Raw genomic sequence first — 57,671 nt, forward strand, 5'->3', positions numbered from 1 at the left:
CAGGCTATCCGGTTACCGACTGTGGATTATCTATTCCACAGTCGGTAACCGGATAGCCTGCAATTATAAGGTAATGGAATCCTTTATACAAGTACATTTTATAAACGTACTTTAATTGTTTTTCCTTCTTCTATATTCTTTTTTATAATGCTTTTACCCTCCTGTAATACCTCTACATGAAGTTTTTCACCCACGCGTGATACATGAATATCAAAGTTGGAATTGAAAGCACGTATTTTATTCAGATTCATATAATTCCATTCTTGTGGCAAACGAGGTGTCATTTCGAAGTTACGTAAACCAATAGGGCGGATACCAAAAAGACCTTCAGTATATATACGGCAGTAAAGGCCACTTTCTGCCGACAGGTGACGCTGATTACCTTCCGGCCATGCTTCAATGGCATAAGGAACATGGTCACCAAGTAAACGGCGCCGAGAATATTTTTTCAGAAAATCCATCCCCTTTTCTACTTCACCAGCAGCAATTGTACCACGTAAAGCATAAAGAGTGGAACGATCCCAAAAAGTTTCCGTACCGGCCTGCGTCAATAACCCGTCATTTGTCCAAAGACGTGGCGAAAACAGAGCATCAATAGTCCCTTGAGCACGAGTATAAATCCCCATAACAAGCGGCATACAAATCCACGAACGCAAAATATCATTTCCTTCATAGTAACGATAACTGTGGAAGCCTTCTATCTCATATCCGAAGTGATTCTCAATGGCACTCTCCAAAGCTTTCGCTTGAGCAGTATAAGTAGCAAGTTGCTTACCGGAAACACCTATCTCACGCCCCAATAATGCAGCAGAACGCAGTGCATCATAGTATAAAGTAGATGTACAAAGATTGGCGTCACCGGCAGGAAAACGGTTTTCTAATTCATCAGAATTAGAAGCAACTACACCATTAGGAGTTAATTTGCGTTTACAATACTCCAAACACCATTCAATAAGTGGCCAAAGTTCACGAGCCTCTTCTTTATCACCACGAGCCAAAGCATAACGGGCAGCTCCATAAGCAATCATTGCGCCATCGCCACGGTCTTTTGCCCCATGCCAAAAGCTAACTCCCTCGGAAATAATAGAACTTGGAATTGGATTATATTCCGGATTCATATAACGAGCAAAATGGCGATAAGCATTCAAAGCAGATTCATTACCAATATCATACCCTAAAAACGGAAAAAAAGGATTTATATATTCCGCTTGATCATTGGCCCAAACAGCGGCATAATAAGCTTCACCACCTGGACCATGCATTAACCCACCTTTAGTACGATAGATACTCTCAGCTCCACGCAATTTGGCAAAAGCAAACATTCGGTTCAACACAGGATCAGGAGTATCCAACACAAGATTTTCCCACCATTGGTTAATAAGCGCTTGGCGTCCGGCACGCTCACTTTGAATTGTTATACGTGAGAAAGCCGTGTTATCTTTCTCCGTAACATCATCTGAAACTTTCTTCCCGGAATAAATAGCATAAAAGTCCAATGTTTCACCCGGTTTCAGAATAAAAGTACCTTTTTTGGATAGAGAAGCTTCAATACGATAAGCACCATAAACACCTGCCTCTTCCGGAGTTGTATAAGTAACGCGCCATTCAGGTACACGCAAAGTTATAGGATTTTGGCTGTTATTCTTAAAAGTATATTCTTCAAGATAACGGGGAGCATTTATCGAAGGGTAAAGAATGCGAGTCACATGAATCGCATTCTTCAGTTCCTTACGACGGTAGATATATCCATAATCACTTTCTACACGCATAATACCATTAAATGTAATATCCTGAACTACCTCATTCAACAACGTCTGGTCGTCCACTGTTACCATAGCTGGTATATTTACATCGAAACGTTGCTTCAAATTATTCTGTGTTTTATTAGGCTTCATACGCAACATGGGAAAAACCAAGCTGCGATTTAAATGAAAACGCTGTTGTACATCCACACCATAACGTAAAACGACAGAAAGCATCTGCCCACTCATTTCAACATGATCTTCATGCGGCAAATTTCGTGTAGGCTTCCATTGAATGGAACCATCTTGCAGAATCGTCCAACGGTCTTGTGACTGAGCACAAACTGTTACTGAAGCAACGAGTATCAAAGATATAAATAAAAAGATTCGTTTCATTATCTGTTAAGTTATTGTGTTTTTAATAATAGTATGGCACTCTCAAACTGTGCATTCAGCGGATTAGCTATTCCTGTACTCATCAATTCCGCTCCACTGAATATTTTTCCATGCCCCGGAAAACGAGAAGTACTTCCTTTAGGAAGGCCGACCTCTTCCACCCTATAATTTTTACGAGCATCAAGTCCACCAAGTATTACTTGAGGTACACTACCATCTTGAATCTGATAAAGATAAACCACAGCATCATTTTTATCGGTAGAAACATAGCTCAGAGAGGCCATTGGATGTTCATAAGGAGATACCAAACGATAAAGTTCACCTTGCATTACCAAAGGACGGATACTCGCCTTATATAATTTAACAGCATCAGCTATCTGTACACGTTCTTCAGCGGTAGCCTTATCCAATGCAAGGTCTATGCCGAAAGCTCCACTTAAAGCAACATCAATCGCCAGTTTCAGATGACGTTTACCCATACGTGTCACATGAGCAGAAATTGTACTTGCAGGAAAGAAATGAGAGAATCCCCACTGTATCTTAATACGTCCCAACGGGTCTGTATTATCACTGGGCCAAAAACTATGGAAATAAGGTAACGCACCATAGTCTACACGTCCGGAACCACCCGCACAAAGCATTGCCATAACATTGGGGAACTCTTTGGAGAAGCGTTCCATCAAACGGTAGAGAGCCCAATTATAATCAATCCAAAGATGACTCTGCTCTGCCGGTTGCAAATAGCCGGAACCTGGTTGGGTAATATAGCGATTACAGTCCCATTTCACATACGATATATCTGGATTGGGACGCAATGTTTTATCAATAACTTGCCACTCAAAAGCCTGTACTTCGGGGCGGGTAAGGTCAAGAATTTCCTGATGTCGCCCTAATATAGGAGTACGTTTAGGCTGGGTAATAATCCAATCGGGATGTTTTTGATAAAGCTCACTTTGAGGATTTACCATTTCCGGCTCTAACCAGATACCAAAATCTACTTTACGTTTCAAGGCTTCTTTTGCTATGTAAGACAGACCCCGGGGTAGTTTCTTGGTAGAAGGCTCCCAATCACCCAAACCATGTTTATCATCATCACGTGAATATGGTCCGTTACCAAACCAGCCATCATCCAGTAAGAATAATTCCGCCCCCACCTGGCGAGCGCCATTAAACAATTCTTTCAAACGCTCTTCATCAAAGTCACAATGTGTAGCTTCCCAATTATTCAGTAATACCGGACGATCTTTCTGTGCATCACGAATCGCATGTTTCATAGCCCAACGATGATAACGACGACTTACCTCACCTTTACCCTGCTTACTGTATGCATACAAAATGGCAGGCGTTGTAAAGGTACCGCCACGTTCCAAATAATATTGGGAACCTAACGGATTCATTCCGGTTATGAGGCGAAGATTTTTATTCCAATCGACATCAAAAGCGAACTGGAAACTACCGCTCCAACGCAAAGAAGCAGCTAAAACCTCACCTGCATTTTCCTGTGCCGGACCATTCAATGAAAGTATAAAAGATGGGATACGCATTTGATGAGCGCGTACTCCAAGCTTGGAATCCAAAATTTTAATCCCTTCCGATAATTGTTCTTCGGAAATCGTCGCTTCTCGTTTATAATTACCGGCAAACTGAGTAAGCCAATATTCCTTAGCCTTCAAAACAGGAGAAGCAGAAGCAAAACGATGAAGAACAATTTTCCCCTTTTCATTATGACTTACCGTATTCCATATTTCCATCATGCTGTTATCAGCATAGCTTTTGATATAGATTTCCACGGTAAACGGATAAGCCGGATCTTTTAAAGAAATAACCGTTTGAGAAATACCATCATTTAAATTCTCTGTACGATGTCCTATATAATGCAACTCAGTAGAAGTATTACCATCTACATGTGTTACTTGCAAAGCAGGTTCGGTAAGCACACCGTTACCATATGGCGGAAGAAATTCTCTCTCGCGAGAAGGCATTTTAGCAGATGGAACGACCTCTGCCGCAGCATCTCCAAAACCTAATTGATACAGCCGATCATCCGTACCTACCATGAAAGTTAACTTCAACTCTCCTGAGGTTACTGAAAAAAGTTTCTTCACATTCGGATTGTCCGCCGCACGCATCCCCCCCATGCAACAAACAAATATAAATAAAGTAATCAGTTTCTTCATTTACTAATATTTTAGATTATTCTTGAGTCATAAATTTCCAGGTAACGGTAGCAATACTATTGGGCTTTCCTTTCTCTGCCTTAGAAATTGTACCATGCAAACGTCCTTTCTTATCACGCGTTACTTTGATATCACGCCAAGAATATACGCCTTTTTCATAATCAAAAGTTTCACCATCATCATCATACAAACGATAAGCACCATCCGCCTTACCATAATGGCGAATTTCAAGATTTATCTTTTGTCCGGCCTTAGGAGCGTGAAGCGTAGCTTCCATAAAAGGAATTATAGCCCCATCTTTCACAAATACCGGAATACGGTCTAAGCCAGGAGAGACAGTGATTCTTTCTCCATTACCTACATATTTACCAGTATAGAAGTCATACCAGTTACCCTTCGGCAGCATTACAGTACGTTTTGTTTGTCCTGCAAACATAGGAGCTACCAGCAAATATTCACCTGCCATATACTGATCTTTTATTTCTTTAGCAATAGCCTCTAAATAAGGATTATCTTCTAAATTAGAAGTTTTCAGCTCCGATGTAATTATCTGCTCCGGATTAAAACCCGGCTCCAAATTTATAGCTCGGAAAGGCGGAATACCGTCAAAATGATAACGGGCAAATTCTGTATACCAATAAGGCATCATCTGCATACGCAAAAGAGCATATTCTTTTACCTGTTTTGCTACTTCCGGGAATGACCAAGGTTTTGTTCCGCTTGCCCATGCATTAATCATTGCCATTGGCGAAAAAACCACAGACTGAAAACGACGTAACCATTCTTCGGCAGACTTAGAACCACGTACCTCTGGCGTCCATAAGACACCGCTAAAACCGGAATTGATTAATGCCGTAATAAAATCCTGATGACTGTAATAATCGTTATAAATAACATAAGGGAAAGAACTGCTTCCGCCATTAGATGCACGTACTAAACCAAAAGTACGTTGATTGCGCTTTTTATAAAGATCAGCAGTTGTACGTTGTACCCACAATCCATAAGTCTGACGCATCTGCTCGGCGGAAATACCACTAGGGAAAGTAGCAACATCCGGCCAGACATAACGGTCATACCCATCGACTTCATCTATTTTATAACCGCTTACACCTATATTTATATGTTCTTTTTCCAACTTATCTTTCCAAAGTTGGCGTCCTTTTTCACCTGCTAAATCAGGAACAATACCACACCATACTGTATGTGAACCGCTAACCGGATACATTTCTTTATATGCCTCGGACTCAGGTGAAATATATGGATTAGTCCAAAGATTGATACGTATACCTTTATCCAACATTGTTTTGACAAAACCAGCAGGGTCTGTATAACGTTTCTCATCCCACTCAAGCGTACAAGGATAGGCTTTACTTTGCCACCCCGGTTCCAATCCTATAAAATCCAGTGGATAGCCTTGACGTTCAAATTCATCAGCTTCTTTCTCCACATCTTCAGCTGTATACAGTTTCTGGGTACGTTGTGTAAAGCCCAACCCCCAACGCGGCGGCAATGTACCCCCACCACAGAATAAATTATAACGCCGAATGACATCCATTGGAGTAGGTCCTGCAAATATGTAAATTTCAGCACCTGGAGCAGGAACAAGAATAGACACAGCATCCGAATACGGACTGGCTGTCCACGTTTTATCCGTATTACGATCTTTAACTACCGGAGCATTCGGACTATCCTTGCGTGCACCACTACCGGCATAGACAGTAAGATAACGGGCAGAATTAATAAAAACCCCATATCCCAGACTGGAGATATAGAAAGGTACGGGAGCATGCGTTCTGCCATTATCCTTTCCACCATAATGGTCTACATGCAAATTCAAAATTTTACCACGCTGATGTACAGTCTGAAAGTTCAATCCAAAGCCGTAGAGTTGTTCTTTTGTCTGCAAAGGAATACGGAGAGAGGTCTTCCCATCTTGTATACTCCCGACTATTTCATTTGCCAATGCGGGCAAAGCAACTTCCGGCAAGCGCGCAAAACTTTCCTTTAAAGGAGTGACCGCAGCTACATCCAGTAACGAATAATCTTCAGGAGTACCTACCACACCTTTCCAAACACCGGGTTCCACCTGTTTCCAAGCTATTTGTGCATGTACCGGAAGTAACATCAAAATAGCAAGTGCCCCTAAAATCATTTTTTTCTTCATGTTTTCCATTCAATTTATAGTAGTCATTTTATATGTTTATACACAGGCAAACTATTATTTCGCAAAGAAACCAATAGCGTTTTTATACCGCTTGCAAAATCGTTTTATTTTTTTTCGATACTGTCTCAAATATATTAGTATTCTCAAACAACCCAAAGGTATAAACTATATATGCATACTAAATTTATTGTTATCGAATGATACCGGCAAATCCACCATTCGGTAAAAGTTTTATTTTAATCTTTCCGTCTGTATCTTTTATAGGCATATAATCAAAGCAATCTTTATCTTTACCATCCGTTATCATAGTAAACGACTTTCCTTTACATGCTGTAGGTAGTGTGAATTCTATTTCACGTTTTTCAGCCTTACCACTAATTCCCCCTATAAACCATACATCTCCCGAACGACGTGCAATCACGGCATAATCAGAGGGATAACCCGCCAACAGACAACTTTCATCCCAAGCTGCCGATACTTCTTTCAGGAATTGTTTCGGCTGTTCCGGTAAGGAAAGATAGGCCTCTGCTCTATCGGCAAAACATTGAAAACCAGATTCAAACACCACTGCCAAAGCCAATTGATGGGCTACGGTAGTTTGACGTATAGCCTCTACCCCTTGGCGTATTTTATTGGAAAATGTTACCGGAGTATAATCCATTGAACCTACAACATTACGGGTAAACGGAACAGTTGCGTTATGTTCGGCAGCCTTATCACAACGTTGCTGTCTTCCCAAAGTTTCCGCTCCCCGAATAGCTTCTGTTGTCATCATATTAGGATATGTACGTTCAAAGCCACGTGGTAAAGTAGCGCCATGTAAATCTACCAATAAATGGTTATCTGCCGCATCCTTTAAAATAGCCGGATAAAGCTGAATGATTCGTTGTTTATCAGAATCAAAGAAGTCAACTTTGATACCCTTCACCCCGATTTCGCTAATACGTTTCATCTCTGCACGACGCAGTTCAGGATCAGACATAATACGACGGGCTGCAACCGTATCGTTTTCACGTCCCGCACCGGAATGATACCACAACCATACTCCTACACCTTTCGGCTGAGCATATTTCACAACATCTTCCATTGTTCCACCATTTGCCATACGTTGCCAACCGGCATCAATCAAAATATATTCCCATCCCATTTCAACACTAAGGTCTACATATTTCAATTGTTCTTTATAATCAAGCACAGTGGCACCTTTATACCACCAGCTCCAACATGAACGTCCCGCTTTTATCCATGACTCATCCTCAATGACAGACGGTGGATTCAGATGAGACACCATCTGATTTTGGAAAATAGTATTTAAATCGTTACCAACTATAACAGCACGCCACGGAGTATACCAAGATAACTTTGAAACCGGTTCTACCGCATCTGGAACGATAGGTTCATCCAATTCTGGAAAGCGAATTTTATATGCTCCGTTTATACCGGAATTGTCAATATGTGTAGCAGGATAAGTTCCGTCCAAATGCGCTTCAGTAATCATCATCCATAAACCATTAGTCTGAAATAACATTGGGAAAGCCCAACCTCTGCCATGTTCGCATTCTGAACGAATCTCAATAGCATTGCTGCAATATTGCTCGTAACTAGGCTTTTTACGTTCATTCCAATCATAAGGATGTATCCAAGCCTTACCATTGACAGGTACCGCAAATTCCGTATGTTCCGCCTGAATTGTATGGAATTCCTTGTCCGAACCAGATAAACCATAACGAAAAGCTATACCGTTATTATAAACACGTACTATCAAATCAAAATGATTCCCTTCTGAAGAACTAAACGTAAAAACCTGCTCACGACAATCATCAATGGTCTTAATCTGCTTTCCCGATTTTAATTGATAAGCTTCTACAATATCTTTCACAGGGGCTGCAGACACAAATTTTGCATTTTTACCATATTCCAACGAATCCATTATTAAGCCTAAAAGAGACCTCTCAATAGCTATTGTATCTTTATAATACACAGAATAAGTCAAGTCCGTCACTCCATCTGTAATTTTATTTTCTAAGACAAAACGAACATTATTATCTTTCGATTTCAACTCCCAAGACTCAGGAGTCGTACAAGCGGTTACCAATACCGCACACAGCAGCAATGCTACATTCCAAAATTTATTCATAATATTTATTTTAAGTGTTATCATTTAGGTGTAAACATAACGATATACCCGCCACCGGTACGCATATATCCTGTCAGAGAATCTGAATTCCGGCAAAAGACACGTTGCATAGCTATTGCTGCCGCATCTGATGGATTGTCGTTCAGTACTGTTCCTTCATACCAACCATCATCCAAAAAGGTCAACGGAAATTGTATAGTACATTCTTTTTGCCCATTCAACACAGCTAAGAACCAAGTCTTCCCACTTCTACGGGCAAAAGCCGCCACTTCTCCTATCTTACTGGATGGCAAAACAATCGTTTCATCCCACGTAGCCGGTATCTCCTTTATTACCTTTACAGCCGGATTTTCCAACATCTTTTGAGGATGAGAGCCAAAGAAGATAACAGAAGAATTAAAAATTAAAGAAGTCGCAATCTGATGTGTCCAGGAAGTCTCTAAACGACGTTCACCAAAAACGACCGGAGTATAATCACCTGCTCCTACTACCAACCGCGTAAACGGTAACGTTGTATTATGTGTAGACCATTCATATTGTTTCTTCCCGTATTCAAGTCCACGTATACCTTCACGACTCATCTCATTAGGCCAACTACGTACCTCTCCTGCGGGTTTATTACTACCATGAATATTAAGCATTAATTTATACTCAGCAGCCTCTTTGAGACATGCTTGATATAAGTCTATAAATTCTTTTGATTCATGCGAAAATGCATCTAATTTTAATCCGACTATGCCTAAACGATGGCATCTTTCAAATAGAGCTTTACGTTTTTCCGGATCGCGTACATCTCGTCCATGACGCCACAACCAAACTTTTACACCATACTTCGCAGAATAGTCTACCAGATCTTTCAGTTGCTCATCCGTCCAACGGTACCAAAAAGCATCAACCGTATTATACTCATATCCCAATTCACCTGCCAGTCTGGAAAATTCTTTCATATTCTCCAGTGTACGTGCACCACCATCCAACCAACACCATACCGAACGTCCAGGCCTAACCCAATCCGTATTTATACCTTTGGGAAAAAGATTCTTATCAGGCGTTGGAGCAAGGTTCGTTATCAAATCAGTATTCACCAACTCATTCAAATCATCAGCGATCACCACTGTACGCCACGGAGTCGTAATTGTACCAGTAATGGAAGCAGGATTTGACAAACGCCGGGCCTCTTCCAAGCTGTAATCATGGGCAAAAGGATATCCTGCTGGCTGGGCATGTCCCAACTTAGTCTCAAAACCATTCTTACCATTGGCCTGTAATGACATCCCGGCATAATTCATCAAAGCGGACTCTGTTAGGCACAAATACCCCCCGTTATCCGGTAATTGTACGGTTATAGGCGGAGCCGCCCATTCTCCTTTCACTATTTCAGAAATGTTTTTCTTTTGATGAATTCCTTCATAATGACAATACATATCATGATACCAGACCTGACTCTTCGCTGGAAGAGTAAAAACAGTATGCTCATCTGGTATTCTTACTTGGTTTTTATTACCCGGAAGCATCATACGGAAAGCAATACCGTCATTATAAGAACGAGCCTCTAAAGTAAAATCGGTATTCAACTGCCTATTCTTTAATCGAAGTAACAACCCATTACTTTTATCTATAGCTAAAGAATGAGAACCTCTAATAGGATAAGTCGCATCTGTTTTATAAGTATCTGAAGATAAAACGGAAATGCCACAACAAATTTCTGTTTGATCTATTGTCATGCTAATAGGAGCTTCAACCAAAACCGTATTACCCCCTTTTTTCACATTATAGGACAAATTATTATCCTTTCCATTTATTTGCAGGACAATAGAACCGTCAGGACTTGTCACAGAAGCTAATATCTGTGCATAGGTATTTACAACAGTACAATACCCTAGAAATAATATGCATAAAGTTTTTTTCATAACATACTATTTATAAATTTGCATATCTCCGTCTTCGCAAATAATCTCAGGACGAGCATCCGGATTCTTTAGCTCAAAAGTTACATTTTTCAACTTCAATCCTCTCACATGACGTGCCCATACACCATAAGCCGGTATTTTAGGACCAAAAGTTTTTACTTCCGGATATTGATCAATCGCTTCGGGAACTACCGACAAAGCATCCACCGGAGTACCTGTACCCAATAAACGAATATGGATATTCTCTAATGTGAGATTAGTAATATAATGTCCGGGAATACCGGTAATAAGAATACCGGTAGGTGGTTTTAACTGCGCATTATCTGCTGCAATAGCTTTCACATTGCGGATAGTAACATTCTCAAAAACACCGACAGGCTGCTGTGTATCTTCATTTTTACGAAAAACGCTTAAACGAGCCCCCAAGCGAAACATCATGGGAGTACGTACTTCTTCCATAGTAATATCCGATATCTCCACATTACGTAATCGTGCCCCATCTACAGAAAAAAGTTTAATACCACCATTCTTGGTATCATAAATATGGCAGTTACTTATTTTAATATTTTCAAATCCCGCCATGGACTCTGTTCCCATTTTGATACCTGCCTGATTACTCTTCAACTTCATATTAGTTATAATAATATCATCACATCCCATTTTACTGGAAGTTGTTTTAAAACAAAGCGCATCATCACCACTGATAATATCACAATTACTAATACGTACATGCTGACAACCATCAATATTAATACCATCATTGTGGGCCACTCCAAAACTTCGAATCGTTATATTATTGATATTGACATTGCGGCACTGAAAATAATGTGATGTCCATGCACCTGCATATTTCAAGGTCACTCCCTCTACTTTCACATTCTCACAGCGTACCCAACGGAGCAAAAAAGGACGCAGCCCCCAACGTTGACCTTCAGGGCGAGTATCTTCCTTAATATGCCGTGCTTTTAAAGCAGAACCTTGCCCATCAATCGTTCCTTCGCCTTCCAATGTCACATTTTTTGCATCTACCGCAACCATTAAAGCCCAACCGACATCAATACCCAGACCTTCGGTAAAAGGATCTAAATTATCATATGCTTTGTAGTCCGTGGTTCCTAAAATAAGCGCATCCTTTTCCAAACGTAAAGTTACATTATCTTTTAAGACAATAGTAGCTGAGAGATAAGTTCCTGCAGGCACAATCACGGTTCCCCCACCCGCTTTATGACAAGCATCGATAGCTTTCTGAATAGCAGGAGAATCCATTTTTCTACCATTTCCTTTGGCTCCATACTTTTTCACATTATAAGTTTCTCCTGCTTGCATAGTTAAAGATAATGTCAACAACAAAAACAATAATCCTAAATAATTTTTTCTTTTCATGATATTAGTGTGTATTACTTGTGTTTATTTCAATTTATCTCCTTAGCGATAGTAATAGTATACAGTTTATTACTGCGACGTCCGGGATGTTCCAACCTCAACTCATTTACTCCCTTTTCTAAATCAATGGGAAATATAAAATTACCACGTTTATTCCCGGTTGTGGCAAGATATCCTATATTTTCACTTATCAACTTTCCATTAGCATAAAGATAGGATGGAACCGGATTTCCACCTTCATAAGAGATATCCAGGTAATACTTGCCTGTATATGGAATCTCAGCCTTCCAAGCTATAAAACCGTTAGAACTGCCTTTTTCTCCTTTGAATTCTACAGACCCATCCTCATTAATAGTAGCTGAACCATTCAATAACATTTCTTTGGTTTGACAGGTTATTATCGGCTGCAGATTACGCAAAACCAAACGCTGGGTAGCCACCACTTTATCATACTTTATTGCTTCAAGGCGATAGTCAGTCGTCTTATCTACACCGACACATAAATGTCCTTCCGTATTATCCAACTTCATATTGTTTAATCTCACCTCATCTGCATTAGAAACTTTATAGTGCAAAGTCGTTCCATCTGCATAAAAATATTCAATAGCAGCACGATTCTCATCCAAAGGTACCCGATATAATTCGATCCCTTTACCTGTGCCCAAATTACGGCTATACATACGTTGTTCCGGATTATTCCAATGTTCGTGCACACCTAAACTCACTAATTTTTTACCCGCATAGGCAATACCCGAAGGTGGATTTCCGATATTAGCGGCTTCATGCAGGAAGTTATCGGCATTGGCAGGCAAAGGCAGTTCTGAATATATAAAATCAAGTACAACCGATTCAATAGCAACTTGATCATTAGAGGCTAAAAAGCTTGATGTCCATCCATTATTAAATGGAGCACGCTTAAAACGCACCGCATGACCGTTATGCTTCGGATTAACATACATAGCATCTACGATATAGACTAAAGTATTACCGCCAATACGTTCATGAGCCATTAAATCAACAATACAATTATATGTCCCCATTCCTCGGAAAGAAGACCAGTCACGGATACTAAAATGTAAAGGCGGTACTTTCTCTAACGAGCCAAACTGATTCTTACCGGTAGACGTGATACCCGTTTGTCCTGCACTATCACGCCATTTATCCGTAGGTTCCGAATGCCGTTTCATTAAAGCCATATTAATCATATAGTCAGCTTCATAAGCCGCACGTGCCAAACTCATAGAACCCTTATCTGTAATTTCACTGGAATAATGGACCACATCCGGAACGAATCCACCCCAATTCTGATAGTTTACTTCCGGATAAAGCGGCTGCATATAATCATAAATAGCTGATATACCACGACGCTGCGCATCATAAACGGTAATATTATTTTGAGGAACTTGCATGATATCTATCAACTGATGCAGCAAGGCATATACCGACTGCGGAGTAGCATCTATAATGTTTGATCCTCCATTATCATTCAAATTGACCTTTATAGCGATTTTTTCACCCTTTTTATAGCTGACAGCTCCTTTACCTTTCTTATAATTAAAAAGACGAAACAGTTCATCCCACGCTTTATCAATCGTTTTTTGATTAGTCAACGCTATGATTACTCCTTCTAACATATCATTAACCCGGGTCTGACTATTATTATCCGCATCCGAATACAAGCCATGTTTACCATCCCAAGCAGCAGCTTTAGGATCATAAGCCCAAGCAACTCGTCCGGGATGAATACCTTTAGCAACTCCCATTGGAGTGTTCGGCGCATCAATAGGGATAAAACGTCCCATATCCGTGCCGTTATCTATTTGCTTACGGATAACCTGTCCCATTAAAGAATTATCTACAGACATCACATATAAGGTCCCCGATGCAAGCACACCGATTAGCAATACGGATAAACCTAAAGTTACACGCCGGGCATTCCATAAATTCCGGACGCGTTTCCACGTTCCCACACCTACCAGAGTACTGCTGATAAACGCGACAAATGAAAGGGCTATCGGAGCTGCAACCTGCTGGCAGGGATATTCCATACGACTTGGCTTCGGTACTACCCGAATCAAAAACCAAACTAAAGCAGCCAATCCTAATAGAGGGAAACATATCTTCAACACGACATTCTTTTTGTTAATGCCTACAATACGTCCGCTTTTAGGACAAGTTTTGAAGAACCATTTTTTTATTTTATTTTTCATACTATATAGATTATATGTTCATAACTACACCGACAATTTGTAACCATAATGAAAAAAACAAGAGTCCATAATAGCCTGATACAAAAATAGGAATATAAAAAAGAGACGATTTTAAGATTTTATTCAAATCCTTGAAGAATCGTCTCACAGAACAAAACAGTATGTCATTTATGTAAATAAATCAGTTCTATTCCAATATCCTTTCCTTGGTTCCTACTGTATTTCTTTTCAATCGGATTATTCCAATGTTCCAGAACCCCAAGACTTTTAACTCCCGTACCATCACGTTCAGGATCATAAAAAGTATTCGACAACGGCAAATCCGCCATTGCAGCCTCTACCAAATACATATCACAATAGTCTACATCTGCCATGCGAGGGAATTCCGAACTTAAAAAATCAATTCCGACTGCATCAATGGCAACCGGGTCTTGAGAGGCAAAAAGCGAACAAGGCCAATTATTATTAAATGGGGGCATTTTCCATTTCCCGGAAGGAGCTCCATTGACATTTTCAGAGCCATACAATCCATCTATCAAGAAAAGCATAGTTTTTTGTCCCAAATCTTTATGGGCAATAAAATCTGTAAATGTCATATAACGCGGTTTCCCACCACGGTCTTGATTGAAATTATTATGCTGGTTCTTACGGAAGTTACGATCTATATCCGTTACTCCATACCAATTCTTGGCACAAAGAGTTACCCCCTGTCCGCCATGCCCTTTTAATAGTGCCATATTAATAAGGTAATCAGCCTCTATTACACAGTTTGCCAGACCACGAGCCAAACGACCATTATCTTTCGAGTAGGGAATAGCATCTGCTGTATAAGTCGATTTTGTACGCCCTGCTCCACCTTCATTATCCAAATAGATTACATCCGGAAATTCTGCATGGCATTTATTAAACAATGCATCTGTTATAAAACGACTGGCATCAAATACTGTTATCTGTTCTTGGGGGATTCCACCCTCATTAACAAGGCTTCTCAACAAAGCAAGTGTCAAATGTGGTGATGCATTCAGTTGCTCACAATCCTCATGCGAAAAAGAGTTGTTTTGATTTATTTTTATAGCAATTTTCTCTCCTTTCCCATATCCTTTCCTCCCTTTCCCATGTTCCTGGTTAAACGAAATAAAAAGTGCGTTCCACGCAGCTTTCTCTTTCGTTTCTCCGGTCAATGACAGAATGGAATTACTCATTAGCCAATCGGCGTCTTCCTGATTATTCCAACGGTCTTCATACCAGAATCCTTCACCTTTCTTCCAAGTCGCCGCCCCCGGAGCATGCACCCATGCAACACGTCCCGGGTATATACCTTTCGGACTACCTATCGGATTATTCTTCCCCCATGCCATACGAGGTTCTGGCACAGGCAAAACCGCCTGCGCCAATAACTGTGCACTATTTTCCACCAATGTCATTGTACCAAAAAAGCACAGACAGAGAAAGAAAAATACGCTAACGAAGATTTTCTGCTGACGAACCGCTCCCAATAGCTTTCGTCCGCTCCACCAAGTAGCGGTAAACGATAACATATAAGTAACAAACGCCGACATCATTGGAGCCGCTGCCTGCATACAAGGATAATAAGCACGAGACGGTTTAGGTATTACCCTGATAAGGAACCAAAGCGTTGACGAAAGTCCCAATCCCCAAAGAAGCAATATTCTCATCTTTTTTGAAGAAAATTCTCCCTTCTCCGTCTTTTCTCTAAAATATAAATAAATTCGTTTCATTACTCCGTTATTTTTCATCTACCGCTAGTAGCTTGTTTTCGGCTATTCCCCGGATACAATTTTATAAAACGTACACCATGGGGCGCTATATCTGTTACAAACTCCACATCAGATGTTGCAATATCCTGTTGCCGCCAAAGGTCACGTACCGTTTGTTCCCCACGAATACCTACAGATTTCCAAGTGAGAGTTCCTTTAGCCATCGTATTGCCCCGGTTGAATAAACCAACAGCCATTGAACCGTCTTCCAACGGTTTTGCGTAAGTGACAATATTTCCCTGTTCAGCAATCACGATCCCCTGTTTTCCCATAGGATCCTGATTTACTTCAATTACTTCATCATTGGTCAGCAGGCTCAATGTAAAGTCGTCCAATTGTGCCATATCACATCCTATCAACAAAGGTGAAGATAACAATGCCCATAAACTGATATGTGTATACTGTTCATCGGGTGTCAAACGGGTATAATGAAGCTTAGGTCCCCAACCTACCATACCTACCACCAACATATCCGGATCAATCCAATGTCCCGGACCAACAAAAGGCGCCCATTTGGTTTGATTAAATCCAAGACGACTCATGCTCTCCCAAGTGTCTTTTATATCTCCTGTTGTACGCCAACAATTAGCAAGTCGTTCCCATTGAATAGCATCTCCCCAAGGAGCACTATTGGACAGACTGAATACGACATCACGATTATGTGAACGTAATGCATCATGCATCTCCGTTACATGATAGACATCATTCGGATTCCAATCATACTTCAAATAATCCATTCCCCACTCCATCCATTGCCGGACATCGTTCTTTACAAATGAATATTTACCATGATGATAATTAACTCCATGTTTTGTTTGTTTAGTGGTGTCTACATAACGATAATACTCATTCGCGTACCTTTCCACCCAATCATAAGTGCCATCAGGGTTATCACAATAAGCGCCTATGTGTCCTGCATACGTACCAACCCACGGTCCGGAATAGATACCAATCTTTAATCCCATAGCATGAACGGCATCAGCAAGCCCTTTCATATCCGGGAATTTACTGTTAGTCATCACTCCATTGTACTTACCACCACGAAGTCCCTGCCAACCGTCATCAATATTAATATACTGCCATCCATGATTAATTAAACCTTTTTCTACCATTGCTTTAGCTGAACTAAGCACCTTTTCCTGGCTCACCGCATGCCCCCAACAATTCCAGCTATTCCAACCCATAGGCGGGGTCAAAGCTATCTTATCCCCCACAACAATCTTAAAATTGCGTTTTGCCTCTCCCAAAGAGTTTTTAGCAATGAATGTTACAATATATTCTCCCGCCTTCTGAATACTTCCTGTAATTCGGCCTGTTTCCGTATTCACCTTCAAACCTTTTGGTAAATTTTCTACAGAAAAAGTCATAGGGCGAATACCCGTAGCCGGGATAGTATAAAGGAATTGAGAACCGGGACGTACACCAAAGACTTTAGCCCCGTTAATACGCGGTGTATCGGGAGCTTTGGGAGTCAGAATATATTTTCTCAAAGTATCCAAAGGAGATGCTTCTCTCGTGAATTTAGGAGTAGACAGCGACAAATCATCTTGACATGCATCATTATCTACATACTGCATTTGTGCAGAGGCAGATACCATTCCACTGAGGAATAGTATCCCTATACCGGTTATTAGTTTATTCATTGTTCTTAATTGTTCTACTTTACCACTACATTTTGACTACGAATAGCCTTCACATTTTCTTTATCTGTAATACCTTTTGTCACTTGCAAGTTATTTATCTCAGCACCAATCACATCATCCAATACTACCGCATAACGGCCGTCTTTACTTTCCGCATTTATTTTACAGTTATTCAAGATAAATCCCTTGACGTGACGAGCCCAGAAACCAAAGGCGGGTTGAATCTTTAAATCCCCCACATTATAACGTCCCACTCCAATTTCAGGCGGACAAGCCTCTGCATCCTCCACAGGATTTCCGCCTTTCACTAATAAATCTATATCATGAAACTGTACATTCTCAATATATCCTGTATGCAACCCATTGGGCAAACGGAAAGTCAGACCGCCATCCACATTTTCCGTATCAGGAAGCTTGAAACCGGCAATGATAGGTGTTGCCTTATTCTGAGAACCGTCGTATGCTTTCCAACGATCTCCACGGAAAGAGCTTCCGCCATATACTTCTTCAATATCCACTCCCTTTATAATTATATTTTCCACTTGCCCGATATTAGAGTTAGTAACCAACAATTCCTTGCGGGTCGCTCCATTTTCTTTAAACGTAAACGGTTCAACATTCGCTCCAAGTACTCTTCCACGATTAGATATAGAAATAAAGAACGGAGCGCGTGTACGACGCATTACTGAACGGGAGTGAATAGGACCGGTTTTACCGCTATTCAAATATACATTTTTAATATGAGCACCATCATTTGTCGAAATAGAAAAACCTGCCTTGTTAGCGCCCAAAACATAAATATTATCTATATATAAATCCTGAATATCATCAGCGGTCTCAGAACCTATCTGAAAGAGATTGCAATTTGTATCCCCCACAATATTACGCACCATATAATTATGTGCCGGCCGGGTAAAGCCTAACGAACAATCCGAACCGGGTTTTATAATATCATCTGAACTCACGCGCGAATATATATTTGTTGCCGTCACATCATTACACGCCATAAAATCATATATATCACGAGCATTTTTCGGATGATGTTTCGCAAAATAAGTATCATGTACATGGATACCATCAGTGCCTGTTGCCAATAAAACAAAATGCCCTCCCTGATCTATGTGCAACATATTACTGATATCATAGTTTCTCTGTCCGTTCTTCTCAATATAATAAGGTTCGTCTTTCTGCGGATCGTACCACATATCTTTATCTATATTCCAACCGCCTATTTCAATATTGGTACAAAGTTTCAAAGAGAACATTTTATCACAACGTTTTTCCGGTACATTATTCATTACGCGGTCGGTAGTAACAAGATTACCATTACCTGTGATACGCCCTGTACCTACAATCTTAACATTGTCTATACGTTCACCAAAAAACATGGCATTACGGAAGAAAGTATGCCCTACATCTTGCTTCGTCAAATAGTTTTCAGGGTCGGCATACGGGCGAGGGTCTGTTGGAGATAATCCCGAACGGTAAGCACGGTCACTGAACCAAGTCGTCTCCGGGGCATCTCCCCCAAGCATAGCCTGAATAGTAGCGTTACTACTCAGATTCAGCCACACATTACTCAACAAATGTACGGTACGAACATTATATGTTCCAGCCGGAAAATACAGAATACCTCCGCCCAAACCATTCACCTTTCTAATAGCGTGATTCAAAGCGTCCGTATCATCCGCTACCGCATCGCCCTTCACTCCTAATGTCTTTACATCCCACAAGCCTGAATAAAACCATGCGATATTAGAATCTCCGTGATTATCACCACCTTTTACTCTCAGTTTAAAAGCATACAGTTGATTAGGTTTCAAACGAGAAGCAGTGGTAAAATCATCATCCGGAAGTATCGAAACATTAACAGGCTCCCAGCTTTTTCCCATATCTTCCGACTTCAGCAACGTTACAGACAGGGCATCTTTAGGAGCAGTCCAATAGAATGTGGTAAACGATAAATCCCAGTCCTTTTTATAAGTAAAAGCACTCAATATAGTTCGAGTAAAATCAGCTACTGTAGTTACTCCTTTTAAAGTTGCCGTAGCGACCGGGCTGTTTAAGGCTTCAGGCTCTGAAGTGGTATATTCTGCGCCAAATGTGTAAACGCCCTTTGATGGTAAAGCTACACCGCTCATACAAAGCCTGATATCCGGTCCATTGGATGGACGAAAATCCAACTTCTTGAAGATTAATCGAGTACCGTTCTTGCCATCTTTCCTAATTTCGACCTCACCAACTTTATTATAAGAATAATTGGTACCAGTACGCCCTATAGATTGCTTGGGCAAGTCACGTAACAGAACTTCACCACGTCCTATTACATTGACCGTAGTATTATCCAAAGTTACATCAATTCCTGCCGGAATATGAATAGTCACTGTAGACATCGGAGTACGTTGTCCCGCATAAAAATCCAAAGATATTTTTCCTGCCGTTCGTATAGTGGCTTCTGTACGATCTAACTTTAACACAGGGGGTAACGCTCCCTTACGGATACCTATCGGCATACGTTTGCGAGACGATGCAGCAAGTAAATAATCCCCCCCTTCGGGTACGCCTTCTGTCTTTTCTTGTCCATTGGCTGTCAATAAGCGAAAAGTGCCTACACCGGAATCGGCTAATTGTTTTTTCAACTCCGTTACAGTCGGTAATGTAGAAACCAATCCTTGATTTTCAGGAGTATCTACTGTATAACGATACGTAGTCCCTTTGAACAATAATAAAGAATCTCCCGCCAATTGCCAAGGATATAATTCCTCCGCATGACTATTGATACTTACAGTCCCTAAAAGTAAGGACAACCAAAATGTTTTTGATAGGAAAGTACACAATCCTTTTGCCATGTTTTTCATAATTTAAAATATTCAAATTGCAGAGCAAATATAAAAGATTAAAAATCAAATAAAAACAAGAAGTTCTCTGCGAAGGATACTTTGAGAAGAAAGTACAAAAGAATGGTACATTTTTATAAAAAGCGATTTCCACCTAAGGAAAACAATAACGGTCATTCAAAGAATATAAAACCAGTCGCCACTGGATATAAAAAAGGAAGTTAACTTCATGCCAAGCATGATATTAACTTCCTTTCTTTATGATATTAACTTTTTGCGATGTATCTCTTAACTTCTCACGTCTAAGCAAGTTAACAGAATATTCCGCAAACTATTTTCCAGCTTATTTCTTTGCGGGAGAAGAGTATCTTGCATTCAAACCGTCCAAGATTTCACGGGTAATGTTATAAATACTGTCGGCATACAACAGATTGTCAAAGCCGGTATTGCTGATAATCATACTGTAACCCTTGGTCTTGTTATATTCCTTCAAAAAAGCGTTGATAGAGTCACGCAACTGCAAACTGTTCTTTTCGTTCTCGCTCATCAGTTCAGACTGCAATTTATTACCCAGGTTCTGCAAGTCCTGTTCCAATTTAGCGATACGGTTATATTCCTGTTGAGCGCGCTCCTGTGTCAGATAAGCATTATTCTGGACTTTAGTTTGGAATTCTTGTTTCTGACGGTCGAGGTCCTTAGCTTTCTGGTTCAAAGTCAAACGTACATTTTCGCTCTTCTTTACCATTGCTTCATTTAAATCGACGCAGTAGTTATATTTTGCCAAAAGCGTATCTATTTCTACATAAGCAATTTTCATTCCGGATAGTCCGGCTGCTTGTGCTGATGCGTTTGTCGTCTGATTATCCGCTTTACCAGCGCATTGAGAAAATAAAACGATTAGTGCAAGAGCTGCCAAACCGTTTACGAGGTAGTTTAATCTCTTCATAATTTGTAAAAATATTGATTTTAGTTTATTTAGTTCATACTATCGTTTAAGGTTTTCTCCAGTTCATCAATAGAGAAACGGCTCTTCTTTTGTGCATCTCTGTCTTGCGACTGCACGCACCCGATTCCTCTATCCCGCATCGCTTTATTGCCGCTAACGTGTCCGTTAGGAAATCTGCCGCCTTTCACAAAAAAGACCTTTACGCCCAATAAAACAATGCAAATAGCAACTATTAACAAAGTTATCAATAATGTACCAAGCATTTCCATTAATTTTGTTGCACAAAACAGAATATCATTCGGCAAAACGCATTTGAATTTTGTTTTTACTTTTAGATTGCACTGTTTTGTGGGTGCAAATATAGGGCTTTGGTTGGACTAAGCATCCTTTTTTACTCTAAAAAAAGAGAAAGGGAAATAAAATAGCCAATCAATTTAACCAACTTTAGCAATGAGAGGTTAATTCGTACAAGAATTGAATTTCAAAAACAGAAGATTAGAATACACATCAAGTGTGTCCTGTCTGCTATAAACAATAAGATATGGAAAAAAAAGACTTGAAACCGGCCGGCGTGTTCCACTATTTTGAGGAAATCTGCCAAGTGCCGCGTCCTTCCAAGAAGGAAGAAAAGATTATTGCTTTTCTAAAAGCATTCGGAAAAAAACATAAGTTGGAGACAAAGGTTGATGAAGCCGGAAACGTACTGATTAAGAAGCCTGCCACTCCGGGCATGGAAAACCGTAAAACTGTCGTACTCCAGTCTCACGTGGACATGGTATGCGAAAAGAATAACGATGTGAAACATGATTTCCTCACCGACCCTATCGAAACAGAAATAGACGGAGAATGGTTAAAAGCCAAAGGTACGACGCTGGGAGCGGATAACGGCATCGGTGTAGCAACCGAGCTGGCTATTCTCGCTGACAACAGCATTGAACACGGCCCTGTCGAATGCCTGTTCACCGTAGATGAGGAAACAGGACTGACCGGCGCCTTTGCCTTGCAAGAAGGTTTCATGAGCGGTGACATTCTCTTGAACCTCGATTCCGAAGATGAGGGAGAACTGTTCATCGGCTGCGCAGGCGGTATAGACTCCGTTGCCGAGTTTACTTATAAAGAAGTAGACGTGCCTTCCGGATATTTCTCCTGTAAAGTACAGGTAAAAGGACTGAAAGGCGGACATTCCGGTGGCGACATCCATTTAGGACGCGGTAACGCCAACAAATTACTAAACCGTTTCCTGAGCCAGGCTTTCAAAAAGTACGATATGTATCTCTGCGAAATAGACGGCGGTAACCTGCGTAATGCCATCGCACGCGAAGCGCATGCAGTCATCGCCATCCCCGAAGCAGACAAACACGCGTTACGCACCGACTTAAACGTATTCGCCGCCCAAGCGGAAGCCGAGTATGCGGTAGCAGACCCTGATTTACAGTTTACCCTCGAATCGGAAAATCCCCGTACCAAGGCTATCGATAAAGATACGACCAAGCGTCTGTTACAAGCCCTTTATGCAGCTCCGCACGGAGTATATGCCATGAGTCAGGATATTCCGGGCCTGGTAGAAACTTCCACCAACCTGGCATCCGTAAAAATGAAACCGGACAATATCATCCGCATCGAAACCAGCCAGCGCAGCTCTACCGAGTCTTCCAAACAGGACATCGCCAATATGGTACGCACCGTATTCGAGATGGCAGGAGCAAACGTTTCTTTCGGCGACGGCTATCCGGGCTGGAAACCCAACCCGCACTCGGAAATTCTGGAAGTCGCAGCTGAATCATATAAACGGCTGTTCGGTGTAGACGCTCAGATAAAGGCCATCCATGCCGGACTGGAATGCGGATTATTCCTCGACAAGTATCCCTCTTTGGATATGATTTCCTTCGGTCCTACCCTGCAAGGAGTACATTCGCCCGACGAACGGATGCTTATTCCCACCGTACAGAAATTCTGGGATCATTTGCTGGATATATTGAAACATATCCCCGCCAAGAATTAATGGACATACCAATACGGAGATACAAAGAAAAGATGCGGAGCAAAAAAAGAAGTGCTCCGCTTCTTTTTATCTCTCTATCCGCTTTAACGCTTCTTACTTTCGCATCTTCTTTATACGGACAGACAAAGAAAGACACCCTTACCTTTCGCGTCATGGGTTATAACGTAGAGAACCTGTTTGATTGCCGTCATGACACCCTGAAAAACGATTATGAATTCCTACCCGATGCCGTCCGGCACTGGAACTACTCTAAATACAAAAAGAAGTTAGACGCCGTTGCACGTGTTATTATTGCCGTAGGCGAATGGTCTCCGCCTGCATTAGTAGCCCTCTGTGAAGTAGAGAATGACAGTGTATTGCGTGACCTTACCCGTTACTCTGTCCTGCGTGAAGCCGATTACCGTTATGTCATTACACACTCTCCCGACGAACGGGGCATCAATGTAGCGCTGCTTTATCAAAGGGGACTTTTTAAATTACTGTCCGGCCAAAGCTATTCGGTAACGAAAGCCCATAAAAGCAACCGCCCCACACGAGATATCCTTCATGTCAGCGGCTTACTTTTAAATAAAGACACGCTGGATGTATTTGTCGTTCACTTTCCGTCCCGTTCCGGCGGGGCTAAGGCGTCCGAGCCCTACCGTCTGTCAGCCGCACAAAGATTGAAGGAAGTAACAGACAGCCTGTTCCGGGTCCGCACTCACCCTCAAATAATCGTTATGGGAGACTTCAATGATTATCCCTGCAATAAGTCCGTACAAAAAATACTGAGAGCAGGAGTTCCGCCGATAGAAGCGGATTCTTCAGACACCCGCGCTCTCTACCATCTTTTAGCAAGAAAAAGCATTGCCGACAAACATTTCGGCAGTTATAAATATCAAGGAGAATGGGGACTGCTCGACCATATCATTCTTTCCGGCAACCTACTAATAACAGATTCTCCGTTATCTACCGCAGAAGCTAAAGCCGGCATATTCAGTGCTCCTTTTCTTCTGACTGAAGATAAGAAGTACGGAGACAGCCAGCCTTTCCGCACCTACTACGGTATGAAATATCAAGCGGGATATAGCGACCACCTTCCCGTATGGGCGGAGTTTACATTACGATATTAATCGGAATACTGATAGAGCTTCAAATCAAACTTACCCACCATCACCAGCAAGTGGTCGAAAATATCGGACTGAATACGTTCGTATTCCTTCCACACCTTATTACGCGAGAAGAAATAAACCTGAATGGGAACTCCATAGGTAGTAGGTTCCTTTTGGCTGATAATTAAATCCAAATCCTGATTTACAACCGGGAGACTGCATAGATACCTTTCAATATAGATACGATAAAGCTGTGCATTGGTAGGCACTTCCCCTTCGGCCGGCTGATAATCCGCCATTAAAGGAACATCCTTACGAATGGAATCCAGCATATCCGGAGTACAGAATTTCAAGGTAGTCATATCCAGATAAATATTCTTATTCACACGACGCCCGCCACTCTCCTGCATTCCGCGCCAGTTTTGGAAAGAGTTATTCACCAATGTATAAGGCGGTACGGTAGAAATCGTATTATCCCAATTCCGTATTTTCACCGTGTTCAAAGTAATTTCTTCCACAGTACCGTTGGCGGTATTATTAGGCAAGGCTATCCAGTCGCCGATGCGCAGCATATCATTGGCGGAGAGCTGTACCCCCGCCACAAATCCGAGAATACTGTCTTTGAATACCAGCATCAACACAGCCGCCGACGCCCCCAAACCCGCAAACAAAGTCATCGGGGATTTATTCACCAGCACCGCAATGATAATAATACCGCCGATAAAGAACAATAATACCTGCAGAACCTGCACAAAGCCTTTCATCGGACGATTCTTCTGTTTGTCCCTTGCATTGTACACATCCAGCATCACCAGCAGCAAACCATTGATAGTAAACAGTATTGCGGCGATGATATACACCGCACATATTTTTTGTGAGAACTCCAGGATTTCCTTCCCCCGCACAAAGGCCAGAGGTAATAAAAAATACACCAATATACCGGGCAGGATATGAATAAGATGATGCACTACCCTGCGCTTCATCAGCAGTGTATTCCACTGGTGGGGCGCACGCTTCGTATAATGCCTCATCCCTCCTACGAATATGGCCTGACACAGATAATCCAGCCCTATTGACACGCCTATCATCAATACGGCAATTATCGTTTCATCAAACATGTTCGCAAGTTTCGGGTCTACTCCCCAATCGATGAGGATTTTATTCATCCAGCTTCCTAAACTCATCATAAGTATCTGTTTTATTAGTCTATCGATAAAGATAACAAATCAAAAGGAAAGATGTTTATTTACTCTTTGCCCGGAAGAAGCTGGCATAAAAGAGACGCTACAACAAGGTTCGCATCAATGCGTAAACCAGAATGCCGAGCGTGGTAATCCCCCCTACCCAGATTGGAACATGGATATGCTTATAATGCTCTTGCCGCTTATATCGGCACAACCGGCTGAAAAGCCAGTAACAGAGAGAAGCGCCTACAAAACCGACAAAAGCGCCTACCAATAAATCACCCGGATAATGCACTCCCAGATAAGAACGGGAATAGCATGTCAACAACGCCCATAACATAATGAACCAGTTCAAGGAGCGGTTACGAAACAGATAGAACAAGAAGAAAGCCAGCCCGAACGTATTGGCGGCATGGCAGGATGGAAAACCGTATCGTCCGCCCCTATAACCGTTTACTATCTGTACGAACTCCGAGATAGGATTCTCCAGATTCGCCGGACGGGGTCTGCATACCAACGGACGGATAACAGTCGCTCCCATCTGGTCGGCAAAAGTTATCGTCAGCGCAATGGCCACGGCGCAGCCTATGGCCACCTTCCAGTGCAAGTTACGTACTATCACATAGAAAAGAGCTACATACAAGGGTACCCAAATCCACTTCCCGCTAAAGGCATACATGAAAAAGTCCGCCCATTCGGCACGCCATCCGTTGATAGCGAGCAACAGGTCGGTATCTATTTCCACCAACCCCGACAAAACATCTGCTAATATCATTCTATCTTTTGGCTATATCGTCATACAACTTCTGCAGATAAGCCTGTCCCAAAGAAAGGTTCTGTCCTTTCTTCGAGCCTTCATCCACGGCTATTGCATCCGCTTCATTATTAAATATCAATTGATTGTCCGGAGTCACAAAACCGAAAGCGTCCGGTACGGTGAAGAACGCGAAATGAGGAGAAGCCGGATTGAGCATGTCTTTACTGAACGTAAACTCGCCATGCGGCACCGACAACTGCGCCAATAAGGTAGCGGCAATATCCTGCTGGGAACCGTAAACATCGATACGCCTCGGTCCGCGTACCGCACCGCCCACCATTAACAAAGGAATCTGATACCTGTCTATTTCAAGATTGCCGATATGTTCGGGATAGGCTCCCAAATGGTCGGGCACAAGTACGATTACCGTATTCTTCCATTGCGGCAACTCACGGAATTGCTTCACAAAGTCACCGATACAGCTATCCGTATATGCAAAAGCATTCAAGCGTTCGTTCTCCAAACGGCTGTAAGGAACTTCAAACGGCTCGTGACTGCTGGAAGTTTGCAGCACACGGAAATGCGGTGCATCTTTCCTTGCCAAACCGCTATCGGCGGCTTCCATTTTCAAATCGTCCAGCAAACGGCGGAATACGAGATGGTCGTGCACCCCCCACTTGCTCAAACGCTCCGACACCGGAAAATCCTGATCGGCAACAATATCCTCAAAGCCGGACGACATCAGATAAGAACGCATATTGGTAAAGTCGGCATCACCGCCATAGTAGTATTTCGTTTTATACCCCGCATTCTTCAAACTGCCTGCAATGGCAGGGATAGACTGCGTTTTACGGGGATATTTCATTATGCTGGTAGTGGGTTGCGCCGGATAACCACTCAAGACGGCAACCAATCCGCGGTCGGTACGGAAACTGTTCGCGTAGAAATTCGTAAAGAGCACACCCTCTTGCGCCAGACTATCCAGCTGTACCGCAACATCCGGTTCTCCCCCAAGCGTTGTCATAAGCCGTGAAGAGAAGCTCTCCATGATAACAAACAGCACATCGGGATGCTTTACCGTGAACAATGAACGCAAAGAGTCCGGAGCCTGCCGGAGCGCATCCGCCGCGCTGTCTTTCTTCAAGACAGCAGGGTCTGCCAAACCGGAGAAAATACGGTCGGCCGCATCCGCTTCCATAAAACGGTATTGACTGCCGAAATCCTTTTGTTTGGAAAGGGATTCCATCAAACTGAAAGCCGGATTAATGGCAGCATGGTTCAAGCGTTGGTTAGTGCTGAAATACACCTTTCCCGTATTCATGGTGGAAACAGTGAAGCCGCCGCGAATCGGAATAAACAATAACCCGGTCAGCAGCAACAGCGCGCCCGACACCCTCAAACGCCGGTAAGGTATCTTCATGCGTCTGAACGCGCCTTTCCGCAACAGCACGATATAGAATATCCCATATAATACCGCCGCATAAACAACCATGGCAATAATTCCCCCGATTACCATCCAGACACTGACGCTTGCCACCGCATCTTTGGGCGAAGAAAAGAAATAAAACAAAGGAGTGGCGTCCAACCGGAATCCCCAGTATTCGTACAAGCCTAAATCGACGGTAAATATAATAGAGAGTAAAACGGAAACGAAGATAAAGTAACCGCACCATATACGGCGGAGAAGATTAGGCACAGCCCAAGCGGAACAGATAAAAAGCAATCCCGGAATAGCCGTCAGATAGCCTGCAAGCGACAAGTCCAGCGGCAGTCCGTGCCACATCACACCCAGCCATTCCGTCCACGAAACACCTTCGTACAACGGCCGGTAAAAGAGCATGAAAAACGGTTTTTGTAATGCGAATATGCAAACAAACAAGAAATATGTCTTGAGGAATCCTATAAGCCTTTCTTTCATCGGTGCTTTTTCTTAAACTGAATATATTCGGCAAAAATAAAGTTTTTTATTCTATTTCTCGCCAATATTGGTTAAGAAATACGTGAAAGATAGGCTTATAAGATTTTAAGAGTTATCCGTTTACACGTTTATAGTCTTCCAGAAACTTCTTTAATCCGGCATCCGTCAGCGGATGGTTCAGCAACCCTTTTATGGCGGAAAGCGGGCACGTAGCTACATCCGCCCCCACCTCTATGCACTGAATAATATGCGCCGTATGACGGATGGATGCCGCCAGTACCTGAGTGGTATAGCCATAATAGCGGTACATCTCCGCAATCTTACCCACCAGAGCGACACCGTCCTCACAGATGTCATCGAGACGGCCCACAAACGGCGACACGTAAGTAGCCCCGGCTTTTGCCGCCAGCAATGCCTGTCCTACGGAAAACACCAGCGTGCAGTTGGTACGAATGCCTTTTCCCGAGAAGTACTTAATGGCTTTTATGCCGTCCGCGATACAGGGCACTTTCACCACAATATGCGGATTGAGCGCGGCGAGCTCTTCACCTTCCTTAATCATACCTTCATAATCGGTGGCAATAACCTCCGCGCTGACGTCGCCCTGCACGATATTGCAGATATCCACGTAATGTTTGCGCTGGTTTTCCACTCCTTTGATACCTTCTTTCGCCATGAGCGAAGGGTTGGTAGTCACTCCGTCGAGTACGCCCATATCGTAGGCTTCCCGAATCTGGTCTAAATTTGCAGTGTCGATAAAGAATTTCATGATATAAATTGTTTAAGGATTGATTTCACAAATATAACGATTTACGGCATGGTTTGTTCTTTATCGGCGGGATATTTCAGCGGTTGCGTTTCAGGTACAGACGGTCGGTTATGGTGGCCGGCAGCTCGCTCTCGTAGTGGGTCACCATTATCATTGTCTTATCCCGGCGACGGCAAAAGGCTTCTATGATTTTCTTGACGCGACGGCGGTTATACGTATCCAGCCCATGCAGAGGTTCGTCGAGAATCAGCAGTTCGGGGTCTTTCACAAAGGCTCGCGCCAGCAGGGCAAGGCGTTGCTCGCCGCTGGAGAGTTGCAGGAAGGGTTTGTCCTTCAAATCGGCCACGCCGAAAATGTCCATCCACCACTCGCACACAGCCATTTGGTCGGCATGCGGACGTTTGTACAGGCCGATACTGTCGTGCAGCCCAGAAGCTACGATTTCAATGGCCGGCAAGTTTTTCAGGTAAGCGCGATGCATCTCCGGACTGACGTAGCCTATATGCTTCTTTATTTCCCAAATGCTCTCGCCCGTTCCCCGTTTACGGCCGAACAGACTGATGTCGCAGGCATAAGATTGAGGATTGTCCGCGCATACCAGACTGAGCAAAGTAGATTTGCCCGCTCCGTTCTCTCCGCTCAACGCCCACTTCTGCCCGCGCAGCACCGTCCAGTCAAGCTCTTTCAGAATCGTACGGTCGTCGTAGCGGATGCTGACTTTATTCAGCCGGACAACTTCGTCCGAAGTAAAGTTCGTGTTTTCGTAAGGAAGGTCGATAACGCGTTGCTGCAATTCGCTGAAAGAAACGGCATCGGCCTCGGCACGAATGGCGTCTTGCTCACGAAAAGCCTGCATATAAGCGGCACGCTCCATTTTCTTCCCCACCGCTTTATTGTCCACGGGGACTACATGGGTGATGAAAGACGGTATATCATCCAGCATGGAGAGCACCAGCACGATTTGCAGTGAGGCGAGTTGCGCCAGCTTCTCCAGAACCGTAAACAACAGGTCGCGTGTGGCGGCGTCCAGCCCGATGAAAGGATTGTCCATGATGAGGATGCGGGGAGCCGTAAGCAATGTTTTGGTCAACTGAAACTTACGGAGTTCGCCACTGGAAAGGAGAATGATTTTCTTATCGAGCATCGGTTCGATACGGAAAAGGTCGAATAGCTGTTGTTTGAGAGCCTCGTCCTTTACCTCGCCCAACAGTTCGCGCACCATTGGGGCATCTTCCTGGTCGTGGGCATTCCAGCGCTGCTGATAGTAGTAATTGGCATCGGCGGAACCGTAGGTATCGCGGAAAGCGATGTACTTGATATTGTCATAAGCGGTTTGCGTGACGGAGGGACGGAAATCATATGTCAGAGTACCGTCGCGCAAAGGGTATTTACCCGTAAGCAAATCCACCAACAGGCTTTTTCCTGCCCCGTTAGGGCCTACGACAGCGATATGTTCTCCGTCGAGAAAATCGAGAGTGACGGGTTGGGATAAACGGACAAGCGGATTGCGCGCTACGCCTCCCTCTATATATAAGGTATGTTGCTGCGTCATTTTAAATGGTTTTGTTTAGTTGACGCCGCAAAGGTACCAAGATTTTGGTTCTGTGGGAAGAATTCGGGTTCCAAAGTAGCGCAAAGCTTCCATATTTTCAATTCATCAACATCGGCCTTCACCTTCCACGCCCCTGTTTATGGGAAATAGCGGGTGAAGCCTGTTTTTTCACATCGCAACGCCTGAAGAAACCGCAACTACGTATCCGGACATTACCATACCGGCAAATCCGTCCCGCAGGACAAAAATATCCATCCCGTGAGACAAAAAAAATCATCCCGTAAGCCGGATAAATCCGTCTCACAGGATGAATAATTTCATCTCACGGGATGATTCCGTACGCGCACCCGCCAATATGATTCGCTACGGTTGATAATCTTTTTATCCTATGGAGATAATTTCGTTTGATACGATTGGAAACCGGATATCATCATTGATAGAAAATCATCGCCGACTGCGCCGGAACCGAAATCTCCGGTCCGTACATCGTGCCCAAACCTTGCTCACTGATAAATCCGTCTTTGCAAACCACCGTATATTTGCCTTCGGGCACTGATACCTTAGCCGTTTCCTTGCGTGCATTCAACACTACATAGATGTCTCCCCACGTATCGCCGCCGGCATGTCCCTTCAGCCTATAAGCTACCACATTGCTGCCTTCAACCGGTAAGAACTCCAGGTGCTCGCGCACCAAACCGGCATCTCCCAGACGGAAAGCCGGATGGTTCTTACGCAACTGAATCAATCCCTTATAATAGGCGAATACATCGGCATGCTCCGTCTTACGTTTCCAGTCGATGGCGTTGACTGAGTCCGGACTTTGGTAACTGTTATGCACCCCTTTCTTATCGCGCATCACTTCCTCGCCTGCATAGATAAAGGGTACTCCCTGTGAGGTAAATACCGCCGTTTGCGCCAGTTTGTCCAACCGGGTCAGTTCTTCGGGCGTAATACCGGGGACGCTGGCCTTCAGTCTGTCCACCAAACACATATCATCGTGGCAAGATACATAACTTATCATCTGCGTAGGTTGTTCCGCCCACGGAGCTTTACTGTAATTCACCTCTTCATTATTGACTTGCGGATGCTTGACAGCGCCTGCAATACCAAACTTGATACTCTCCTCTCCCCCCGGCAGTCCGGCAAGGAAAGCGCCCTGATGATTATCGTTGAACGGGCCGCGCAGCGCATCACGCATCTCATCGGAGAAAGCGGCGATGCCCGGCATCTTATATGTGTTGGCTTTCATCGCCAATGAGTCCTGAGGCAATTGGGGAGCCGACGCAGCCCAGCCCTCACCATAGATAAAGATGGTAGGGTCTGCCGCTGTCGCCGCCTTGCGTATTTCGTTCATGGTTTCAATATCATGAATTCCCATCAGGTCGAAGCGGAAGCCGTCGATATGATACTCGTTTATCCAGTGCAATACGGACTCTACCATATATTTGCGCATCATGGCGCGGTTACTCGCCGTTTCGTTGCCACATGCGGAAGCGTCCGCAAAACCGCCGTCCGGTGTCTGGCGATAGAAATATCCGGGAACGGTACGCTCGAAATTACTCTCGGCCGTGTTGAAAGTGTGGTTGTACACCACATCCAGCACTACACGGATACCTGCCTTATGCAAGGCCTGCACCATCTGCTTGAACTCGCGGATACGTACATCCGGTTTGTAAGGGTCGGTAGAGTACGAACCGTCGGGCACGTTGTAATTCTGCGGATCGTAACCCCAGTTGTATTTATTCTCATCCAGTTTGGACTCGTCCACGGAAGCATAATCATAGGAAGGCAGGATATGTACGTGCGTCACTCCCAGCTCTTTCAAGTGGTCGATGCCGGTTGCCAGTTTATCGGGGTTGACCGTTCCCGTTTCCGTCATCGCGAGGAACTTGCCTTTGTGGCGGATACCCGAAGACGGGTCTATGGAGAAGTCGCGATGGTGCACTTCGTAAATTATCACATCGGCAGGAGATGCCAACGGCGGACGTTTATCCTCCGCCCAGCCTTCCGGGTCGGTTTCCCGCATATCGATAACGGCCGCGCGCTTACCGTTTACACCCACTGCCTGTGCATTGATACCCGGGGTATCACCCAACCATTTACCGTCGATTTTTACATTGAAAGTGTAGAACTTGCCTTTCAAATCCTGCTCTACCTTAGCCGTCCACGTACCGTTTTCGGCAGGTGACATGGCAACCGTCTCGTAAGCGTGCCCGCCGTCTCCCGCATCATACAGCATCAAGCGCACTTCGTCCGCCGTAGGCGACCAGAGCGTAAACCGCGTAGCATCCGGAGCGTATTCCATTTCTGTCAGACTGCCCGTACGGACAGGATAAAGTTCGTATGAAGCATATTCTTTTTTTGAGGGGGCACAACTGACAACTGTTGTCGCCGCTACTCCGATAATGACAAGATCGTTTAGTTTCATGGTTGGTATTTTTAAATTAGGTATGAAGTATAAAGTAGTAAGTCTTAAAGCATGGGATCGGATTATCGTTTTACTTTGTCGGGATTCTTGGCTATAAAGTCTTTCCAGCCGTGATAGCCTTTCTCGACAACAGGGCGCCCCATTTGCAGGAAGTGGCAGTAAGCGGCGGCAAGGCCGTCGGTGGCGTCCATGAATACGGGCATGTCTTCTTTCGGAAAATGAAGCATGCGTTGCAGCATATCCGCCACTTGCTCTTTGGATGCCTGGCCGTTGCCCGTTATCGCCATTTTTATCTTCAAAGGAGCGTATTCGGTAATAGGAATGTCGCGGCTCAGAGCGGCGGCCATGGCTACTCCCTGCGCGCGTCCCAGCTTCAGCATCGATTGTACGTTTTTTCCAAAGAAAGGCGCTTCAATAGCAAGTTCGTCCGGCAGATAACTCTCGATGATGCCCAGCACCCGCTCATGGATGTGGCGAAGTTTCAGATAATGGTCGCCAAACTTACGAAGGTCTATGATACCCATGGCAATCATTTCGGGCTTTACTCCCGCTACCCTCAGCACCCCGTACCCCATAATGGTAGTACCGGGGTCGATGCCCAAAATAATTTTTTCCTTTACCGGTTGTATCACACTATCACCTCCATTAATGTAGGAAAACCGATTACTTTGTCTTTAAAGATTTTCTGCAATTCTTCATTCAGCTTCACGCCTTGTTCCTGATGCCAGCGATGCAGTATGGCAGAGTCTTCCACCTCGAATTGCACAGAGTAACAGACACTTCCCTCTTCAATATGGCTCAGTATCCGTGCTATGCGCGGGGCATGCAATGTACCGTGCTTCTCTACTTCGGGAAGGTAGAATTCATTCATCCAGGCAAGGAAGAATTTCTCCTGCCCTTCTTCCACGTGATAGGTCGTATTATATATCAGCATAATTTCTTTTTTCATTTTATTTCGCAAACATAGCAATTATTTCAGAATAATGCATTATATTTGCGCCATCAAAAAAGCAGATAGCTCTGCAAACGTTAGCAACGGGGCGTTAGCTCATCTGGCTAGAGCGCGACACTGGCAGTGTCGAGGTGATGAGTTCGAGTCTCATACGCTCCACAAAGGTTGACTTTTTACAGTCAACCTTTTTTCAAATTAGGCAGGAAGCAAGCCACCAATCCCAGCAAAGGCATAAATCCGCATACATTATAAACCGCCTCGATACCGTATGCGTCCGCCATACCGCCAAGTACAGCCGAAGCGATACCCGCAATGCCGAACGCAAACCCGAAGAACAAACCGGAAATCAGTCCCAGCTTATTGGGCAACAATTCCTGCGCATACAATAAGATGGCGGGGAAAGCGGAAGACAGCATAAACCCCACACAGAAGCTAAGAATAACCGTCCCCGCAAGTCCCACATGCGGCATCAGCAAACTAAACGGCGCCGTCCCGAGAATGGAAGCCCAGATAACATACTTGCGTCCCACCCTGTCGCCTACCGGTCCGCCTACCAAAGTACCTACGGCAGTGGCTACCAAAAAGACAAACAAGAATAACTGCGAATCCCGGATACTTACACCGAACTTATGAATGAGATAGAATGTATAGTAACTCGTCAGGCTCGCCATATAAATATATTTGGAAAAGATAAGAACCAATAGAACCCCAATGGCGAAAACCGTCATTCGGGAAGACAACGGACGTTCCACCGCCTTCTGCGTAAGCAACGGACGCCGCTTGATATGATTGAGATAAGAACGGTACCAGCGGGAAATGGACAGCATCACCAAAATAGCCGCCACCGCAAAAATCATGAACAGCGCAATGTGGTGTCTGCCATACGGAGCAACCAGCAGCGCCACCAGCAACGGCCCTAACGAACCTCCCAGATTACCGCCCACCTGAAAGAGCGACTGCGCCAACCCGCGCTTGCCTCCGGAAGCCAAAAAAGTAATGCGCGACGCTTCGGGATGCAATACGGAGGAACCGATGCCCACCACAAAAACAGAAGCCAAGAGCCAATACAGATTAGTGGCGAACGACAAATTCAGAATACCCGCCAGCGTAAAACACATTCCCAACGGCAACGACCAGGCAATGGGACGCTTATCGAAAATCAGCCCCATTATCGGCTGAAACACGGAAGCCGACATCTGATACACCAACGTTATCAGACCAATCTGTGCAAAACTCAATGACAAATCCTGCTTGAACAGAGGGTACACCGCCGTAATAACGGATTGAAGCAAATCATTCAGGCAATGCGAAGCGCTCAGCGCAATCAATATAGGGAAAGCGATTCTACGAACCGGCGGTCTTTGAGTTGATGTCATCCTAACTGTCATTTATTGAAATCGGGCGCAAAGGTACGTAAAGTATTCAAAGGACAGCCCGGGTTAATAAAAAATAATATGCAACGATTGAGAGCAAAACAATGATAAAATTGTATCTTTGCACCGTTTTATATAGTAAGGAATAAATAATAACAACGATATGATAGCTAAAATCAACGAGCTTCTGCAAGAAGTAGAAGCACTGAAAGCCGCTAACGCCGAGGAACTGGAAGCACTGCGCATCAAGTACCTCAGCAAGAAGGGAGCCATTAACGAACTGATGGCGGACTTCCGCAACGTACCCGCCGAACTTAAAAAAGAAGTCGGCATGCGTCTGAACGAACTTAAGAACAAAGCGCAGGAAAAGATAAGCGCTCTCAAAGAACAATTCGAAAGTCAAGACAACGGTTGCGACGACCTCGACCTTACCCGTTCGGCCTATCCCGTAAAATTGGGAACACGTCACCCGCTCAGCATCGTCAAGAATGAAATCATCGACATATTCGCCCGTATGGGATTCAACATCGCCGACGGTCCGGAAGTGGAAGACGACTGGCACGTATTCTCTTCCATGAACTTTGCCGAAGATCATCCGGCACGCGATATGCAGGATACTTTCTTCATCGAAAACAATACTGAAAATGTATCGCACAACATCATCCTGCGTACACATACATCCAGCGTACAAAGCCGTGTAATGGAAACGACCCAACCACCTATCCGGGTGCTTTGTCCGGGACGCGTATACCGCAACGAGGCTATCAGCTATCGCGCGCACGCATTCTTCCACCAAGTAGAAGCCTTGTTTATAGACCGTAACGTATCGTTCACCGACTTGAGACAAGCCCTGTTGCTCTTCGCCCAGGAAATGTTCGGCAAAGACACTAAGATTCGTCTCCGTCCTTCGTACTTCCCGTTTACGGAGCCAAGCGCCGAAATGGACATTAGCTGTAACATCTGCGGCGGCAAGGGATGTCCTTTCTGTAAAGGAACAGGCTGGGTTGAAATCTTGGGTTGCGGTATGGTCGACCCCAATGTGTTGGAGTTAAACGGCATTGACAGCAAAGTGTACAGCGGTTACGCTTTAGGTATGGGTATAGAACGTATCGCCAACCTGAAATACCGCGTAAACGACTTGCGCCTGTTCTCTGAAAACGATACCCGCTTCCTGAAAGAATTCGAAGCGGCTTATTAATATAGAACACTCTTATATTTCTATATTAAGCATAAGGTTGGGATGTGTCCGAACTGAAACTCGCTTACTTATTGATTTCTTTAATATCAGGCACGGATTACATGGAAAACACGGATTAATCAAAGGAAACCGTGAAAGCCGTGTAATCCGTGCCTAAAAGGATAGCCCTATTATCAATCTTATTAAATCTCCACCCAATGAAAGATAGGCTCGTAACTCCCGGCTATTGCTTTATTCTCGCAGCCAACTTTCTGCTGTACTTCGGCTTTTGGCTATTGATACCCGTATTGCCATTCTATCTATCCGAGATATTCAATGCGGGAAACTCTACCATCGGTATCATCCTCTCCTGCTATACGGTAGCCGCTTTGTGCATCCGTCCGTTCTCCGGCTATTTTTTGGACAGCTTTGCCCGTAAACCGCTGTATCTGTTGGCTTACTTCATCTTTATGACAATGTTTGCCGGATATATCATAGCCGGTTCACTGGTACTGTTCATTCTGTTCCGTATCATACACGGCGTATCATTCGGCATGGTGACTGTAGGCGGAAATACGGTAGTCATCGACATCATGCCCTCATCAAGGCGCGGAGAAGGGCTCGGATATTACGGGCTTTCCAACAATATAGCCATGGCGGTGGGGCCGATGTCCGGCTTGTTTCTGCACGATGCGGGCATGAGCTATACTACCATTTTCTGTTGCTCGCTGGGTTCCTGCATTGCCGGATTTATCTGCGCCTCATTGGTGAAGACACCATACAAACCGCCTGTCAAGCGCGAGCCGATTTCGCTCGACCGTTTTATCCTGCTGAAAGGCATTCCGGCGGGTATCAGCCTGCTTCTATTATCCATTCCTTACGGGATGACCACCAACTACGTGGCCATGTATGCCAAAGAAATCGGCATTAATGCAACCACCGGCTTTTTCTTTACTTTCATGGCGGTGGGCATGGCCATCTCCCGCATCTTTTCCGGTAAGATTGTGGACAAGGGAAAGATAACGCAAGTAATCTCGGCAGGACTATACATTGTAGTGTTCAGTTTCTTCCTGCTCTCGGCTTGCGTCTACATTATCAATTGGAACAGTATGGCATGCAGCATCATCTTCTTTGCCGTAGCATTACTGCTCGGAGTTGGTTTCGGCATCATGTTTCCGGCTTACAATACGCTGTTCGTGAATCTGGCCCCCAACAACCAGCGAGGTACGGCAACTTCCACCTACCTGACCTCATGGGATGTGGGAATAGGTATCGGTATGCTGACAGGCGGATATATCGCCGAGGTCAGCACTTTCGACAAGGCTTATCTTTTCGGAGCCTGCCTGACGATAATCTCCATGCTTTACTTCAATGGCAAGGTTACCCCTCATTATCATAAAAACAAATTACGATGAGAAAAAAAGAACGTTACGAAAAAATACTCGCCTGGTTCAGGGAAAACCGCCCCGTAGCGGAAACCGAGTTGCATTACGACAATCCGTATGAGCTATTGATTGCGGTAATCCTTTCCGCCCAATGCACGGACAAACGGGTAAACATGATAACTCCCCCACTATACCGGGACTTTCCTACTCCCGAAGCTCTTGCCGCCACCACCCCGGAAGTGGTATACGAATACATACGCAGCGTATCTTATCCCAACAATAAGGCCAAGCATCTTGTGGGCATGGCCAAAATGCTGGTGAAAGACTTTGACAGCCAAGTACCCGATACGCTGGAAGAGCTCGTAAAGCTGCCCGGTGTGGGACGTAAAACGGCCAATGTAATCCAGTCGGTTGTGTTCAACAAAGCCGCCATGGCGGTAGACACCCATGTATTCCGTGTCAGCCACCGTTTAGGATTAGTGTCCGACAAATGTACCACCCCGTTCAGCGTAGAGAAAGAGCTGGTCAAGCATATTCCGGAAGCGGAGATTCCCATTGCCCACCATTGGCTCATCCTGCATGGACGGTATGTATGTCAGGCGCGTACCCCTCAATGTGACAACTGCGGTTTGCAATTGATGTGCAAATATTACTGCCGGAAGTATAAAGTTAGCAAAGAGAGCAATGAAGGGGAAGAATAAATAATGATTTCATAGCGCAAAAAAGAAATAAATACTAACTTTGCCGTCACAAAAAGAAAATAGTAACACTTTTAAATAAAAATAGAGTATTATGACAATTGACCAATTTAACTTTGCCGGAAAAAAGGCATTCGTTCGCGTGGACTTCAATGTGCCCTTGGACGAAAACTTCAACATTACAGACGATACCCGTATGCGTGCCGCTCTTCCTACATTGAAGAAGATTTTGGCTGACGGCGGCAGTATTATCATCGGTTCTCACCTCGGCCGTCCGAAAGGCGCGACTGACAAGTTCTCTTTGAAGCACATTCTGAAACATTTGTCAGACCTGCTGGGTGTTGAAGTACAGTTTGCTAACGACTGCATGGGCGAAGAAGCCGCTGTTAAGGCTGCCGCTCTGCAACCGGGTGAAGTGCTGTTGCTCGAAAACCTCCGTTTCTATGCTGAAGAAGAAGGCAAACCGCGCGGTTTGGCTGAAGATGCGACAGACGAAGAAAAGAAAGCCGCCAAAGCCGCCGTTAAGGAGAGCCAGAAAGAATTTACCAAGAAATTGGCTTCTTACGCCGACTGCTATGTAAACGACGCGTTCGGTACCGCACACCGCGCACACGCTTCTACGGCATTGATCGCTAAATACTTCGACAAAGACAACAAGATGTTCGGCTACCTGATGGAAAAAGAAGTGAAAGCTGTGGACAAGGTGTTGAATGACATCAAACGTCCGTTCACCGCTATCATGGGTGGTTCTAAAGTATCTTCCAAAATCGAAATCATCGAAAACCTGCTGAATAAGGTAGACAACCTGATTATCACCGGCGGTATGACTTATACTTTCACCAAAGCCCAAGGCGGTAAAATCGGTCTTTCCATCTGTGAAGACGATAAGCTGGATTTGGCTCTCGAGTTGTTGAAGAAGGCAAAAGAGAAAGGTGTGAACCTCGTACTGGCTGTAGACGCCAAAATAGCCGACTCATTCTCCAATGACGCCAATACTCAGTTCTGCAAAGTAAACGAAATACCTGACGGTTGGGAAGGTCTGGATATAGGTCCTGAAACTGAAAAGATTTTCGCTGAAGTTATCAAGAACTCCAAGACTATCCTTTGGAACGGTCCCACAGGCGTATTCGAATTTGAGAACTTCACTCACGGTTCACGTTCGGTAGGTGAAGCTATCGTAGAAGCAACCAAGAACGGCGCATTCTCACTCGTAGGCGGTGGCGACTCCGTAGCTTGCGTTAACAAGTTCGGTTTGGCAAACGGTGTTTCTTACGTTTCTACCGGTGGCGGTGCATTGCTCGAGGCAATCGAAGGAAAAGTTCTTCCGGGTATCGCTGCTATCAACGAATAAAAAGAATCTCATTAATACAAAAGGCAGCTCTTTGAAAAAAGGGTTGCTTTTTTTTTAATTATATATCCGACACATGAAACGAATTCTACTATCCTGCTTTCTTCTTCTCTCCGTATATACACTAAGAGCCCAGGATGCGTGCCTGAATGATGTAGTGAATACACTGAAAGAACGTATCAGTCTGGCAGGCTATGCCCAAGTGGGATATACCTATGATGATGCCGGCGAAAAAGCCAGCAATACTTTCGACCTCAAACGGGTTATATTCATGGCACGCGGTAAGATTACCGACAAATGGTCGTGCTACTTCATGTACAGCTTCGCCAACACCGGAAAGATTCTGGAAGCCTATACGGAATATCAGTTTCTGCCCCAACTCACAGCCCGTATCGGGCAATTCAAAACGATGTACACCATTGAGAATCCCATGTCACCCTGTTTTGTCGAACTGATAAACTGTTATTCGCAGGCAGTCAACTATCTGGCAGGTATCAATGGCAGCGATCCCCTGTACGGTTCAAATAGCGGCCGTGATATGGGACTCCTTATTTACGGCGACCTTTTCAAGAAAAAGGTTAGTTATAACCTTGCCGTCATGAACGGACAAGGCATCAATCTGAAAGACAAGAATAATCACAAAGACATAGTAGGCAGCCTGATGGTTCATCCGCTCGACTGGCTGTCGGTAGGCGGTTCGTTCATCAAGGGCAAGGGATGCGCAGTAGCCGCATCTTCCGTCAATCCGGACATTGCTGCAGGCGACAGTTATGTACGTAACCGTTGGTCGGCAGGAGCTACCATCCAGACAAAACCCGTCAGCCTGCGTACCGAATATCTTGCCGGCAAGGACGGGCATATAAAAAGCGACGGATACTATGCCACCGCATCCGTACACGTGTTTCCCAAGTTCGACGTTATAGCATCTTACGACTACTTCAACAAAGACAAAGCGCAGGATTACAAACAAAGCAACTATGTAGCCGGTGTGCAATGGTGGTTCTATCCCAAATGCCGCTTGCAGGCGCAATATACTTATTGCGACCCTCACAAGGGAGAAAGCTCCAACCTGCTGCAAGCACAGTTGCAGGTTCGTTTCTGATTCTTTAACCCTCACCAAACATTTTGGCATTCTTTTTGTACATTTGTAGAGTATAATCACTTAATGAATACAATCTTATGAACGAGCAAGCCATACAAGAGCAATACCAACATATAGTCAGCTTACTGGAACAGAAACGTCTGAAAGAGGCGCAGATACAACTGGAGGCCTTTTTATGGAACTGTAACGATTGGACTCTTCGCAACCGTCTGGAACAGGCCAAAGTGTCCTACCAATACATGTTACAGTATATGCGCCAGGGCATAAACGATCCGGAACGGCAGAAACTATACCGGCAGCTTTTGGCAGAAACCCGGGAACTTGCCGAACAAGCGCGTATCAGCTTACTCGATGAAGTCTCTACGCATTATTACCATGCCCTGCACAAGAACAAAAGGAATATGGCAGCCGGCTACGGTATGTCTTCCTGGCTTAAAGTGCTGGAATCTTTTCCTGACGATATGGCGGTTTGCCAACTTATGCCGGACAATAAACAAAGTCTGGACAGCGCTTTGCAACGGCATGAAGAAACTGCCCAATATCTGTTTCTCACTACGTGGGGAAACAGCAGCTGGACGGCGGAAGAGGAACAGGAAGCCAGAATGTATCTGGAATCCGAGTTACTGCCGGTAAATGATTTGTGTTTATTTACGGGAGCCGTCCTACTCAGCTTAATGGAATGTTTCGACCCGCGTAAGTTCTCATGGCTGCTGGATGCTGCGACACACGCCGACACACAAGTCAGCCAGCGTGCTTTGGTGATTATCGCCATTGTACTGCACATACACCCCAACCGCCTGTGGTTATACCCCGAGTTGGAAGCCAGGCTATCGCTTCTCAATGAAGACGGCAGCTTCGGCAAACAGCTGAACCGGGTTTACATCCAACTGCTCCGCAGTCAGGAGACGGAGAAGATAGACAAGAAGATGCGTGAAGAAATCATCCCAGAGATGATGAAGAACGTAAGTATCATGCGTAACATGAAGTACGGCTTCGAAGAAAACATGGATGAAGACGACCGTAACCCGGATTGGGAAAAAGCATTCGAAGAATCCGGCTTGGGTGACAAGATACGTGAAATGAACGAACTGCAGCTGGAAGGCGCCGATGTATATATGAGCACATTCGCCCAGCTCAAGAGCTATCCGTTCTTCCAAAACCCGCACAACTGGTTCTATCCGTTCGATATGCAGCACTCCGGTATTATACGGGAATTCGGGCTGAAACCGACAGGAGACAATGCCATCCTATCGCTTATATTGCAATCAGGCTTTTTCTGCAATAGCGATAAGTACTCATTGTGCTTCACCATGGCGCATATCCCGCAGGCGCAACGTAATATGATGCTGAGCCAAATGACATCGCAAGACTTGAACGAATTAATGGACGAAAGCAAGTCGTCCGGCCTGAGACAATACGCACAGCGTCCGGATGTTATCAGCAACCAGTATATTCATGACTTATACCGTTTCTTCAAGCTCAGCCAGCGCCGTCATGAATTCCGCGATATTTTCAAAGAGGAAATAGCGTTGCACCGTATCCCTGCACTGAAAGATATTTTACGCAAACCGGAATTATTGGTTACCATAGCCGATTTTCATTTCCGCAAAGAGCATCCGGCAGAAGCTTTAGGCATCTATCAGGAAGTAATAGATATGAATTATGCCGATGCAGATATTTTCCAAAAGACCGGTTATTGCCTGCAAAAGGAGAAACGCTACAAAGAGGCCATCAGCGCTTACCGAAAAGCGGATGTGCTGAAGCCCGATCATATATGGACCATCCGCCACCTTGCCACTTGTTATCGCCAATTACGCGATTTTGCATCGGCGCTGGAATATTACAGAAAGGTAGAGGCAATGCAGCCCGAAAACAGAAACGTTACATTCTTCATCGGCAGTTGTCTCGCCGAACAGGAGCGTTACGAAGAAGCCTTGCAATGTTTCTTCAAGCTGGATCTCATGGAGAACGATTGCATCAAAGCATGGCGCGCCATAGGCTGGTGCTCATTTGTCAGTGGAAAATCCGAACAGGCCATGAGATATTATGAAAAGGTACTCGCCTTAAAACCTATTGCCACAGATTATCTTAATGCGGGGCATGTAGCGCTGCGACTGGGTAATATGGAAAAGGCCGCCGAATTATATGGGAAAGCCGCCTCGGAAAGCGGAAATCGGGAGACTTTCCTTGATATGTTCGACAAAGATAAAGAAACCCTTATCAAACTGGGTATCGACGAGAACGACATACCGCTAATAAGAGATTTGGTTTGACCAATACACATGGCATCCTCTATGTACCTTCACTAAAACTCATTACTGAAGGTACATAGCTCGCCTATCGGAGTAAAAAATAGGCAAAAGGGTGGATTTTCTATTCATATTACTTCTTCTTATTTTTCAATTGAAGGTATTTGCTTATTTTTGCTTTAGCTTTAAAGTAAATACCATGAAACGACTCTACATCCTACTCCTTTCACTACTTGTGACTGTTTCCGTCATTGCACAACCGGTGTGTCAGGTGAAACACTTTTCCGTTAATGACGGTCTTGCCCAAGGTAATGTTATGGGTATGTTGCAAGACCGAAACGGACTTATCTGGTTCAGTACATGGAATGGGCTGAGCAAGTATGACGGTTATACATTTAAAACTTATAAGACTTCCCAAGAAGACCGGTACGCATTCGGAAGTAACCGCATGGGTACTATCATGGAAAGCAAGTACGGAGATATCTGGTGTCCCACCTACGACGGGCAAGCCTGCCTGTTTGATGTAGAGACGGAAAAGTTCATCGATGTCTTGCAGCCGCTTGAATACGCCACCAAACACTCCAACCATGTCGTCCGTATCCAATCGCTCAAAAAAGGAGTAGCCTGGATTATTTGTGAAAACGGATATACATACAGAGCAGATGAACAGCTATGTAAAAAAGGAGAAGGCATTACCCTGTATTCGACATTCACTCAGAATTTGAAAGGAGAACATATATTCACCGTTTACCAGGACTCCGATGAAGACGAATGGATATTAACAAACAAAGGCGTTACCATCGTGGGAAGTAAAGCCGTAGATACAGACTTCCCATTCCAATATATCACGCAAATCAAGGAAAACATCTACCTTGTAGCCGATAAAGGCAAATTGGCTCAATACAACTTTCGTACAAAGAAACTTAAGTTTATAAACATTCCTTGTCCGCATAACAGAATCAACACTATCGCCGCATTGGGAACAGATACGCTGGCATTAGGTACGGATAATGGTTTGATACTGTTTTCCGCCCATGACAATATGTTCCGACAAATTGATATCCGTACTTCCACCCAACCCTCCAACTATGTGGAGCAGATATATCAAGACCGGCAAAAAGACGTTTGGGTATTTCCCCGCAATCCGGGTATTGTCCGTCTCCACCTCAACAGCAATGAAAAAGAACACCTGTTCACCCCTCAAAATGAGGTTATCAAACACGGACGTAACAGCCGTAAACTGATATTTGAGGACAAAACCGGTATTTTATGGGTATTGCCTACCGGCGGTAATCTCTCCTACTACGATCGAAAAGAAAAGAAGCTCAAGCCCTTACTTACAGATATCGACAATCCGAAATCCATATTCAGCCCGTTAGTCCGTTTTTATACTCTCGATACGCAGGGCAATTGCTGGCTGGCCACAGCACGTGGGATAGACCGGATAAGTTTTTTCCCGCAGAGTTATCAATTTAATCAAACCGACTATGAAGCGGAAACGCGTGCTTTTCTGCGAGACAGCCACAATCGTCTGTGGAGTGCATCCAAAGCGAGTTATATTCAAATATATGCTCCCGATGGCAGCTTGGAAGGTTACCTTTCCAACCAAGGTACCATTGTCAAGGAAAAACAAATCTTCCATAATGGAGTATACGCCATTATGGAAGACAAGGAAAAGAATATCTGGCTGGGCACCAAAGGAGCCGGCCTTTTCTTGCTCACCCCAAAAAGCTTGAATCAATATTCCATTACGCACTTCAAGCATCGTTCCGAGGACCCTTACAGTATAAGCGACAACAGCATATACTCGATTTTTCAAGACAGCCACAACCGCATCTGGATAGGTTGCTATGGTGGCGGATTGAATCTGTTTACCCCCGGAAGCAACGGTTCCCCCATATTTATCCACAGTAATAATGAGCTGAAGAATTACCCTACGGATTATGGCATGAAAGTACGCAACATCACAGAAGTATCCGGCGGAGTAATCTTAGTAGGCACCACGGACGGACTGCTCACCTTTTCCAATAAGTTCGAATTGCCGGAAGAAGTAAAATTCTATAGAAACTGCCACAAACTGGGCGACAAGAACAGCCTCATCACCAATGACATTATGCAAATCTATACAGACAAGCAAAAAGCGACGTATGTGGTTAGCTTTACAGGCGGCATCAGCAAAATTATTTCAACCCGGCTGCTTAGTGAAGAGATACGTTTCAAAAACTACGATAAAAGCAACGGACTGGCTTCCGACCTGACACTTTCGATGATAGAAGACACATACTCCCAATTATGGATTGTTTCCGAGATAGCTTTGTCCAAATTCGATACCGCCAAAGAAACCTTTGAGAACTATACGCTCGGTTCCACCTATCAGCAACAGTTTAACTTCTCGGAAGCCCTTCCGGTAATCAACGCCCGGCAACAAGTCGTGCTGGGAACCGACAAAGGCTTTCTGGAAATCACTCCCGGAAAGATGCGGAAAAGCGCTTATGTTCCTCCCATTGTATTCACCGGTTTCAAAATACAAGGACACCCGGCCTCCCATTCCATCAATAACCTGAAAGAATTGGAGCTAAAGGCATCGCAACGGAATGTCACTTTCCAGTTTGCAGCGCTCGACTACGTAAATCCCGACAACATACTTTACGCTTACCGCTTGCAGGGACTGGAGGATGAATGGAACGAAGCGGATAACAACCGCTCCGCAAGTTACATCAACCTGCCCGCAGGGAAATACCGCTTACAAATAAAGTCGACCAACAGTGACAGTGTATGGACAGATAATATCCGCACACTCTCCATCCATGTACTCCCCACATTCTGGGAAACATACTGGGCATGGCTGCTCTATTGTCTGCTGTTCATCCTGTTCACCGCAACTATTGTATACGTGCTGTTCTATATTTATCGCCTGCGTCATCGTGTAGATATGGAACAACAACTCGCCAATATCAAACTGCGCTTTTTCACCGATATATCTCACGAGCTACGTACCCCGCTGACCCTGATAGGCAGTCCGGTAGCTGAAGTTCTGGAGAATGAGCCCCTCTCTCCGACTGCCCGCGAGCACCTTACCCTGGTACGCCGGAACACGGAACGAATGCTCCGCCTTATGAACCAGATACTCGACTTCCGCAAGATTCAGAATCAAAAGATGAAACTATTGGTAGAAGAGACCGATTTGATTCCTCTCCTGCAAAAAGTGATGGATAGTTTCCGTCTTATCGCCAAAGAAAAGAACATAGACTATCAAATGAAGTCACCAATCGAATCCGTCTACGGTTGGGTAGACCGGGACAAATTCGAGAAGATATTCTTCAACCTGCTTTCCAACGCATTCAAATATACGCCGGAAGGCAAAGCCATTACAATAAAAGTGCTCCCCCACAATGAAACCATTGATATTGAGGTGGCGGACGAGGGTATCGGAATCGCCGCCGAAAAGCAGCGTACCCTTTTCCAACGCTTTGAAACGCTCGTAAAGCAGAATATCCTTCAACCGTCTTCCGGTATCGGCCTATCCTTAGTGAAAGAGATGGTAGAGATACATCACGGAACGATTCAAGTAGACAGTCAGCCCGGCATAGGCAGTCGTTTCACCGTGACTTTACCGTTACGAAAGCAAGTCTTTGAGGAAGACACGCAAGTGGAATTCATATTGAACGACATCCAGACCGCATCCGCCCCGACAGATGAAGAAACCAAAGGGCAGGAAGATACGGAAACCAAGGAAGAATTCGACAGCAATCTTTCCGAATGTCATTCCATACTGGTGGTGGAAGACAACAAAGAATTGAGAACATTCTTAAAGAACAGCTTGTCCGAACACTACACCGTCATCACCGCAGCCAACGGAAAAGAAGGTTTGCAACATGCCATCGACGACCTCCCCGACCTAATCATCAGCGATGTCATGATGCCCGTAATGGACGGCCTGGAAATGGTTAAACAAATCAAGGAGAACAGTGCCATCTGCCATATTCCCATCATCATATTATCAGCAAAAGCCTCACTCGACGATCGCATCGCCGGATTGGAGCAGGGTATAGACGATTACATCACCAAGCCTTTCAGCGCCACCTATCTGAAAACCCGTATCATAACATTGCTTCGCCAACGCAAATCATTACAGGAAATGTATATGGCACAATTAACCGACAGCAAAAACGCCTGCGTATCTTCCGGTCTCACCCCGTCGCAACCTCAGATTACTCCGTACGACGAGAAGTTCATGCAGAAAGTAATGGAGTTCATGGAAACGCAAATGGACAACAGCGAACTGACCATCGACGCCTTTGCCGAGCATTTAATGCTGAGCCGTACCATATTCTACCGGAAACTGAAATCCATAATCGGTCTTACCCCCGTGGATTTCATACGTGAAATCCGCATTAAGCGTGCCGTCCAGTTAATAGACAGCGGAGAGTACAACTTCTCGCAAATAGCCTACATGACCGGATTCAGCGATCCGAAGTATTTCAGCAAATGCTTTAAGAAAGTAATGGGAGTAACGCCAACCGAATACAAAGAGAAGAAAGATACGACTTTGTAAGAAGCCGCAGATACTGTCAATTAATCATGATACACAATACTTGGCTACCATACACGCTCGTAAACAATATGGCAGCCAAGTATCCCGCTAATCCCAAAGCAGCTATTCAAACACAAAATTCTTAATAGCCAACTCCTTATCAGAGTTTCTGAATATAAAATAAAGCTTTTCTTTCTTCTTCAACTTCCGTACCTGAAAACTTTGCTTATCCCATTGTCCGTTTGTAGACCGAATCGGGCACAAGGCCATCAAATCTCCCTGTAAAGAACCTTTCCTTATTTCAAGTACGGCGTCAGAGTTTACAGCTTTCAACTCCAATGTAACCCTTGTCGGACGCTTCTTAAAGGTCAGATTATTGAAAACCAACCAATCGTTATTCTTTATATTGGTAATAAACTGCATGGGGCGTTTGCCGACAGGGCGGATTAGTTCCATACCTTCCCGTTCATCATACTGTGAAAAATCCACTTCCGCAAAAGCATTGTAATGATTGCCCCGATGTGTACTTTCCAACTCAAAATAATCAAAATCGGCATAACCGCAAAGATTACCTTTTATCACATTATAACAACACAAAGCATGACGTATTCCTAAAAAACCCCAGAAATTAGATACGCCTTCCGGACCAAAACGGTGATACTTACGTCCATCCAAACTATAATGGAAACGAGTAGCTCCTTCTTTGGTAGTTTCCGTCCGTAAATAAATCTTAGCAATATCCCCCAGCTCAAGACTATCGACCACCTCTTCACCGGCATCTCTATAAGATTGCCTCATCTCCAACCAGAAACGTCCCTTTTTCTTTCGGATGCCGAACTGATACATCATCCGCCCCATAATTCCGTTTCCCGCAAAATCGCCTTCTTGCAATCCAGCCGGTTCCAGCAGGACAGTCCCGTTACTATAAGGTCCGGTTACTTTTTGAGTCAGAGAATTACGCGCCCAGTAAAATCCGCGGGCATACCGGGCATATATTCTGAAATATCCCGGACGGTCCTTCAAACTCCATTTTTCCTTATGCGGCACATGATTAAACTCCCATATTTGCGCCAATTCCGATTCCGTAAAATCATCAGAGTGTTGAGGATACTTCATTTTATGCTTCCCCCGGATTGCCGGTTTCCTATAAGTCACCACACCTTTTCCGGGTTTACCCTCCGGCCCTACCACCGGCCAATCATTTTCCCATTTCATGGGATAAAGCATCAAACATCTTCCCATATAGTCACGATCCTGAAACGTATATGCCCAAGACTCGCCTTCGGCTGTTTCCACATAACCGCCTTGGTGCACGCCCGCTCCTGCATAATTAATATCATCCTCAATCAGCACTTTTGTTTCATAAGGCCCGTAAAGATTCCGGGAACGGCTAATCATCTGTACACCGTCGTATCCCAATGCGGGATTAAACACGTAGTACCATCCGTCTCTCTTATATGTATGACATCCTTCAAACAGGTGCCCGTATCCTTCGGGAGCAGTAATGATAAGCGTTCCTTTATCATCGGGATCGAGCACTCCGGTTCCATCATCTTTCAACCGTGTCAAATAAATCTTTCCTTTTCCATGAGTAACATACTTCTTTCCGTCGTCATCTATAAAAAAGCCCGGATCATAAAGCCTCTTGTCAAATTTGTGCATTTCATAAGGCCCTTCGGCTTTTCGACTCTTAAACATCACAAAACCGTCATCCGCGATATTGACGCCTATATAATAAGTGCCGTCATGATATCTGATGGTAGGCGCCCAACACAAACGGCTATATGCAGTCATTTCATTTTCCATCCTGTATTGCGGACGAAATGTGATGCTATCATACGCATGCCCTATTATTTCCCAATTAATCAAGTCCTCCGAATGACAAATCGGGATTCCCGGCATTCCTACAAAAGATGAGCTGACCATATAATAATCCTTTCCCACACGAATGATGTCAGGGTCAGGATAATCGGCATTAATTACCGGATTCGTATAAGTACCGTCACCATTGTCCGAAGACAGAAGCGCGTGTTTCTGTATGGAACAAGCCTGCAACAACACAAACGTGCAAACAACCAACAGAAACCTGAAAAATAGAGATAGCTTTGAATAGTACATAAAATCGCATTTAATGAATTAACAAATATGCCAAACTGTTTGGCCATGCAATGTTAGGCAGTTTCCCACATTTTCTGTCGTAATTATAAGTATAAAAAGAGGAAAATATTTATATTCGGTCCGATTTCTTACTTTTTTATATACCAAAGAAGCATGCTGATAAAAAAGAACTCCCTTTCGACCGGATATTACCCGACCAAAAGACGGAAAGTGCCTACTATTGCAGTCGTTAATATAGAATACCATAAAAAACTGTCAAGATGAAAAAGCAATGGATTATCGTCTGCCTTTCCGGTATGTTAACGGCAAGCGTGCAGGCGCAACAATCAAACTATGTCTCCGAGGTATGGGTTGCCGACCAAGGAAACGGAACTTACAAGAATCCCGTTCTCTTTGCAGACTACTCCGACCCGGATGTATGTCGTGCAGGCGACGACTTCTACCTGACTTCATCCAGCTTCGGCTGTCTGCCGGGATTGCAGATTCTTCACTCCAAAGACCTCGTAAACTGGTCTATCATCAGCGCCGCCGTGCCTACCGTGCTGCCTCCCGTTACAACACCCGAACGTCCGGAACACGGCAACCGCGTATGGGCTCCCAGCATCCGGCATCACAACGGTGAGTTCTACATATTCTGGGGAGATCCCGATCAAGGAATATTCATGGTGAAATCCGCTAAAGCGAAAGGCCCGTGGAGCGAACCTGTACTGGTGAAAGAGATTAAAGGCATTATCGACACGTGTCCGCTTTGGGATGAGGACGGCAAAGTATATCTGGCGCATGCATACGCCGGCAGCCGCGCCGGGCTGAAAAGCGTAATCTCCGTATGCGAACTGAATGCCGGCGCAACGAAAGCAATCGGCCCGTCACGTATCATTTTCGACGGCCACGAAGCCCACCAGACATGCGAAGGCCCGAAACTCTACAAGAAAGACGGCTATTACTACATATTCCTCCCTGCCGGAGGAGTAGCAACCGGCTGGCAGGTGGTGCTTCGCTCCAAGAACATTTACGGCCCTTACGAAAGCCGCACCGTGCTTGCACAAGGCAACACCCCTGTCAACGGGCCTCACCAGGGCGGATGGGTGGATACTCCTACCGGCGAGGACTGGTTCATGCACTTTCAGGATGTAGGCGCCTACGGACGGGTGGTACATTTGCAACCTATGAAATGGATAGACGGATGGCCCGTAATAGGCACGGATAAAGACAATGACGGATGCGGCGAACCCGTGCTGACTTACCGCAAGCCCGATGTAGGAGGAACATATCCGACCTGTACCCCGCAGGAAAGCGACGAGTTCGACGGATATACCCTCTCCCCCCAATGGCAATGGCATGCCAACATCAACGACAAATGGGCCTATTATGCCGGCGACCGGAGCATGGTACGTCTTTACTCGCATCCCGTGACGGAAGATTACAAAAACCTATGGGATGTACCCAATCTGCTGTTGCAGAAAACCCCGGCGGACAATTTTACGGCAACCATGAAACTGACATTCAGCCCCAATCCCAAATACAAGGGAGAGCGCACCGGGCTGGTTGTCATGGGTATGGACTATGCCGGACTAATCATGGAAAATACGGAGCAAGGCCTTATGCTTTCGCAAGTCACTTGCCGGAAAGCGGATAAAGGAACAGCCGAAAAAGCAAACGGTAGTATTTCCCTGAACAATCCCACCGTATATCTGCGTGTCAAGTTCAGCGCCGACGGTGAGAAAGTGAAAAAGACAGACGACCTGCTTGTACTCTGCCAATTCAGTTACAGCCTCGACGGCAAGAAATTCCGACCGCTCGGAGAGACGTTTCAAGCCAGAGAGGGTAAATGGATAGGCGCCAAAGTAGGCATGTTCTGCACGCGTCCCGCCATTCGCGCCAATGACGGCGGCTGGGCCGATGTCGACTGGTTCCGCATCACAAAGAAATAGTCACCTTAATCAAAATATCATTTTAAGAAACAAATATCCCTATTATAACTTATGAGAAACAGAATCACATACTTACTCGCCTGTCTCGTCGTTTCGAGCGGCAGCCTTGCGCAATCTATCTACAAGGACAACAGTTACAGCCCGGCAGAGCGTGCGGAAGATTTGGTAAAGCAACTTACATTGGAAGAAAAAGTCGCCTTGATGATGGATAATTCCAAGCCGGTAGAGCGGCTGGGCATCAAGCCGTACAACTGGTGGAACGAGGCCTTGCACGGAGTGGCCCGCAGCGGTTGGGCAACCGTATTTCCGCAACCCATCGGCATGGCGGCTTCATTCTCTCCCGAAGCCCTGCACACCGCTTTCGTCGCCGTATCCGATGAAGCCCGCGCCAAGAATGCCGCATATTCCGCGGAAGGAAGCTACAAACGCTATCAGGGATTGACAATCTGGACTCCCACCGTCAATATCTATCGTGACCCTCGCTGGGGACGCGGCATAGAAACCTATGGAGAAGACCCGTATCTGGCAAGCGTAATGGGTGTCAGCGTTGTGAAAGGCCTGCAATGCCTGGACGAAAACGAGAAGTATGACAAAGTACACGCTTGCGCCAAACATTTTGCCGTACATTCCGGCCCCGAATGGAACCGCCACAGTTTCAATGCGGAGAACATCAGTCCGCGCGACCTGTATGAAACCTATCTCCCGCCTTTTGAAGCCTTGGTAAAAGAAGGAAAAGTAAAAGAAGTGATGTGTGCCTACAACCGCTTTGAGGGTGAACCGTGTTGCGGCAGTAACCGGCTGCTGAACCATATACTCCGCCGGGAATGGGGTTACGACGGCATCGTCGTATCGGATTGCAGCGCCATCAGCGACTTCCACAACGACAAAGGACACAAGACCCATGCCGATGCGGCATCCGCCTCTTCCGCCGCCGTCTTGAGCGGAACAGACCTGGAGTGCGGTTCCAATTACCGTTCGCTGACGGAAGGAGTAAAGAAAGGCTTCATCGATGAAGCGGATATCGACCGTTCCGTAAAGCGTCTTCTGCAAGCACGTTTTGAATTAGGCGAGATGGACGAGTCGGACCAGGTGAAATGGGCGCAGATACCCTACTCGGTCGTTTGTTCCGACAAGCACGACTCGTTATCGCTGGACATGGCACGCAAATCCATGACACTGCTCCTGAACAAGAACAATGCACTGCCTCTCGAACGAGGCGGAACGACTATCGCGGTAATGGGGCCTAATGCCAATGACTCAGTAATGCAGTGGGGCAATTACAACGGTCTCCCCAAACGTACCATAACCATTTTGGACGGTATCCGCTCGGCCATGGGCAAGGATGACAAACTCATCTACGAACAAGGATGTTCATGGGTGGAACGCACACTGATACGCAGCGTATTCAACCAATGTAAATCCAAGGAAGGCGCCGGTTTCAGCGCCCGCTACTGGAACAACACAGAGTTTAAAGGCGCACCCGCAGCCACTTCTCGACTGACTACCCCGTTCCGTCTCTGTACTTCCGGAGCCACTGTTTTCGCTCCGGGCGTAAACCTGACCGACTTCTCCGCCACGTATCAAAGCGTATTCACCCCTCAGGAGACGGGAGAAGTAGTCTTCGACTTCTATTGCTACGGTTCCGTCAAACTGCTGGTGGACGGCAAAGAGATAGGCAGCTTCACAAACAAACACGGCAGCCGTCCGCGCGCCTACGGAATGCACGTGGATGCCGGAAAATCGTATGATATCGAAATCAAATTCCAATACTTCTCCAGCGATGCCCAGCTCAACTTCGATTTGGGCTTTAAAGAAGAAGCGGACATACAGCGTTTGGTAGCAAAGGTGAAAGACGCCGACGTCGTAATCTTTGCAGGCGGCATCTCCCCTCAACTGGAAGGCGAGGAAATGGGTGTGAAGCTGCCCGGCTTCAGAGGTGGCGACCGTACGGACATCGAGCTGCCTGCCGTTCAGCGGGAAATGATTAAGGCGCTTCATGACGCGGGAAAGAAAGTGATTTTCGTCAACTGTTCGGGCTCGCCCATTGCCATGGAACCGGAAACGGAATACTGCCAGGCCATACTGCAAGCATGGTATCCGGGACAATCGGGCGGTAAAGCCGTTGCCGAAGTGCTGTTCGGCGATTACAACCCCGCAGGACGGCTGCCGGCAACATTCTACCGCAATCTTGCCCAGTTACCGGACTTCGAGGATTATAATATGGCAGGACACACCTATCGTTTCTTTAACGGCGAACCGCTCTTCCCCTTCGGCTACGGTTTGAGTTATACGACGTTCAAATACGGCAAAATACAACTGAAATCATCCGCCCAAACAGGTGAAACCGTAAAAATCACCGTACCGGTGACCAACACAGGCAGCCGCAACGGCGAAGAAGTAGTGCAGGTGTACCTCAAAAAGCAAGGTGAAACTGACGGGCCTGTCAAGACTTTACGCGCCTTTAAACGCGTGTATATCCCCGCAGGAAAGACCGTGAAAGTCGAATTGGAGTTAACGCCCAAACAATTGGAATGGTGGGACAGCGCCACCAATACGATGCGTACCATGCCCAATACATTCGATGTGATGGTAGGTGGAAGTTCCAAAGACTGCGATTTACAGAAGAATACGCTGAAACTGCTATAAAAGGACGGCCGTAAGGCTTATAAATCAATACAGCCATACCGCCTGCCATCGGCGGTTCCCATATAAGAAGCCGGGAGTCTTATCCAAAGAGACTCCCGGCTTCTCCATGTAGCAACGAAAGTGCCGGCACGTGGTACAGAAAGTACCGGCACATGGTACACTTGGTACCAACGGTTGGAACTTCAGATACCAACGGTTGGTACACCTACTACCAAAGGCAGGTACTTCGAATACCAACGGTTGGTACTTGATGTTTCAACCGTTGGTATTTCCGGTAATATCAGGGAGAAAACTTATCAGTACCGTATGCAAGGACGGAATGTATCAGGGAACGTACAGGAAAGCCTAAATAAATAGGGGATAAACCAACCGCGGAATGCTGAAGTTCGGTTTATCCCCTTACTGCGTAGGAATATTAATCAATCAAAGAAATACGGACAAGTTTAATTCTGTGTCAACAATCTCTTTTCCGATATCTTATCATACTCTTTACCATCGATGGTAATATTCGTGGTGTTTTCCACTTGCAGATAAGTATTGTCGGCGGTTTCTATCTCGATATTTTCCAAAGTGACGCCGGCCACCTTATTGATGAAAGCTCCTTTCTGCGCGTCGGTTATCCGCATGTTTCTGACGGAAAAGTTCTCGATAGGCATTTCCGGCAGTCCGTTCAGGAACATGGCACGTCCTGCGCCTTTGCAGGAAATATTGGAGATATGGATATTCTTGAAAGAAGGAGTTTCCTCGGTCACTGCGGGCACAGGAGCGCCGGGAGCATCTTTCACGGCATAGTACAGGTCGGCTATCAGGGCATCGCCCGGAATGTTTATCATATTGATATTATCCACATAGACGTTTTCCACTACTCCGCCACGGCCGCGCGTACTCTTAAAGCGCAGTCCCACGTCCGTACCGATGAATGTACAGTCTGCCACATATACATTCCTGACACCGCCGGACATTTCACTGCCTACTACGAACCCGCCGTGTCCATGCAGCACTGTGTTGTTCTTTACCAGCACATTCTCGCAAGGTTCTCCGCGGCGACGGCCGTCGGCATCCTTACCCGACTTTATGCAGATAGCATCGTCACCTGCGTCGAACAGGCTGTTTGTCACCACTACATTCTTACATGACTCCACATCGAGCGCATCACCATTCTGCGAGTACCAGGGATTGAATACTTTGACGCCGTTCAAAGTCAGGTCTTCGCAAGAGAGCGGATGCAAGCACCAGCTCGGTGAATTGCGGAACGTAACGCCTTCCAGCAACACTCGTTTGCTTTTGACAATACTAAGCAGTACAGGGCGCAACCAACGCTTCATGCCTTCCCACTCACTATCCGATATTTCTCTTTTTTCTTTGCTTCCGGTCAGAATAGAAGCTTTCAGAGCCCCTTCATTAGGATACCATACCTTACCGGACTCATCTACCACTCCACCCGACTTGAGCAAGGATTTCCATTGACCGTCGGTCATTTTATTACGTTTCACCGGTCGCCAGCTATCGCCCGAACCGTCGAGTACTCCATAGCCTGTAATGGCTATGTTCTCCGCATTCATCGCCGAAATAGGCGACTGGCAACGAAGCATATCCAAACCCTCGAACGAGGTACGCACCAACGGATATAAATCGGCATCACCGCTGAAAAGCACAAGGGCGTTCTTTTCGACATGCAGGTTGACATTGTTCTGCAGTACGACAGGGCCTGTGAGCCACAGGCCTTCGGGAATAACCACCTTTCCCCCGCCTTTCTCGCTTACTGCCTTAATGGCATTGTTGATGGCTTCGGTATTCAGTGTCTCACCGTCCGCTTTTGCACCGAAATCACGAATATCCACTTGATAGTCGGGAAAGGACGGACGTTGTACAACGGGCATATCAAAGGGAAGAGCTTCGTAGAGGTCTTCAATATATGTATCGTTGTGTTGTTCTGTCGAGGTACTTTGGCAAGCGCAAAGCATCCCTAAGATGACGGGCACGAAGCCCGTCATTTTCAGTAAGTTGTTCATATTTGTTATAAAGCTTTTAATTAGTATGCCGTATGGTTACTTTACTCTTGAAACCATGAAGTGTCTGCATTACCGCCCCAACTCATTATTTGTTTCCGGCTACCGAAATTCTGTTCAAACTGTTCATCGGTAAGATTCAGTACAGTGGCTCTCACCGCATTAGGAATAAGATTATAGAATTCGGCACCCGATTCATTCGTACAACCATACATCTTACAACCTTCGGTAACAGTAGGTTGATTGGGAACCAGCGGTTTATTTTCTCCAACGAAATTCTGTCCGTACGTATCGGCAAACGTACAATTCAAGAAGGTAAGATTATCAGGTTCAAACTGATAGATTAGTGTAGATTGATAACCTGCCCCTACTGTAAATCTGCAACGGTCGAATACATAACCCAGATAATCTTTCGTAACACGAGCCTGCATCACAGCACGGGTACCGGTAGGTGCATGCAGTTCACAATCTTCAAATAATACGACTTTACCCGATCCCCAAATGAAGTCCGTACCACCCGCAATGTAGCAGTTGTAAAACCAGTTGTATCCACCGCCGGGAAGCAACGTATCCTGATAACTCAGAATCCGGCAATTAAGAAGTGCCGCCGACTTATTGTCGATGAAAAGAGCCTCTGCCTGTCCGTTTTTACCCAATGTCCAGCCATAAGCATTCTCGATAGTCAGGTTTTCAAAACGGATGTGTTCGGAGTTCCCTTGAAGTATCACAACCGAGCGACCGCCGGAAGAAGGCACAACAGTACCTGTCGGTGCAAACTGGTCAATATTCGTACCGCCACCGATACCACCGTTTATATCATTACTATTGTCATACTGAATATTGACCGCCGTATTGTCATTCGGATTACCTTTGATGGTAATATTACTCTGATCACGCAGATAAATCATCTCTTGATAAATACCATCATCCATTTGGAATATCTTTTGTGCATTCAAATCAATGTTAACGGCACAATAGTCAATGGCTCCTTGCAATGTATAGAAATGAGCATTCATATCGGCATGACTTATCTTCAGTTGATATTCCGGACCGTGGATAACGGGCGCAGCTTTGGTTTTGAATGTCCATGCACGACCATAGATACCTGCAAAGTCTTCCTGAACA

Annotated in this window: 36 protein-coding genes and 1 tRNA gene (1 of these 37 running past the window's edge); 13 read left to right on the forward strand and 24 right to left on the reverse strand. The window is 45.0% G+C overall.

From position 1 onward, the window contains the following. Positions 1-98: 98 nt before the first annotated feature. From I2F54_RS09995 to I2F54_RS10050, 12 genes are all read right to left on the reverse strand, one after another. Positions 99-2,138: a glucosidase family protein gene (locus I2F54_RS09995; RefSeq protein WP_022218851.1), complete on the reverse strand. Its 2,040-nt coding sequence runs from the start codon at positions 2,136-2,138 to the stop codon at positions 99-101. An 11-nt stretch (positions 2,139-2,149) separates the two neighbouring features. Further along, on the reverse strand, positions 2,150-4,315 hold the full coding sequence (locus I2F54_RS10000) for an alpha-galactosidase (RefSeq protein ID WP_087425204.1): 2,166 nt from the start codon (positions 4,313-4,315) through the stop codon (positions 2,150-2,152). Positions 4,316-4,331: 16 nt separating this feature from the next. After that, on the reverse strand, positions 4,332-6,479 hold the full coding sequence (locus tag I2F54_RS10005; RefSeq protein ID WP_195501161.1) for a glycoside hydrolase family 31 protein: 2,148 nt from the start codon (positions 6,477-6,479) through the stop codon (positions 4,332-4,334). Positions 6,480-6,669: 190 nt separating this feature from the next. Next, the gene (locus I2F54_RS10010; RefSeq protein WP_195501098.1) at positions 6,670-8,616 is read right to left on the reverse strand and encodes a glycoside hydrolase family 97 protein; all 1,947 of its coding nucleotides are present in this window, start codon (positions 8,614-8,616) and stop codon (positions 6,670-6,672) included. Between the two features lie 20 nt (positions 8,617-8,636). Next, entirely contained in the window at positions 8,637-10,526 is a 1,890-nt protein-coding gene (locus I2F54_RS10015; RefSeq protein WP_195501099.1) for a glycoside hydrolase family 97 protein, read from the reverse strand. A gap of 6 nt (positions 10,527-10,532) precedes the next feature. Further along, positions 10,533-11,909 carry a glycoside hydrolase family 28 protein gene (locus tag I2F54_RS10020; protein ID WP_195501100.1) on the reverse strand — a complete coding sequence of 459 codons (1,377 nt, stop codon included), beginning with the start codon at positions 11,907-11,909 and terminating at the stop codon, positions 10,533-10,535. Positions 11,910-11,938: 29 nt separating this feature from the next. Further along, complete coding sequence (locus tag I2F54_RS10025; RefSeq protein ID WP_195501101.1) at positions 11,939-14,119, reverse strand: DUF362 domain-containing protein; 2,181 nt, start codon at positions 14,117-14,119, stop codon at positions 11,939-11,941. A gap of 164 nt (positions 14,120-14,283) precedes the next feature. Beyond that, positions 14,284-15,858, reverse strand: coding sequence for a DUF362 domain-containing protein (locus I2F54_RS10030; protein WP_039950990.1), 1,575 nt, complete (start codon positions 15,856-15,858; stop codon positions 14,284-14,286). A gap of 14 nt (positions 15,859-15,872) precedes the next feature. After that, positions 15,873-17,540, reverse strand: coding sequence for a putative Ig domain-containing protein (locus tag I2F54_RS10035; protein ID WP_009122370.1), 1,668 nt, complete (start codon positions 17,538-17,540; stop codon positions 15,873-15,875). 14 nt (positions 17,541-17,554) lie between these two features. Beyond that, positions 17,555-20,398, reverse strand: a complete 2,844-nt coding sequence (locus I2F54_RS10040) for a glycosyl hydrolase family 28-related protein (protein WP_195501102.1) — start codon at positions 20,396-20,398, stop codon at positions 17,555-17,557. A 322-nt stretch (positions 20,399-20,720) separates the two neighbouring features. Further along, a complete protein-coding gene (locus I2F54_RS10045; RefSeq protein ID WP_009122373.1) occupies positions 20,721-21,323 on the reverse strand; it encodes an OmpH/Skp family outer membrane protein in 603 nt (200 codons plus the stop codon). Positions 21,324-21,352: 29 nt separating this feature from the next. After that, a complete protein-coding gene (locus I2F54_RS10050) occupies positions 21,353-21,586 on the reverse strand; it encodes a hypothetical protein (RefSeq protein WP_022218861.1) in 234 nt (77 codons plus the stop codon). 278 nt (positions 21,587-21,864) lie between these two features. Here I2F54_RS10050 and I2F54_RS10055 point away from each other — a divergent pair, with 278 nt between their 5' ends. Then, positions 21,865-23,325, forward strand: coding sequence for an aminoacyl-histidine dipeptidase (locus I2F54_RS10055; protein WP_195501103.1), 1,461 nt, complete (start codon positions 21,865-21,867; stop codon positions 23,323-23,325). A gap of 32 nt (positions 23,326-23,357) precedes the next feature. Continuing rightward, the gene (locus I2F54_RS10060) at positions 23,358-24,437 is read left to right on the forward strand and encodes an endonuclease/exonuclease/phosphatase family protein (protein WP_394368769.1); all 1,080 of its coding nucleotides are present in this window, start codon (positions 23,358-23,360) and stop codon (positions 24,435-24,437) included. Here I2F54_RS10060 and I2F54_RS10065 read toward each other — a convergent pair. The 8 genes from I2F54_RS10065 to I2F54_RS10100 form a co-directional block, all read right to left on the reverse strand. After that, positions 24,434-25,603, reverse strand: coding sequence for a mechanosensitive ion channel family protein (locus tag I2F54_RS10065; protein ID WP_181993165.1), 1,170 nt, complete (start codon positions 25,601-25,603; stop codon positions 24,434-24,436). The genes I2F54_RS10060 and I2F54_RS10065 overlap by 4 nt on opposite strands. A gap of 97 nt (positions 25,604-25,700) precedes the next feature. Beyond that, positions 25,701-26,375: a phosphatase PAP2 family protein gene (locus I2F54_RS10070; RefSeq protein ID WP_087425198.1), complete on the reverse strand. Its 675-nt coding sequence runs from the start codon at positions 26,373-26,375 to the stop codon at positions 25,701-25,703. 1 nt (position 26,376) lies between these two features. Beyond that, entirely contained in the window at positions 26,377-28,275 is a 1,899-nt protein-coding gene (locus I2F54_RS10075) for an LTA synthase family protein (protein WP_195501104.1), read from the reverse strand. A gap of 112 nt (positions 28,276-28,387) precedes the next feature. Further along, positions 28,388-29,044, reverse strand: a complete 657-nt coding sequence (fsa, locus tag I2F54_RS10080; protein ID WP_009122380.1) for a fructose-6-phosphate aldolase — start codon at positions 29,042-29,044, stop codon at positions 28,388-28,390. A 76-nt stretch (positions 29,045-29,120) separates the two neighbouring features. Continuing rightward, positions 29,121-30,596 carry an ATP-binding cassette domain-containing protein gene (locus I2F54_RS10085; protein ID WP_195501105.1) on the reverse strand — a complete coding sequence of 492 codons (1,476 nt, stop codon included), beginning with the start codon at positions 30,594-30,596 and terminating at the stop codon, positions 29,121-29,123. Positions 30,597-31,026: 430 nt separating this feature from the next. Next, positions 31,027-33,024, reverse strand: coding sequence for a type I pullulanase (gene pulA, locus I2F54_RS10090; RefSeq protein WP_195501106.1), 1,998 nt, complete (start codon positions 33,022-33,024; stop codon positions 31,027-31,029). 62 nt (positions 33,025-33,086) lie between these two features. Beyond that, positions 33,087-33,656: a crossover junction endodeoxyribonuclease RuvC gene (ruvC, locus tag I2F54_RS10095; protein ID WP_022218869.1), complete on the reverse strand. Its 570-nt coding sequence runs from the start codon at positions 33,654-33,656 to the stop codon at positions 33,087-33,089. Then, the gene (locus I2F54_RS10100) at positions 33,653-33,958 is read right to left on the reverse strand and encodes a DUF4286 family protein (protein ID WP_022218870.1); all 306 of its coding nucleotides are present in this window, start codon (positions 33,956-33,958) and stop codon (positions 33,653-33,655) included. The genes ruvC and I2F54_RS10100 overlap by 4 nt, the downstream gene beginning before the upstream one ends. Before the next feature lie 103 nt (positions 33,959-34,061). On the opposite strand from I2F54_RS10100, the gene I2F54_RS10105 reads away from it, so the two are divergent. Beyond that, positions 34,062-34,135 (forward strand) — tRNA-Ala (locus I2F54_RS10105). 20 nt (positions 34,136-34,155) lie between these two features. Here the strand turns inward: I2F54_RS10105 and I2F54_RS10110 are convergent. Next, the gene (locus tag I2F54_RS10110) at positions 34,156-35,352 is read right to left on the reverse strand and encodes an MFS transporter (protein WP_195501107.1); all 1,197 of its coding nucleotides are present in this window, start codon (positions 35,350-35,352) and stop codon (positions 34,156-34,158) included. Positions 35,353-35,512: 160 nt separating this feature from the next. On the opposite strand from I2F54_RS10110, the gene pheS reads away from it, so the two are divergent. From pheS to I2F54_RS10145, 7 genes are all read left to right on the forward strand, one after another. Beyond that, positions 35,513-36,547 (forward strand): phenylalanine--tRNA ligase subunit alpha, encoded by a 1,035-nt coding sequence (gene pheS, locus I2F54_RS10115; protein ID WP_195501108.1) that lies wholly within the window; start codon positions 35,513-35,515, stop codon positions 36,545-36,547. Positions 36,548-36,744: 197 nt separating this feature from the next. Further along, positions 36,745-37,941, forward strand: a complete 1,197-nt coding sequence (locus tag I2F54_RS10120; protein ID WP_022218872.1) for an MFS transporter — start codon at positions 36,745-36,747, stop codon at positions 37,939-37,941. Further along, on the forward strand, positions 37,938-38,612 hold the full coding sequence (gene nth / locus I2F54_RS10125; protein WP_022218873.1) for an endonuclease III: 675 nt from the start codon (positions 37,938-37,940) through the stop codon (positions 38,610-38,612). The genes I2F54_RS10120 and nth overlap by 4 nt, the downstream gene beginning before the upstream one ends. A gap of 88 nt (positions 38,613-38,700) precedes the next feature. Beyond that, the gene (locus tag I2F54_RS10130; RefSeq protein WP_087412755.1) at positions 38,701-39,960 is read left to right on the forward strand and encodes a phosphoglycerate kinase; all 1,260 of its coding nucleotides are present in this window, start codon (positions 38,701-38,703) and stop codon (positions 39,958-39,960) included. 73 nt (positions 39,961-40,033) lie between these two features. Next, the gene (locus tag I2F54_RS10135; protein WP_009122393.1) at positions 40,034-41,059 is read left to right on the forward strand and encodes a porin; all 1,026 of its coding nucleotides are present in this window, start codon (positions 40,034-40,036) and stop codon (positions 41,057-41,059) included. A 77-nt stretch (positions 41,060-41,136) separates the two neighbouring features. Continuing rightward, positions 41,137-43,332 (forward strand): tetratricopeptide repeat protein, encoded by a 2,196-nt coding sequence (locus tag I2F54_RS10140; RefSeq protein WP_195501109.1) that lies wholly within the window; start codon positions 41,137-41,139, stop codon positions 43,330-43,332. 175 nt (positions 43,333-43,507) lie between these two features. Next, a complete protein-coding gene (locus I2F54_RS10145) occupies positions 43,508-47,863 on the forward strand; it encodes a hybrid sensor histidine kinase/response regulator transcription factor (protein WP_195501110.1) in 4,356 nt (1,451 codons plus the stop codon). Positions 47,864-47,965: 102 nt separating this feature from the next. Here I2F54_RS10145 and I2F54_RS10150 read toward each other — a convergent pair whose 3' ends face one another. Further along, entirely contained in the window at positions 47,966-49,960 is a 1,995-nt protein-coding gene (locus I2F54_RS10150; RefSeq protein WP_195501111.1) for a family 43 glycosylhydrolase, read from the reverse strand. Between the two features lie 296 nt (positions 49,961-50,256). Between I2F54_RS10150 and I2F54_RS10155 the strand changes: the two genes are divergently transcribed. From I2F54_RS10155 to I2F54_RS10165, 3 genes are all read left to right on the forward strand, one after another. Next, positions 50,257-51,891, forward strand: coding sequence for a glycoside hydrolase family 43 protein (locus I2F54_RS10155; RefSeq protein ID WP_410518266.1), 1,635 nt, complete (start codon positions 50,257-50,259; stop codon positions 51,889-51,891). Between the two features lie 51 nt (positions 51,892-51,942). After that, the gene (xyl3A, locus tag I2F54_RS10160) at positions 51,943-54,537 is read left to right on the forward strand and encodes a xylan 1,4-beta-xylosidase (RefSeq protein WP_195501113.1); all 2,595 of its coding nucleotides are present in this window, start codon (positions 51,943-51,945) and stop codon (positions 54,535-54,537) included. A 130-nt stretch (positions 54,538-54,667) separates the two neighbouring features. Further along, the gene (locus I2F54_RS10165; RefSeq protein WP_195501114.1) at positions 54,668-54,886 is read left to right on the forward strand and encodes a hypothetical protein; all 219 of its coding nucleotides are present in this window, start codon (positions 54,668-54,670) and stop codon (positions 54,884-54,886) included. 94 nt (positions 54,887-54,980) lie between these two features. On the opposite strand, the gene I2F54_RS10170 is transcribed toward I2F54_RS10165, so the two are convergent. Beyond that, complete coding sequence (locus I2F54_RS10170) at positions 54,981-56,549, reverse strand: glycoside hydrolase family 28 protein (protein WP_195501115.1); 1,569 nt, start codon at positions 56,547-56,549, stop codon at positions 54,981-54,983. A 41-nt stretch (positions 56,550-56,590) separates the two neighbouring features. Further along, positions 56,591-57,671 carry the final stretch of a pectinesterase family protein gene (locus tag I2F54_RS10175; RefSeq protein ID WP_195501116.1) on the reverse strand. It continues 1,322 nt past the right edge of the window, so 1,081 of the gene's 2,403 nt are visible here — the last part of the coding sequence; its start codon lies off the right edge, out of view — the gene reads right to left on this strand; the stop codon is at positions 56,591-56,593.

Source organism: Bacteroides clarus (genome assembly GCF_015555825.1).
Classification (GTDB): domain Bacteria; phylum Bacteroidota; class Bacteroidia; order Bacteroidales; family Bacteroidaceae; genus Bacteroides; species Bacteroides clarus.

Excerpts from the sequence above, each read along its gene's own strand:
- I2F54_RS10015 (WP_195501099.1), bottom strand. The coding sequence starts at position 10,526 with ATGAAAAAAACTTTATGCATATTATTTCTAGGGTATTGTACTGTTGTA.
- fsa (WP_009122380.1), bottom strand. The coding sequence starts at position 29,044 with ATGAAATTCTTTATCGACACTGCAAATTTAGACCAGATTCGGGAAGCC.
- I2F54_RS10085 (WP_195501105.1), bottom strand. The coding sequence starts at position 30,596 with ATGACGCAGCAACATACCTTATATATAGAGGGAGGCGTAGCGCGCAAT.
- I2F54_RS10135 (WP_009122393.1), top strand. The coding sequence starts at position 40,034 with ATGAAACGAATTCTACTATCCTGCTTTCTTCTTCTCTCCGTATATACA.
- I2F54_RS10155 (WP_410518266.1), top strand. The coding sequence starts at position 50,257 with ATGTTAACGGCAAGCGTGCAGGCGCAACAATCAAACTATGTCTCCGAG.
- I2F54_RS10170 (WP_195501115.1), bottom strand. The coding sequence starts at position 56,549 with ATGAACAACTTACTGAAAATGACGGGCTTCGTGCCCGTCATCTTAGGG.
- pheS (WP_195501108.1), top strand. The coding sequence starts at position 35,513 with ATGATAGCTAAAATCAACGAGCTTCTGCAAGAAGTAGAAGCACTGAAA.
- I2F54_RS09995 (WP_022218851.1), bottom strand. The coding sequence starts at position 2,138 with ATGAAACGAATCTTTTTATTTATATCTTTGATACTCGTTGCTTCAGTA.
- I2F54_RS10075 (WP_195501104.1), bottom strand. The coding sequence starts at position 28,275 with ATGAAAGAAAGGCTTATAGGATTCCTCAAGACATATTTCTTGTTTGTT.
- I2F54_RS10005 (WP_195501161.1), bottom strand. The coding sequence starts at position 6,479 with ATGAAGAAAAAAATGATTTTAGGGGCACTTGCTATTTTGATGTTACTT.
- I2F54_RS10060 (WP_394368769.1), top strand. The coding sequence starts at position 23,358 with ATGCGGAGCAAAAAAAGAAGTGCTCCGCTTCTTTTTATCTCTCTATCC.
- I2F54_RS10065 (WP_181993165.1), bottom strand. The coding sequence starts at position 25,603 with ATGATGAGTTTAGGAAGCTGGATGAATAAAATCCTCATCGATTGGGGA.
- I2F54_RS10120 (WP_022218872.1), top strand. The coding sequence starts at position 36,745 with ATGAAAGATAGGCTCGTAACTCCCGGCTATTGCTTTATTCTCGCAGCC.
- pulA (WP_195501106.1), bottom strand. The coding sequence starts at position 33,024 with ATGAAACTAAACGATCTTGTCATTATCGGAGTAGCGGCGACAACAGTT.
- I2F54_RS10045 (WP_009122373.1), bottom strand. The coding sequence starts at position 21,323 with ATGAAGAGATTAAACTACCTCGTAAACGGTTTGGCAGCTCTTGCACTA.
- I2F54_RS10010 (WP_195501098.1), bottom strand. The coding sequence starts at position 8,616 with ATGAATAAATTTTGGAATGTAGCATTGCTGCTGTGTGCGGTATTGGTA.
- I2F54_RS10050 (WP_022218861.1), bottom strand. The coding sequence starts at position 21,586 with ATGCTTGGTACATTATTGATAACTTTGTTAATAGTTGCTATTTGCATT.
- I2F54_RS10020 (WP_195501100.1), bottom strand. The coding sequence starts at position 11,909 with ATGAAAAGAAAAAATTATTTAGGATTATTGTTTTTGTTGTTGACATTA.
- I2F54_RS10055 (WP_195501103.1), top strand. The coding sequence starts at position 21,865 with ATGGAAAAAAAAGACTTGAAACCGGCCGGCGTGTTCCACTATTTTGAG.
- I2F54_RS10040 (WP_195501102.1), bottom strand. The coding sequence starts at position 20,398 with ATGAAAAACATGGCAAAAGGATTGTGTACTTTCCTATCAAAAACATTT.
- I2F54_RS10150 (WP_195501111.1), bottom strand. The coding sequence starts at position 49,960 with ATGTACTATTCAAAGCTATCTCTATTTTTCAGGTTTCTGTTGGTTGTT.
- I2F54_RS10000 (WP_087425204.1), bottom strand. The coding sequence starts at position 4,315 with ATGAAGAAACTGATTACTTTATTTATATTTGTTTGTTGCATGGGGGGG.
- I2F54_RS10145 (WP_195501110.1), top strand. The coding sequence starts at position 43,508 with ATGAAACGACTCTACATCCTACTCCTTTCACTACTTGTGACTGTTTCC.
- I2F54_RS10035 (WP_009122370.1), bottom strand. The coding sequence starts at position 17,540 with ATGAATAAACTAATAACCGGTATAGGGATACTATTCCTCAGTGGAATG.
- I2F54_RS10100 (WP_022218870.1), bottom strand. The coding sequence starts at position 33,958 with ATGCTGATATATAATACGACCTATCACGTGGAAGAAGGGCAGGAGAAA.
- I2F54_RS10110 (WP_195501107.1), bottom strand. The coding sequence starts at position 35,352 with ATGACATCAACTCAAAGACCGCCGGTTCGTAGAATCGCTTTCCCTATA.
- nth (WP_022218873.1), top strand. The coding sequence starts at position 37,938 with ATGAGAAAAAAAGAACGTTACGAAAAAATACTCGCCTGGTTCAGGGAA.
- I2F54_RS10030 (WP_039950990.1), bottom strand. The coding sequence starts at position 15,858 with ATGAAACGAATTTATTTATATTTTAGAGAAAAGACGGAGAAGGGAGAA.
- I2F54_RS10025 (WP_195501101.1), bottom strand. The coding sequence starts at position 14,119 with ATGAAAAATAAAATAAAAAAATGGTTCTTCAAAACTTGTCCTAAAAGC.
- xyl3A (WP_195501113.1), top strand. The coding sequence starts at position 51,943 with ATGAGAAACAGAATCACATACTTACTCGCCTGTCTCGTCGTTTCGAGC.
- I2F54_RS10070 (WP_087425198.1), bottom strand. The coding sequence starts at position 26,375 with ATGATATTAGCAGATGTTTTGTCGGGGTTGGTGGAAATAGATACCGAC.
- I2F54_RS10140 (WP_195501109.1), top strand. The coding sequence starts at position 41,137 with ATGAACGAGCAAGCCATACAAGAGCAATACCAACATATAGTCAGCTTA.